49 protein-coding genes and 2 tRNA genes (1 of these 51 running past the window's edge) are annotated in these 56648 nt (G+C 68.7%); 27 read left to right on the top strand and 24 right to left on the bottom strand.

Going from position 1 to position 56648, the window contains the following annotated elements; translation table 11 throughout:
- Window positions 1-544: the 5' portion of an ABC transporter ATP-binding protein gene (locus tag MFF58_RS07420; RefSeq protein WP_238286365.1), read on the bottom strand. It extends 200 nt beyond the left edge of the window; the window shows 544 of its 744 coding nt (coding positions 1-544); it begins with the start codon at window positions 542-544; its stop codon lies beyond the left edge, outside the window.
- Entirely contained in the window at window positions 537-1295 is a 759-nt protein-coding gene (locus MFF58_RS07415) for an ABC transporter ATP-binding protein (RefSeq protein ID WP_238286364.1), read from the bottom strand. Before MFF58_RS07415 ends, MFF58_RS07420 begins: the two co-directional genes overlap by 8 nt.
- A 206-nt stretch (window positions 1296-1501) precedes the next feature.
- Here MFF58_RS07415 and MFF58_RS07410 point away from each other — a divergent pair, with 206 nt between their 5' ends.
- The 3 genes from MFF58_RS07410 (at window position 1502) to MFF58_RS07400 (ending at window position 4261) form a co-directional block, all read left to right on the top strand.
- On the top strand, window positions 1502-2380 hold the full coding sequence (locus MFF58_RS07410; RefSeq protein ID WP_238286363.1) for a 2-dehydro-3-deoxygalactonokinase: 879 nt from the start codon (window positions 1502-1504) through the stop codon (window positions 2378-2380).
- The gene (locus MFF58_RS07405; RefSeq protein WP_238286362.1) at window positions 2377-3012 is read left to right on the top strand and encodes a 2-dehydro-3-deoxy-6-phosphogalactonate aldolase; all 636 of its coding nucleotides are present in this window, start codon (window positions 2377-2379) and stop codon (window positions 3010-3012) included. Before MFF58_RS07410 ends, MFF58_RS07405 begins: the two co-directional genes overlap by 4 nt.
- A gap of 85 nt (window positions 3013-3097) precedes the next feature.
- On the top strand, window positions 3098-4261 hold the full coding sequence (locus tag MFF58_RS07400) for an alanine racemase (protein ID WP_238286361.1): 1164 nt from the start codon (window positions 3098-3100) through the stop codon (window positions 4259-4261).
- 413 nt (window positions 4262-4674) lie between these two features.
- Here the strand turns inward: MFF58_RS07400 and MFF58_RS07390 are convergent, their stop codons facing one another.
- The 4 genes from MFF58_RS07390 to MFF58_RS07375 form a co-directional block, all read right to left on the bottom strand.
- Window positions 4675-4848, bottom strand: coding sequence for a hypothetical protein (locus tag MFF58_RS07390; protein ID WP_238286360.1), 174 nt, complete (start codon window positions 4846-4848; stop codon window positions 4675-4677).
- Window positions 4849-4991: 143 nt separating this feature from the next.
- A complete protein-coding gene (locus tag MFF58_RS07385; RefSeq protein WP_238286359.1) occupies window positions 4992-5912 on the bottom strand; it encodes a histone deacetylase family protein in 921 nt (306 codons plus the stop codon).
- On the bottom strand, window positions 5909-6850 hold the full coding sequence (locus MFF58_RS07380; RefSeq protein ID WP_238286358.1) for an NAD(P)/FAD-dependent oxidoreductase: 942 nt from the start codon (window positions 6848-6850) through the stop codon (window positions 5909-5911). The genes MFF58_RS07385 and MFF58_RS07380 overlap by 4 nt, the downstream gene beginning before the upstream one ends.
- 344 nt (window positions 6851-7194) lie before the next feature.
- Window positions 7195-7279, bottom strand: a tRNA-Leu gene (locus MFF58_RS07375).
- A 125-nt stretch (window positions 7280-7404) separates the two neighbouring features.
- On the opposite strand from MFF58_RS07375, the gene MFF58_RS07370 reads away from it, so the two are divergent.
- Complete coding sequence (locus tag MFF58_RS07370; protein WP_238286357.1) at window positions 7405-7986, top strand: YqaA family protein; 582 nt, start codon at window positions 7405-7407, stop codon at window positions 7984-7986.
- Between the two features lie 2 nt (window positions 7987-7988).
- A complete protein-coding gene (locus MFF58_RS07365) occupies window positions 7989-8477 on the top strand; it encodes a disulfide bond formation protein B (RefSeq protein ID WP_238286356.1) in 489 nt (162 codons plus the stop codon).
- A 46-nt stretch (window positions 8478-8523) separates the two neighbouring features.
- On the opposite strand, the gene MFF58_RS07360 is transcribed toward MFF58_RS07365, so the two are convergent.
- The 4 genes from MFF58_RS07360 to cpdR all read right to left on the bottom strand — a co-directional run bounded on the left by MFF58_RS07360 (window position 8524) and on the right by cpdR (window position 10609).
- Complete coding sequence (locus tag MFF58_RS07360) at window positions 8524-8979, bottom strand: DUF1178 family protein (protein WP_238286355.1); 456 nt, start codon at window positions 8977-8979, stop codon at window positions 8524-8526.
- Window positions 8980-9000: 21 nt separating this feature from the next.
- Entirely contained in the window at window positions 9001-9858 is an 858-nt protein-coding gene (locus MFF58_RS07355; protein WP_238286354.1) for a carbon-nitrogen hydrolase family protein, read from the bottom strand.
- Window positions 9851-10120, bottom strand: coding sequence for a glutaredoxin 3 (gene grxC, locus MFF58_RS07350; RefSeq protein ID WP_238286582.1), 270 nt, complete (start codon window positions 10118-10120; stop codon window positions 9851-9853). The genes MFF58_RS07355 and grxC overlap by 8 nt, the downstream gene beginning before the upstream one ends.
- Window positions 10121-10252: 132 nt before the next feature.
- On the bottom strand, window positions 10253-10609 hold the full coding sequence (gene cpdR, locus MFF58_RS07345) for a cell cycle two-component system response regulator CpdR (RefSeq protein WP_003603128.1): 357 nt from the start codon (window positions 10607-10609) through the stop codon (window positions 10253-10255).
- Window positions 10610-10814: 205 nt separating this feature from the next.
- Here cpdR and MFF58_RS07340 point away from each other — a divergent pair, with 205 nt between their 5' ends.
- The gene (locus MFF58_RS07340) at window positions 10815-11717 is read left to right on the top strand and encodes an N-formylglutamate amidohydrolase (protein ID WP_238286353.1); all 903 of its coding nucleotides are present in this window, start codon (window positions 10815-10817) and stop codon (window positions 11715-11717) included.
- A 219-nt stretch (window positions 11718-11936) separates the two neighbouring features.
- Here MFF58_RS07340 and MFF58_RS07335 read toward each other — a convergent pair whose 3' ends face one another.
- Window positions 11937-12806: a UTP--glucose-1-phosphate uridylyltransferase gene (locus MFF58_RS07335; protein WP_238286352.1), complete on the bottom strand. Its 870-nt coding sequence runs from the start codon at window positions 12804-12806 to the stop codon at window positions 11937-11939.
- 174 nt (window positions 12807-12980) lie between these two features.
- Between MFF58_RS07335 and galE the strand changes: the two genes are divergently transcribed.
- The 3 genes from galE (at window position 12981) to MFF58_RS07320 (ending at window position 16704) form a co-directional block, all read left to right on the top strand.
- On the top strand, window positions 12981-13973 hold the full coding sequence (gene galE, locus MFF58_RS07330) for a UDP-glucose 4-epimerase GalE (RefSeq protein ID WP_238286351.1): 993 nt from the start codon (window positions 12981-12983) through the stop codon (window positions 13971-13973).
- 4 nt (window positions 13974-13977) lie between these two features.
- A complete protein-coding gene (locus MFF58_RS07325; protein WP_238286350.1) occupies window positions 13978-15186 on the top strand; it encodes a lytic murein transglycosylase in 1209 nt (402 codons plus the stop codon).
- 84 nt (window positions 15187-15270) lie between these two features.
- Window positions 15271-16704: an SGNH/GDSL hydrolase family protein gene (locus MFF58_RS07320; protein WP_373323291.1), complete on the top strand. Its 1434-nt coding sequence runs from the start codon at window positions 15271-15273 to the stop codon at window positions 16702-16704.
- Between the two features lie 47 nt (window positions 16705-16751).
- Here MFF58_RS07320 and MFF58_RS07315 read toward each other — a convergent pair whose 3' ends face one another.
- Both MFF58_RS07315 and gltB read right to left on the bottom strand, forming a co-directional pair.
- Window positions 16752-18185, bottom strand: coding sequence for a glutamate synthase subunit beta (locus MFF58_RS07315; protein WP_238286348.1), 1434 nt, complete (start codon window positions 18183-18185; stop codon window positions 16752-16754).
- A 101-nt stretch (window positions 18186-18286) separates the two neighbouring features.
- Window positions 18287-23002 carry a glutamate synthase large subunit gene (gene gltB, locus MFF58_RS07310; RefSeq protein ID WP_373323290.1) on the bottom strand — a complete coding sequence of 1572 codons (4716 nt, stop codon included), beginning with the start codon at window positions 23000-23002 and terminating at the stop codon, window positions 18287-18289.
- 572 nt (window positions 23003-23574) lie between these two features.
- Between gltB and MFF58_RS07305 the strand changes: the two genes are divergently transcribed.
- Entirely contained in the window at window positions 23575-24420 is an 846-nt protein-coding gene (locus MFF58_RS07305) for a hypothetical protein (protein WP_238286578.1), read from the top strand.
- Here the strand turns inward: MFF58_RS07305 and fdhD are convergent.
- Window positions 24414-25265, bottom strand: a complete 852-nt coding sequence (gene fdhD / locus MFF58_RS07300; protein ID WP_238286347.1) for a formate dehydrogenase accessory sulfurtransferase FdhD — start codon at window positions 25263-25265, stop codon at window positions 24414-24416. The two genes, MFF58_RS07305 and fdhD, sit on opposite strands and share 7 nt — an antisense overlap.
- A 296-nt stretch (window positions 25266-25561) precedes the next feature.
- Between fdhD and coxB the strand changes: the two genes are divergently transcribed.
- The 10 genes from coxB (at window position 25562) to MFF58_RS07250 (ending at window position 34959) form a co-directional block, all read left to right on the top strand.
- Window positions 25562-26401, top strand: coding sequence for a cytochrome c oxidase subunit II (gene coxB, locus MFF58_RS07295; protein ID WP_238286346.1), 840 nt, complete (start codon window positions 25562-25564; stop codon window positions 26399-26401).
- A gap of 50 nt (window positions 26402-26451) precedes the next feature.
- Window positions 26452-28080, top strand: a complete 1629-nt coding sequence (gene ctaD, locus MFF58_RS07290) for a cytochrome c oxidase subunit I (protein WP_238286345.1) — start codon at window positions 26452-26454, stop codon at window positions 28078-28080.
- Window positions 28081-28293: 213 nt separating this feature from the next.
- The gene (locus MFF58_RS07285) at window positions 28294-29244 is read left to right on the top strand and encodes a heme o synthase (protein WP_238286344.1); all 951 of its coding nucleotides are present in this window, start codon (window positions 28294-28296) and stop codon (window positions 29242-29244) included.
- 5 nt (window positions 29245-29249) lie between these two features.
- Window positions 29250-29414: a cytochrome c oxidase system small membrane protein gene (locus MFF58_RS07280; RefSeq protein WP_238286343.1), complete on the top strand. Its 165-nt coding sequence runs from the start codon at window positions 29250-29252 to the stop codon at window positions 29412-29414.
- 10 nt (window positions 29415-29424) lie between these two features.
- Entirely contained in the window at window positions 29425-30036 is a 612-nt protein-coding gene (locus MFF58_RS07275) for a cytochrome c oxidase assembly protein (RefSeq protein ID WP_238286342.1), read from the top strand.
- Window positions 30037-30183: 147 nt separating this feature from the next.
- Window positions 30184-31047, top strand: a complete 864-nt coding sequence (locus tag MFF58_RS07270) for a cytochrome c oxidase subunit 3 (RefSeq protein WP_238286339.1) — start codon at window positions 30184-30186, stop codon at window positions 31045-31047.
- 148 nt (window positions 31048-31195) lie between these two features.
- Window positions 31196-31570, top strand: a complete 375-nt coding sequence (locus MFF58_RS07265) for a DUF983 domain-containing protein (RefSeq protein WP_238286337.1) — start codon at window positions 31196-31198, stop codon at window positions 31568-31570.
- Between the two features lie 50 nt (window positions 31571-31620).
- Window positions 31621-32331, top strand: coding sequence for an SURF1 family protein (locus tag MFF58_RS07260; protein ID WP_238286336.1), 711 nt, complete (start codon window positions 31621-31623; stop codon window positions 32329-32331).
- Window positions 32332-32542: 211 nt separating this feature from the next.
- Complete coding sequence (gene sfnG / locus MFF58_RS07255) at window positions 32543-33658, top strand: dimethylsulfone monooxygenase SfnG (protein ID WP_238286334.1); 1116 nt, start codon at window positions 32543-32545, stop codon at window positions 33656-33658.
- A 44-nt stretch (window positions 33659-33702) separates the two neighbouring features.
- Window positions 33703-34959 (top strand): SfnB family sulfur acquisition oxidoreductase, encoded by a 1257-nt coding sequence (locus tag MFF58_RS07250; RefSeq protein WP_238286333.1) that lies wholly within the window; start codon window positions 33703-33705, stop codon window positions 34957-34959.
- Between the two features lie 290 nt (window positions 34960-35249).
- Here the strand turns inward: MFF58_RS07250 and MFF58_RS07245 are convergent, their stop codons facing one another.
- Both MFF58_RS07245 and MFF58_RS07235 read right to left on the bottom strand, forming a co-directional pair.
- The gene (locus tag MFF58_RS07245; protein WP_238286331.1) at window positions 35250-36137 is read right to left on the bottom strand and encodes a cation diffusion facilitator family transporter; all 888 of its coding nucleotides are present in this window, start codon (window positions 36135-36137) and stop codon (window positions 35250-35252) included.
- A gap of 324 nt (window positions 36138-36461) precedes the next feature.
- Complete coding sequence (locus tag MFF58_RS07235; protein WP_238286327.1) at window positions 36462-36710, bottom strand: hypothetical protein; 249 nt, start codon at window positions 36708-36710, stop codon at window positions 36462-36464.
- A gap of 98 nt (window positions 36711-36808) precedes the next feature.
- Here MFF58_RS07235 and queA point away from each other — a divergent pair, with 98 nt between their 5' ends.
- Window positions 36809-37873: a tRNA preQ1(34) S-adenosylmethionine ribosyltransferase-isomerase QueA gene (queA, locus tag MFF58_RS07230; protein ID WP_238286325.1), complete on the top strand. Its 1065-nt coding sequence runs from the start codon at window positions 36809-36811 to the stop codon at window positions 37871-37873.
- Window positions 37870-39006 (top strand): tRNA guanosine(34) transglycosylase Tgt, encoded by a 1137-nt coding sequence (gene tgt / locus MFF58_RS07225; protein ID WP_238286324.1) that lies wholly within the window; start codon window positions 37870-37872, stop codon window positions 39004-39006. Before queA ends, tgt begins: the two co-directional genes overlap by 4 nt.
- Window positions 39007-39015: 9 nt before the next feature.
- On the opposite strand, the gene MFF58_RS07220 is transcribed toward tgt, so the two are convergent.
- On the bottom strand, window positions 39016-40071 hold the full coding sequence (locus MFF58_RS07220) for a hypothetical protein (protein ID WP_238286322.1): 1056 nt from the start codon (window positions 40069-40071) through the stop codon (window positions 39016-39018).
- 687 nt (window positions 40072-40758) lie between these two features.
- Between MFF58_RS07220 and MFF58_RS07215 the strand changes: the two genes are divergently transcribed.
- Window positions 40759-42408, top strand: coding sequence for an alpha/beta fold hydrolase (locus MFF58_RS07215; protein ID WP_238286320.1), 1650 nt, complete (start codon window positions 40759-40761; stop codon window positions 42406-42408).
- Window positions 42409-42484: 76 nt separating this feature from the next.
- Here MFF58_RS07215 and MFF58_RS07210 read toward each other — a convergent pair.
- Both MFF58_RS07210 and MFF58_RS07205 read right to left on the bottom strand, forming a co-directional pair.
- Window positions 42485-42561, bottom strand: a tRNA-Pro gene (locus MFF58_RS07210).
- Between the two features lie 83 nt (window positions 42562-42644).
- Window positions 42645-43355, bottom strand: a complete 711-nt coding sequence (locus MFF58_RS07205) for a 4'-phosphopantetheinyl transferase family protein (RefSeq protein WP_238286317.1) — start codon at window positions 43353-43355, stop codon at window positions 42645-42647.
- Window positions 43356-43482: 127 nt separating this feature from the next.
- Between MFF58_RS07205 and MFF58_RS07200 the strand changes: the two genes are divergently transcribed.
- The 3 genes from MFF58_RS07200 (at window position 43483) to MFF58_RS07190 (ending at window position 48217) form a co-directional block, all read left to right on the top strand.
- A complete protein-coding gene (locus MFF58_RS07200) occupies window positions 43483-44778 on the top strand; it encodes an MFS transporter (protein WP_238286316.1) in 1296 nt (431 codons plus the stop codon).
- A gap of 64 nt (window positions 44779-44842) precedes the next feature.
- Window positions 44843-47275, top strand: a complete 2433-nt coding sequence (gene ligA / locus MFF58_RS07195; protein WP_238286315.1) for an NAD-dependent DNA ligase LigA — start codon at window positions 44843-44845, stop codon at window positions 47273-47275.
- A 72-nt stretch (window positions 47276-47347) separates the two neighbouring features.
- Window positions 47348-48217 (top strand): 3'-5' exonuclease, encoded by an 870-nt coding sequence (locus MFF58_RS07190; RefSeq protein WP_238286314.1) that lies wholly within the window; start codon window positions 47348-47350, stop codon window positions 48215-48217.
- Between the two features lie 128 nt (window positions 48218-48345).
- On the opposite strand, the gene MFF58_RS07185 is transcribed toward MFF58_RS07190, so the two are convergent.
- Entirely contained in the window at window positions 48346-50547 is a 2202-nt protein-coding gene (locus MFF58_RS07185) for a 3-hydroxyacyl-CoA dehydrogenase NAD-binding domain-containing protein (RefSeq protein WP_238286313.1), read from the bottom strand.
- A gap of 113 nt (window positions 50548-50660) precedes the next feature.
- Here MFF58_RS07185 and MFF58_RS07180 point away from each other — a divergent pair, with 113 nt between their 5' ends.
- Window positions 50661-51437, top strand: a complete 777-nt coding sequence (locus MFF58_RS07180; RefSeq protein ID WP_238286312.1) for an EAL domain-containing protein — start codon at window positions 50661-50663, stop codon at window positions 51435-51437.
- 31 nt (window positions 51438-51468) lie between these two features.
- Here the strand turns inward: MFF58_RS07180 and MFF58_RS07175 are convergent, their stop codons facing one another.
- From MFF58_RS07175 to rpsT, 4 genes are all read right to left on the bottom strand, one after another.
- The gene (locus MFF58_RS07175; protein WP_238286310.1) at window positions 51469-51969 is read right to left on the bottom strand and encodes a hypothetical protein; all 501 of its coding nucleotides are present in this window, start codon (window positions 51967-51969) and stop codon (window positions 51469-51471) included.
- 180 nt (window positions 51970-52149) lie between these two features.
- A complete protein-coding gene (locus MFF58_RS07170) occupies window positions 52150-53358 on the bottom strand; it encodes an acetyl-CoA C-acetyltransferase (RefSeq protein ID WP_238286308.1) in 1209 nt (402 codons plus the stop codon).
- A 268-nt stretch (window positions 53359-53626) separates the two neighbouring features.
- Window positions 53627-55123, bottom strand: coding sequence for a chromosomal replication initiator protein DnaA (dnaA, locus tag MFF58_RS07165; protein WP_238286306.1), 1497 nt, complete (start codon window positions 55121-55123; stop codon window positions 53627-53629).
- A gap of 487 nt (window positions 55124-55610) precedes the next feature.
- Window positions 55611-55877 (bottom strand): 30S ribosomal protein S20, encoded by a 267-nt coding sequence (gene rpsT, locus MFF58_RS07160; RefSeq protein WP_238286305.1) that lies wholly within the window; start codon window positions 55875-55877, stop codon window positions 55611-55613.
- Window positions 55878-56648 lie beyond the last annotated feature (771 nt).

Here is a 56648-nt window from a genome sequence, read left to right as displayed (position 1 = left end):
TGACCGGCGCAAGACCTTCGGTCGGCTCGTCGAGGAGGATCAGCTTGGCGCCGGTCCGCAGGATCCGGCCGATCGCCAGCATCTGCTGCTCGCCGCCGGAGAGCTTGGTGCCCTGGCTGCCGGCACGCTCCTTGAGGTTCGGGAACAGCTGGTGGATGTCCGCCACCGACATGCCCCCGGGCTTCACCCGCGGCGGCAGCATCAGGTTCTCGTGCACCGTGAGGCTCGCGAAGATGCCGCGCTCCTCCGGCACGTAGCCGAGCCCGAGCCGTGCGATGTTGCGCGAGGCCATGCGGATGGTCTCGACGCCGTCGTAGACGATCGATCCCGAGCGCCGCCCCAGGATGCCGATGATCGCCCGGAGCGTCGTGGTCTTGCCCGCGCCGTTGCGGCCGAGGAGCGTGATCACCTCGCCCGCCCGGACATCGATGTCGATGCCGTGGAGGACGTGGCTCTCGCCATACCAGCCCTCCAGCCCGCGGACGGTCAGCAGCGAGCCGGTCGCGGCGGCCGGGGTGACTGACTTCAGCGCCGCCTCAGGCATGTCCCGCCCCGATGTAAGCTTCGACCACGCGCGGGTCCTTGGAGACGGTGGCGTAGTCGCCCTCCGCCAGCACCTGGCCGCGGGCCAGCACGGTGATGCGGTCGGACAGCGATGCCACCACCGAGAGATTGTGCTCCACCATCAGGATGGTGCGGTCCTTCGAGACGCGCCGGATGAGCTGCGCCGTGCGCTCGACGTCCTCGTGGCCCATGCCGGCCATGGGCTCGTCGAGGAGCAGCATCTCGGGATCGAGGGCCAGCGTGGTGGCGATCTCCAGCGCCCGCTTGCGGCCGTAGGACAGCTCGACCGCCAGCACGTCGGCGAACTCGGTCAGGCCCACCGCCTCGACCAGGGCGAGCGCCTCGCCGTTCAGCGCCCGCAGCACCTTCTCGGCCCGCCAGAAGTCGAAAGAATCGCCCCGGCGCCTCCGCTGGAGCGCGATGCGGACATTCTCCATCACCGTGAGGTGGGGGAACACCGCCGAGATCTGGAAGGAGCGAACCAGCCCCAACCGGGCCACGTCGGCGGCCTTCAACCCGGTGATGTCGCGATCCTTGTAGCGGATCGTCCCGGCGGTCGGGATCAGGAACTTGGTCAGCAGGTTGAAGCAGGTGGTCTTGCCCGCCCCGTTCGGCCCGATCAACGCGTGGATGGTTCCACGCTCCACCTGCAACGCCACGCCGTTGACGGCCCGGAACCCCCGGAACTCCATCGTCAGGCCATCTGTCGCCAGGATCACGTCCCGTGCCAAGCGAGTCCCTCCCCGGACAAGAATTCTTGGCGGCCATATCGCCGATCCGCCCGCTCGCCGTCCATCGCAAACGCCCGAACCGATGCGACAATCCCCGGCGACTGATATTTCTTGGTCGCCCGCGGCCAACGGCATGGCCGAGCGCCCTTGACCGGGCCCCGGGGCCGCCATTAACTCAGACAAAAATCAGCTGGGGGAGGGTTTGCGTGGCGGGGCGAGCGGCCTACCTCGCGGTCGACTGGGGCACGACCAACCGACGCGCCTACGCCGTCGCGGCGGACGGCGCCGTGGTCGACAGCCTGCAGGACGACCGCGGCGTGCTGGCGATGACGCGGGACGACTACCCCGCTTCGATCACCGCCCTGCGCGAGCGACTCGGCGCCTACCCGGTCATCGCCAGCGGGATGGTCGGTTCGAGCCGCGGCTGGCGCGAGGCGCCCTACATCGCCGCCCCGGCCACCCTGGAGCATCTGGCCGATGCGAGCCTTGAGGCCGCGCCCGGCGTCTGGATCGTCCCGGGCGTCGCGCTGAGGCACGGCAAGCGGCCCGACGTGATGCGGGGCGAGGAGACTCAGGTGCTGGGCGCGATCCGCGCGGGCGCGGCGCCGCCGACCGCGCTCTTCTGCCAGCCCGGCACGCACAACAAGTGGATCGACACCGCCGAGGGCGCGATCACGGCCTTCACCACCGTGATGACCGGCGAGATCTTCGCATTGCTCCGCAGTCACGGCGTGCTGGCGGAAATGCTCGACGGCGCCGTTACGGACGGCGCCGCCTTCCGGCGCGGGCTCCGCCGCGGGATCGCGGCGCAGAACGTCCTCGCCACGCTGTTCGAGGTCCGGGCCGGCGTGCTGCTCGACCGGCTGGCGCCGGGCGACGCCGCCGCCTATGCCAGCGGCATCCTGATTGGCGCCGACGTCGCGACCCGCGAGGATCTCGCCCAGCGGCCGGTCCACCTGCTCGGCGGGGGCGCCTTGGGGGACCTCTACGCCGTCGCCATCCGAGAGGCGGGGGGGACGCCCGTCGCCGTGCCGGAGGGGTCGACCACGGCCGGTCTTCACGCCATCTGGAGCCTGCGGACATGACCATCCGGGATCGGTTCGAGACGTCCTTCGCGATCTGCCCGCTCGTCGCCATCCTGCGCGGGCTGACGCCGGACGAGGCGCCGGCGGTGGGCGACGCCCTCGTGGAGGCCGGGTTCACTCTCATCGAGGTGCCGCTCAACTCCCCCGAGCCGCTGCGCAGCATCGCGCGCCTGGCCGACCGGTTCGCGGGCCGCGCCCTGGTCGGGGCCGGCACCGTCCTGACGCCCGCGCAGGTGGAGGCGGTCGGCGCCGCGGGGGGGACCCTGATCGTCTCGCCCAACACCGATGCGGCGGTCATCCGCGCCACCGTGGCGGCCGGGCTGATCGCGATGCCCGGCTACCAGACGCCCACCGAGGCCTTCACGGCGCTGGCCGCCGGGGCGACGGCGCTGAAGCTGTTCCCGGCCGATGTCGCCACCGCGGTCGCCCTCAAGGCGCATCTCGCCGTGCTGCCGGCCGGCGCCCGCGTCCTCGCGGTCGGCGGCGTCACCCCCGAAAGCCTGGCCGGCTGGCGGCAGGCCGGAGCCGCCGGATTCGGTCTCGGGTCGAACCTCTACCGGCCCGGCAAGGCACCGGCCGACATCGCCCGGGATGCCGCGGCGTTCGTGGCGGCGCTCCGGGCAACGACGTAGGCGGATCGGTAGCCGGCGGAATGCTGTTGGGCCGCCGGCCGCCCTCGCGTAGACCCTGGGCGCTGGCGGAAGCGGGAGCGGCAAAATGGCGGACGGGCACGACGGACCGGGCGATGACGGCTTCGACGGGCTCGAAACCCCCTGCCTCCTCCTCGATGCGGACAGGATGCAGGCCAACATCGCCCGGATGCGCGCGCACCTCGACGGTATGGGCGTCACCCTCCGCCCACATCTGAAGACCGCCAAGTCCCTCGACGTCGCGCGCCGGGCGATGGCGGATCCCTCCGGTCCCGCCACGGTCTCGACCCTGCGGGAGGCGGAATATTTCGCCGAGGGCGGCGTCCGCGACATGATCTACGCGGTGGGGATCGCGCCGCAGAAGCTCGATCGGGTCGGCGCCGTCCGCCGTCGCTGGGGCGCCGATCTGGCGATCATCCTCGATTCGCTCGCGCAGGCCGAAGCGGTCGCGGCCTGGAGCCGGCTTCAGCGCGATCCCCTGCCCGTGCTGATCGAGGTCGACGCCGATGGTCACCGGTCCGGCGTGGGCCCCCGGGATGCGGAGCGGCTGATCGGCATCGGCCGGGCCCTCGCCGCGGGCGCCGACCTGCGCGGCGTGCTGCTGCACGCCGGCGACAGCTACGGACTCAGCGATCCCGCTGCCCTGCGCGCGGCGGCGGAGGCCGAGCGCGTGGCCGCCGTCACGGCCGCCACGATCCTCCGCGAGGCCGGCCTGCCCTGCCCGATCGTCAGCGTCGGCTCGACCCCGACGGCGCGCTACGCAGAGCACCTCGACGGCGTCACCGAGATGCGCGCGGGCGTGTTCATGATCGGCGACCTGTTCCAGGCCGGGGTCGGCTCGTGCGCGGTGGACGATATCGCGCTGACCGTCCTCGCCACCGTGATCGGCCACCAGCACGATAAGGGCTGGATCATCACCGATGCGGGCTGGATGGCGCTCTCACGCGACAGGGGTACCGCCCGGCAGGCGGTCGACCAGGGCTACGGCCTCGTCTGTGACCGCTCCGGCCGCCCCTATCCGGATCTGATCGTGCGGGATGCCAATCAGGAGCACGGCATCCTCGCCCTCAGACAGGGCTCGTCGGCCGCGCGGCCCGAAATTCCCGTGGGAGCCCGGGTCCGGATCCTGCCGAACCACGCCTGCGCCACCGGCGCCCAGCACGATCGCTACCACGCGGTCGCGGGTGGCCGGCATACGGGCGACATCTGGCCCCGCATCAACGGTTGGTGACCGGCGGCCGACCCGTCACCGCGGGGTCGCGACGCTGCGGACCGACCCGTCGGTCTGATCCATGACGAGGCGGCAGGCCCCGCTCAGGCTCGCCCGCTTCGCCCGCAGGCACTCCGTGATCGCGCCGGCATTGGGGATCTGTGCGGATCACAGGCGCATCACGTCCGGCGTGCAGGCCGCGCGCTGGGTACCCGTCTCGGCCACGGCGGGCGCCGACACCGAGGCGACGGCGAGCAGGGCGAAGAGGGCGCGTTTCATCGAAACGGTTCCTGAGGACGCAAATGTCTGTCGCGAGCAGCCGGTCTCGGATCTGGCCCAGCCGCGGCACCGGGCCCAGAACGCCGCGCGCCGCGATGATTTCCCTGCGTCCTGCATCTCTCCCGCCGCGTCCGGCCGGCGCTGGGCCGTTGGCGTCACTGGCGCGCCGCCGGCGCGATCGCGCCGGTGGCGACCGGTTCGGCCAGGGTGGTGTTGATCGCCGACTGCGTCCGTTGGCGATCGAGCTTGTCGGCGGAGATGAGGGCAGCCGCGATCAGGGCAGACACGGCCAAGGTCGCCTTCACCACATCCCAGAGCCGCGCGAACATGGCCGAGCCTCGATGGTGTCACGGAGCGGAGGTCGCGGATCCGCCCTGATCCGCGGTTCCATCATCCTCCGTCGCGACCCTTCCCAAAACCTTTCCCGGTCTCTGCGCCGCCCATCTCCGTCGCGACCTGATGCATCGGGGCCTCACATGGGCGGCCGGACGTTCCCCGCTTCCGCCGCCAGAGCCTCAAAGACCAGGGCGTGCCGCCGTGACAGCGCGTCCACATCGGAGGTGTAGCCCCCGCCGATGACCGCCACGAGCGGGATCCTGCGCGCGCGCGCCTGCGCCACCACGAAGCGGTCGCGCGCGAACAAGCCCGCATCGGTGAGGCAGAGGCGGCCGAGCCGATCGTCCCGGTGGGGATCGACCCCGGCGTTGTAGAACACGATGTCGGGTGCGAGCGCGTCGAGGAGCGGCGGCAGGCGAGCGTGCAGGACCGCAAGGTAGCCGGCATCGTCGAGCCGGTCCGGCAAACCGATATCGAGGTCGCCGGCGATCTTCTGAGCGGGGTAATTGTTCTCGCAGTGGATCGACAGCGTGAACAGGTCCGGCCACAAGGCGAGGCAATCGGCAGTGCCATCGCCCTGGTGGACGTCGAGATCGACCACTAGGGCGCGCTGAATGCGCCGCTCCGCCTGCAAGGTCCGAGCGGCCACCGCGACGTCGTTCAGCACGCAGAACCCGGCGCCCTGCAGGCGCCGTGCGTGGTGGCTGCCACCCGCGGCGCTGCCCGCCAGTCCCTCCGCGAGCGCCAACCGCGCCGCCAGAAGGGTTCCACCCACCGACGCGCGCGAGCGCCGGACGAGGGCCGCGTCGACCGGGAGGCCGATAGCTTTCTCGATGTCGCGAGTCACGGCGCAGGCCAGGACTGCGGCGACGTAGGCGGGATCGTGCGCCCGCACGAGGATCTCTGCGGTCGCGGGCTCCGGCGTCACGAATCCGAGGGGCGCAAGACCCTTCTCCAGCAGCGTCTCGGCGAGCAGTCCGTATTTCCGCATCGGGAACCGGTGGCCCGACGGGAGGCTCGACTCGTAGGCAGGATGAAAGGCGATCGGCGGGATCACGCCGCGGCGCCCCGGTCGGCCAGGATCGCTTCGGCGAGGTGCAGGCCGCTGTCGTGGGCAGCCTCGATCCGGGCACCGATACACCAGTCGCCGGCAGCGCCGAGACGAAGGGCGGGGTCGTAGAGGCTGGGAACGCCGAGGGCGACCTCCACCTGGGCGTAGCGCCAGCGATGCGCCTCCGCGACGGTCGGCCGAAGCGTGGTGCCGAGCCGCTCCGCGGTCGCTTGAACGAGCGCGGAGACGACGGTCTCGCGCGGGTCCTCGAGGTGCTGGCGCGACCAATCCGGCGTGGCATGGATGGTGAGCCGTATGCCGTCCGGACGGCCGGGCTTCGAGGAGTCGCAGGCGATGAGGCCGATCGGATCCTCCCGAGGCTCCATCAGGGGCTCCGCCGTCGCCGCCTCGACGGCGAGCATCAATGACCAGCACGGCGCGTACCGGGCCAGGGCGACGCCGGGCAGCGCGAAACCGGACGTTTCGAGCAGGGTGAGCGCTTGGGGCGCGGGGAAGGTGATCGCCACGGCGCCGAACGGCCCATGAACTGCGCCCGTCGCGTCCTCGATATGCCACTCGGACTCGCGCCGCAGAATTCGCGTGATCGTGGTGGTGCTCATCACTGCAAGACCGGCCAGCAGATCGCGGACCGGAGCGGTCATGCTGGGCTGGCCGACGTGGCGCCCCGAACCCGCCCAGGGCGCCGCCACGCCCCGCCGCACCCAATCTTCGAGCCGGATAGCGAATGCGTGTCCATGTGCCCGCATGAATTGGGCACCATGGTCGAACTGCGCGGCCCCGGACCGCCGTGTTGCCATCCGGCCGCCGACGCCGCGTCCCTTGTCGAACACTTGGACGCGTAGCCCGGCTTCGGCGAGTCTGCGGGCCGCCGCCGCACCGGCCATGCCGGCTCCCAGGATCGCGACACTGCGCTGCACGTCCACGGACTGGCTCTGCCCCGATCAAGTGGCGCGAACCGCCGCGCACCGGTCAAACTAGGGGAGATGGAAGAGGACGTCAGGGCGACCGGCTGTCTCGATCCCGCCCGTGCTCACGTCCGCGGATCTGCAACTCGCCCCCTCGCTCCGGAAAGCGGGAACGCCTCGGAGGTCTCGAGGGAGCCCCTTGATGGCCGATACGATCCGTGACGAGCTCGCTCGAGACTGCTGCGCAGTGCCTCGCGATCAGGTTCTGCGGATCCGGGTCCGACGACACGATCCGGGCGAAGCGGTTCTGGCGAGCGCCGGGCAGTTGCCTGCGGCGCGACCGCGCCGCGTCCGGCAGTGCGTGGTGCGGGTAGAGGGAATCGAACCCCCACGCCTTGCGGCTGGCGATTTTGAGTCGCCCGCGTCTACCAATTCCGCCATACCCGCCCGTACGGCGCTCTTCGCACAGGTCGGCCGCGCCGGCCAAGCGCGTTTTTCGCCCGCGGTGCCAATCTGGTCAACGCGGAGCGCCTATGCTCAAAGGGCGCCGCTCGGTCACTTCGGACGGTTGGATGCTTCGCCGGCTCTATGCGTGGATCTTGGCCCTCAGCGACAGGCCGTCCGCGCCCTACGTGCTCGGCGCCGTGGCGTTCGCCGAGAGTTCTTTCTTCCCGGTCCCACCGGACGCGATGCTCGTGCCCATGGCGGTGAGCCGTCCGGACCGCGTCTGGCTCTACGCCACCATCGCGACCGTCGCGTCGGTCCTGGGCGGACTCGTCGGTTATGCCATCGGCGCGCTGCTGTTCGACTCCCTCGGCGAATGGCTCATCCGGGTCTACGGCCTGCAGAATTCGGCCGCGACCTTTCAGGAATCGTATGCGCGATACGGGCACTGGGTCATCCTGTTGAAGGGTCTGACGCCGATCCCCTACAAGCTCGTCACGATCACCTCGGGCCTCGCCCATTACAGCCTGTTCTGGTTCACGGTGCTGTCGGTCATCACAAGAGGTGCCCGCTTTTTCATCCTTGCCGGTCTGCTCGGCCGCTACGGCATCCAGATCCGCGGCGTCCTCGATCGACACCTCAACGCCGTCGTGGCGATTTCCCTCGCCGTCATCATCCTCGGCTTCCTGCTCTTCAAGGTGATCCTGTGACGATGAATACGGCAGCTACCCTGCGCGTGAAGACGACGGGCCTGTGGCTCGCGATGCTGGCGGCCCTCGTCGTGGCGGCCGTCCTCGTGATGCAATACGGATACGGCTATGCGCCCTGCAAGCTCTGCCTGACCGAGCGGCTACCCTACTACGCGGCCGTCCCGCTCGGGTTGATCGCGCTGTTCTCGCCCGAGCGTGTCGGGCGGATGGCGCTCGGACTGGCCGCTTTGGGGCTGCTCTACGGCGCCGGGATCGGCGTCTACCACGCTGGCGCCGAGTGGGGCTTCTGGCCGGGACCGTCCGATTGCGGCGGCGGGACGGGTGCCAATCCGGGTCAGATCGGCGATTTCCTCAACGCCCTCCAATCCACGAAGGTGGTCGACTGCTCGATCGCAGCGCTGCGGGTTCTCGGGGTCTCCCTGGCCGGGTGGAACGTCCTCGCGTCCTTCGCCCTCGCGTCCCTCGCCGGCACGGCCGCGGCGCGGCCCTGAGCGGACAGACGCTTGAGCCCTCTGTCCCGGCCGGTGACGCGCTGGTTTAGTTCCGATCGTCGGGCAGAAAAGGCAGGGCGGCCACGTCGATCCCTTCCTCGATGAGCGCGCGCGCCTCGTCGGGGCTGGCCTCGCCATAGATCGAGCGGCCTTCCGTCTCGCCATAATGGATTTTGCGCGCCTCCTCCGGGAAGCGGGCACCCACATGTTCGGAATTGGCCACGACGTGGTCCTTCAGCGCACGCAGCATCGCCCTGAGCTGTCGCTCGGGTTCGGCCACCATGGTCATGGGCGCCGCCGGTTGCGGCGGCTGCCGGGCAGGTGCACGCTCCCGATCCGTGCGGGCGATGCTCGGGACCATGAGCGCCTTGCTGACTTTCGCACTGTCGCAGATCGGACAGGTCACGAGGCCGCGCGCAGCCTGCGCGTCGTAGGAATCCGACGAGGGGAACCAGCTCTCGAAGCCGTGGGCCGCCTCGCAGACGAGACTGTAACGGATCATTCGCCTGAACTTGCTGCTGTTTTATTGTGCGGCCTGCACCTTCGGGCCGGCCTGTTCAACGGTGAAGGGCCGCCCATGCTTCAGCGACGGAATGCGCGCCCGGGCATCGGCGACCTGCGCCACGTCGATCTCCGCCAGGATCACACCGGGCTCGGACCCGCCCGCATCGGCCAGCACCCGGCCCCAGGGATCGACGATCATCGAATGGCCGTAGGTTTCCCGCCCGTCCTCGTGCAGACCGCCCTGCGCGGCGGAGATCACGAATGAACCCGTCTCGATCGCCCGCGCCCTCTGAAGAACGTGCCAGTGGGCCTCCCCGGTCTGGCGGGTGAAGCAGGCGGGCGCGGTGAGGATCTCGGCCCCGGCTTCGGCCAGCGCCCGGTAGAGACCCGGGAAGCGAATATCGTAGCAGATCGTGAGGCCCAGCATGGCCCACGGCGTGGCCGCGACGACCGCGCAGGCTCCGCCGGTATAGGTCGCCGATTCCCGCCAGCGCTCGCCGCTCGGCAGATCCACATCGAACAGGTGAAGCTTATCGTAGGAGGCCAGGATCTCGCCGTCGGCACCGATCAGGTAGGCGCGATTGGCGATCTTGTCGCCCGAGCGCACCGCGATCGAGCCGATCTGCACCACCGTTCTGGTTGCGCGCGCGGTCTCGCGCAGATCCGCAAGCGTCGCATCCCGGGCCTCGTCGGTCACCTGCGCGAACAGCCGCTCCCGGCTTCGTTCGACCAGGGAGGTCATCTCAGGTGTCTGAATGTAGACCGCGCCGAGCCCAGCCGCTTCGCGGATGCCCGCGACCGCCGCCGCACGGTTCGCGCCCGGGTCCCGGCCCGAACGCATCTGCAAGCAGGCGGCCGCAAACCGGGTTTCAGGCATCGGCCGTGTCCTTCAGGAGGCGATCGAGCTTGCCAGCACGGTCCAGGGCGTAGAGATCGTCGCAGCCGCCGACATGCGTTTCGCCGATGAAGATCTGCGGGACGCTGGTGCGTCCGCCGGCGCGGTCGACCATCGTCTTGCGGGCGCCCTGCACGCGCTCGACATCGATCTCCTGGAAGGCCGCGCCCTTGTCCTTCAACAGGCTCTTTGCCGCCGAGCAATAGGGGCACCAAGCCGTGGTGTAGATCGTGACCGGCTGCATGGCGTTGGTCGTCTCGCGCGTGAACTCCGACCATATAGGAGCGCGCAATCCGAATTGCCTATGCCCGTGTGGTCACAGCGCACCGCGCCGGCAGCGGCGCATCGTGCGATGCGCTCGGCCGCGTGGCGCCGCTCAGGCCGCCAGCAGCTTCTCGACCTCGTTCACGAGGTCGCGCAGATGGAAGGGCTTCGACAGGACCTTCGCGTCCTTCGGCGCCTTGGAATCGGGATTGAGCGCCACAGCGGCGAAGCCCGTGATGAACATGACCTTGATGTCGGGATCGAGCTCGGTCGCCCGGCGCGCGAGCTCGATGCCGTCCATCTCGGGCATCACGATATCGGTCAGCAGCAGCTCGAACGGTTCCTCGCGCAGCCGATTATAGGCCGAGAGGCCGTTGTCGAAGGACAGGACGTCGTAGCCCGCGTTCTGAAGCGCCTTGGCGAGGAACCGGCGCATGTCGTTGTCGTCTTCCGCCAGCAGGATTTTCATCGGCCGGATCCGAGCCTTCGAGTCAGGAGGTTGATCCCATAAAGGGAGGCGATGGTAAACAAGGTGTTAGGATGGCGCCCGCGATTCGCACCGCGATGCCCGAAGCGGCTCCGTGAGCCGCGCGCTTGGAGTGGACAGGCGGCCGATCGCGCACCACAGTGCGGGTCTGCCGCGATTGCCCAACCGCCGGGGTGTCCACGAGACGATGACTGCGCCTGAACCGGTCGAGCCAGACGCCTTCGGATTCGCCCCGGCCTTCATGGTCGACGAGCCGGCGGCTCACACCCTGCCTTTCGTCTTCAATACCGGTCATTCCGGAGCCGTCTACCCCCCGCACTTCATCGCGGCCTCACGCCTCGACGCCCTGTCCCTGCGGCGCTCCGAGGACGCGCACGTGGAGCGCCTGTTCGCCTCGGTGGTGACGCTCGGCGCACCCTTGCTGCGCGCGAATTTTCCGCGGGCCTTCCTGGACGTCAATCGCGAGCCGTTCGAACTCGATCCGCGCATGTTCGACGGTCGGTTGCCGCCCTTCGCCAACACCCGGTCGATGCGCGTCGCCGGCGGACTGGGCACGGTTCCCCGAGTGGTGGCCGACGGTCAGGAGATCTACGCCCGCAGATTGCCGGTGAGCGAGGCGACGGCGCGGATCGAGGGGCTCTACAAGCCCTATCACCGGGCTCTGCGCGACCTCATTCAGCGGACGTCGCGCAATCACGGCCATTGTGTGCTGATCGACTGCCACTCGATGCCGTCTTCAAGCCTCGGGCGCGATACCGAGGTCAAGGCCGATGTCGTCCTGGGGGACCGGTACGGGACCGCCTGCGCGCCGAGCCTGATCGAGGGCTTCGAGGCCGCCTTCCGGGGGCGCGGCTTCCGCGTGGTGCGCAACAAGCCGTACGCCGGCGGCTTCATCACCGAGCATTACGGCGAACCCAACCTCGGGCGCCACGCGCTCCAGATCGAGGTCAATCGCGCGCTCTACATGAATGAGGTGAGCCTCGCGATCACGCCGGGCTTCACCAGCCTCGTGGCGGCCTTGGAGTCGATCGTGGCTGACGTCGCCGCCGACCTGGGCGACCTCGCACCGCGCCGGATGGCGGCCGAATAGCCTTCGCCTGCGTCCGCCTCAGACGGAAGCACCGCCGTCAAAGAAAAAAGGCCACTCCCGAAGGAGCGGCCCGAAGTCTAGGGAGGAAACGCCCAAGAAGGGCTGCGGGACCGCGACGCCATCGCGATCTCGCAACGCACAAACTAAAGTGCGACGCACAAGAAGCAAGGCTTAAATCGTCGCCGCTTCCGCGTCAGGTGCATGGCTGCACCGCGCCGTTCAGCCCTGATCCTTCAGCAGCTTGGCGATCTCGATCCGGAGAGGGCCTGCCAGATCCGGGCGCTCGAGGGCGTAAGCCAAGTTGGCCGTGAGGAAGCCGAGCTTCGAGCCGGTGTCGTAGGTCCGCCCGTCGAACCGCAGGCCGAAGAAGTCCTGCGTTTCCATCAGGTCGATCATGGCATCGGTGAGCTGGATCTCGCCGCCCGCCCCCTTCTTGCCGTGCTCCAGGATACCGAAAATCTCAGGCTGCAGGATGTATCGCCCGGAAATGATGTAGTTCGACGGCGCGGTGCCCTGCTTGGGCTTCTCGACCATGCCGGTGATCTGGAACGATTCTCCGTAGGTCTCGCCGACGCTCACGATGCCGTATTGATGGGTTTCTTCGGGGGCCACCTCCTCCACGGCGATGACGTTGCCGCCGTGCTGCGCGTAGGTCGCCAGCATCTGCTGCATGCAGCCGCGGCTCAGCATGTCGGGCAACAGGACCGCGAAGGGCTCGTCCCCCACGATCTCGCGGGCGCACCAGACCGCGTGTCCGAGGCCGAGGGGCGCCTGTTGCCGGGTGAAGCTGGTCTGACCGGCCTTCGGCAGATCCCTCTTGAGATCCTCGTAGGCCGCGGTCTTGCCGCGCTCCTGAAGGGTGTGATCCAGCTCGAATGCGATATCGAAATGGTCCTCGATCACCGCTTTGCCGCGGCCGGTCACGAAAATGAAATGCTCGATCCCGGCTTCCCGAGCCTCATCGACCACATGCTGCACGACCGGCCGGTCCACGACCGTGAGCATCTCCTTCGGAACCGCCTTGGTCGCGGGCAGGAAGCGCGTACCCAACCCCGCCACGGGCAGGACGGCCTTGCGGATCGGTTTCATCGAACGGTAACCCCGAAACTGATTGGAACGACGTGGTCGACGCTGCGGCACGTGAGATAGGCGAACGCGATACACCACGACGACCCTGCGCGGATTCTATGTGGCAGAGTGCCGTAAATATACCGTCTGCGCGCGACTAAGTGGTCATCGCAGGCAGGCTTCTCGAGGGGTGATATGGCGGTTCTTGTGACGGGTGGGGCCGGTTATATCGGCAGCCATATGGTTCTGGCCCTGCTCGATGCAGGTCACGACGAGGTCGTCGTCTTGGACGATCTCTCCACCGGGTTCGATTGGGCGGTCCCGGAAGGCGTGAAGCTCGTCGTGGGGGACGTCGCCGATCAGGCGCTCGTCACGCAGACGATCCTCCAGCACCGGATCGACGCGCTCGCCCACTTCGCCGCCAAGATCGTGGTGCCTGAGTCGGTATCAGATCCCCTCGGCTACTACCTCGCCAACACCGTCAAGACCCGTGCGCTGATCGAGGCGTCCGTGCGGGCGGGCGTGAAGCACGTGATCTTCTCCTCGACGGCGGCCGTCTACGGGGAGCCCGAGGTCGTTCCGGTGCCCGAGGATCTGCCGCTCGCGCCCATCAACCCGTATGGCCGCTCCAAGCTCATGAGCGAGTGGATGATCGCCGACGCGGCGGCCGCGCACGGCTTCTCCTACGTGATCCTGCGCTATTTCAACGTCGCCGGCGCCGATCCGAAGGGTCGGTCCGGTCAATCGACACCGAACGCCACGCACCTGATCAAGGTCGCCACGCAGGCGGCCTTGGGGCAGCGCGAGCGGCTGGACGTGTACGGTACCGACTACCCCACCCCCGACGGCTCGTGCCTGCGCGACTACATCCAAGTGTCCGATCTGGCCGAGGCGCACCGGGTTGCCCTCGATCACCTGCGCTCTGGCGGCGAGAGCCTGACCCTGAACTGCGGCTACGGACGCGGTTACTCGGTGCTCGAGGTCATCGAGGTCGTCAAGCGGATCTCGGGCCGTGATTTCACGGTGCGTCTGTGCCCGCGCCGCGCCGGAGACCCGGCCCGGATCGTGGCCGAGGCCAGCCTGATCCGCGACCGGCTCGGCTGGAGGCCGCGCAACGACGATCTCGACGCCATCGTCGACCAGGCCCTCGCCTGGGAGGACAGCCTCGGCAAGCGCAACCGGATCTGACCGGATGCCCACACGCAGAGCCGTGTGCGCCGCGGCGCTGTGCCTCGCCGCGGCTCCGGCCCGCGCCGCCGAGGGCGCGCGCAGGGACGGCACCTTCCGGACCTTCGTCGAGGCTTTGCGGCCGGACGCCGCCGCGCGCGGCGTCTCCGCGGCGACCTTCGATGCCGCATTCCGGGGGATCAGCGGTCCGGATCCTGCCATCCTCGCCAGGACCCGCGGTCAGAGCGAGTTCGTGCGTCCGGTCTGGGAATACCTCGTGGGCGCCGTCTCGGGTGGTCGCCTCGCGCGCGGGCGCACGCGGGCCGCTGCCGCAGCATCGACCTTGACGGCGATCGAGGCGCGCTACGGGGTCCCGGCGCCGGTGATCCTGGCAATCTGGGGCATCGAGTCGGATTTCGGTGCCAGTGCCGGCAGCGTCCGCACGATCCGAGCCCTGGCGACGTTGGCCGAGGCTCAGCATCGGGGCGCCCTGTTCCGCGACGAGCTCCTCGCGGCGCTCACGATTCTCGAGCGTGGCGACGTCGCGCCCGATCGCATGAGTGGCAGCTGGGCCGGTGCGATGGGCCAGGTTCAGTTTCTTCCGTCCACCTACCTGACGCACGCGGTCGACTTCGACGGCGACGGACGGCGCGATATCTGGACCAGCGATGCGGACTCGCTGGCGTCGATCGCGGCCTATCTGAAGGATCTCAACTGGAACCCGACGGTCTCGTGGGGCTACGAGGTGCGCCTGCCAGACGGCTTCGACCTGTCTCAGTACACGGGCGAACTCGGCGATTTCGCCAAGCGCGGCGTGGGTCGCGCCGATGGCAAGCCTCTTCCTGGGCGGGGCCGTGCCAGCCTCTTCCTGCCGGGCGGAGTGGGTGCGCCCGCCTTTCTGATCACCGACAATTTCGAGGTCATCCGCGGTTACAACACCTCCGACTCCTACGCGCTCGCCGTGGGGCATCTGGCTGACCGGCTCGACGGTGGTGCGCCCCTATCCGCACCCTGGCCATCGGCGTCACTGCGCCTCGACGGACCCGGTCTACGGGCGCTCCAGGCCAGCCTCGGCGCGGCAGGATTCTACGAGGGCCCGCGTGACGGCCGCGCGGGACCTCGACTGCGCGAGGCGGTGCGGCGCTATCAGATCAGCGTCGGACTGCCGGCCGACGGTTATGCCACGCCGGCCCTCCTGGCACGGATGGTGGGCAAGCCCGCGCCCCGGCCGTAAACTGCGGAGTGATTTAGACCCGCGGCCCAGTTCCCCTATACTGGGTCGATGCCGGGCGGATTCCGTCCGGCGAAAGAGTGCGGAATGCGCATGAAAGTCGCTGGTCGGCATGCCTCGATGAACCCGCTGCCGTTCGGGTTCGCGGCTGCCTTGGGGTTGGCGGTTCTGGCGCTGCTCGGCACGGCGCCCGCGCGGGCCCAGTGGGGCGACGGCTATCAGCAGCCCAGTAACGGCGCCTACTACGAGGCTCCGCCGCGTCGCCGCCCCCGGGACGCCTATTACCGCGACGACGGAAGCTACGCGCGCCAGCCACGCTACGCCCCCCAACAGGAGGCGCCGCGCCAGTTCTACTGGCCGTGGGAAGACAGGCCCCAGCCCGTCGCGCCCCAGCCTGAGCGAACCTACCGCGCCCCGCGCCCGCGTCCCAACTACGGCACCACGGAAGCGCAGCGACCGCCGCCCGCGGTCAAGCGCCGGGTCCGCCCCGCCCGAGCCCCGACGCCCGCGAAACCGGCGGTGGCCAAGAGCGAACCGAGCGTGCAGATCGCGATTTTCGGCGACTCGCTGGCGGACCACTTGGCGAAAGGCCTCGATGACGTCTTCGAGGACAATGCCGACGTGGCCGTGATCGACCGCGCCAAGGGGGACAGCGGCCTCGCCCGCAAGGACGTGGTCGACTGGCCGAAGGTGGCGCAGGATTACCTGCAGGTGAGTCCGAAGGTCCGATACGCACTGATCATGCTGGGCGCCAACGACCGGCAGCCGATCCGCGAGGGCGACGAGACGGCGGAACCGCTGACCGATCGGTGGCGGGTCCTTTACAAGGCTCGCGTCGACGCCCTGATCAAGGTCTTCACCGATCGCAAGGTCCCGCTAATCTGGGTCGGTCTCCCGCCGATGCAGAGCGAGGCGCTCAGTCGCGACCTCGCGTCGATGAACGACATCGTCCGCGACAGCGTGACCAAAGCCGGCGCCACCTACGTCGATATCTGGCCGGGCTTCGTCGATGATCGGGATCGCTACGCCGCCTCCGGTCCCGATCCGGAGGGGCAGATCGCCAAGCTCCGTACCGCCGATGGCGTTCATTTCACGAAGGCCGGCGACCGAAAGCTCGCCCACTTCGCCGATGTCGAACTGAAGCGCCTCATGGGTACGGCGGCGCCGGCAGCCGACCAGCCCCCGGCTGCGGCCGTCGCGCCGAGTTCTCCGTCATCCGTGTCGGGACCAAGCCTGGACGGAAGCGGTCAGCCGACCGATACCGCCGCGATCGACCGCCAGATCACCGCGATGCTGCCCAGCCTGCCGGAGCCGCCGGGTGTGCCAGCACTGCCGGTGAAGCCAGCAGCCGGTCCGGTGGTGCCCTTGAGCCGTGCTGAGGTTTCGCCCGGGGGCACGCTGCTGAATGCCCGTCCGAGGGACGCCGACAATCTCGGTACCGTGGAGCGGACGCTGCTGCGCGGGAACGCTCCGATGCCGCAGCCCGGCCGCGCCGACGATTTCCGGTGGCCGCCCGGCTGATCGCCGGGCTGCCCCGTGAAACATCGCCGCGTCCGATCGGCGGTGACCTACCGGGGCAGGACCGTTGCGCCCATCAGCGTCTCGTCGATGGCGCGCGCGGCCTGCCGCCCTTCCCGGATCGCCCAGACCACCAGCGACTGGCCGCGCCGCATATCGCCGGCCGCCCAGATCTTCGCGTCGGAGGTGCGGTAATCCTCCTCGTTCGCCTCGACGTTGCCGCGCTTGCTCACGCCGATGCCGGACTGCTCCAAGAGACCCTTCTGCACGGAGCCGGCAAAGCCGATCGCCATGAAGACGAGGTCGGCGGGCAGGACAAATTCTGAGCCGCTGATCGGCTGACGCTTGGCGTCGACCCGGGCGCAGACGACGCCGGTGACCCGGCCCTTCTTGTTGCCCTCGACCCGGAGCGTTGCGGCCTGGAACTCGCGCTCCGCACCCTCGGCCTGGCTCGAGGAGGTGCGCATCTTGGTCGGCCAGTAGGGCCACACCGACAGCTTGTCCTCGCGCTCCGGCGGCCGCGGACGAATGTCGAGCTGCGTGACCGAGAGGGCGCCCTGCCGAAACGCGGTGCCGACGCAATCGGAGGCCGTGTCGCCGCCACCGATCACCACGACGTTCTTGCCGCTCGCCAGGATCGGCAGTTCGCCGTTGCCGCGCATCGGCTCGTTGTTCACCCGCCGGTTCGACTGGACGAGATAGGGCATCGCGTAATGCACGCCCTCAAGGTCCTGTCCGGGCAACTGCGGGTTGCGCGGATCCTCCGCGCCGCCGCAGAACATCACGGCGTCGAACTCGGCCTTCAGCTCCTCGACCGGCTTCGTCACGCCGATGTTCTGGTTGTAGTGGAAGACCACGCCCTCGGCCTCCATCTGGCGTACCCGCCGATCGATGTGGCGCTTCTCCATCTTGAAGTCTGGGATGCCGTAGCGGAGCAGGCCTCCGGCCTTCGGCTCACGCTCGAAGACGTGGACGTCGTGACCGACCCGGGCCAGCTGCTGCGCGGCCGCCATGCCAGCCGGGCCCGAGCCGACGATCGCGACGCGCTTGCCGGTCCGCATCTGCGCCGGCTCGGGCTTGACCCAGCCCATGTTCCAGGCGCGGTCGGCGATCGCCTGCTCGATCGTCTTGATGGCGACCGGCTGGTTCTCGAGGTTCAGCGTGCAGGCCTCTTCGCAGGGTGCGGGGCAGACGCGGCCGGTGAACTCGGGAAAGTTGTTCGTGGAATGGAGATTCCGCGAGGCCTCCTCCCAATCCGACTGGAAGACCAGGTCGTTCCAGTCCGGGATCTGGTTGTGGACCGGGCAGCCGGTCGGGCCGTGGCAGAACGGGATGCCGCAATCCATGCAGCGCGCCGCCTGCTTCGTGAGGTCGTGCTCGTCGAGCGGCAGCGTGAATTCGCGGAAGTGCCGCACCCGGTCGGCGGCGAGCTGGTACTTCTGCTCCTGCCGGTCGAACTCAAGAAAGCCTGTGATCTTGCCCATTGGTCAGCCCCTGGGCCGGCCAGTCCCTGACTGCGCTGCCCGCGTCGTCTTGTATGCTGCATGCGTGACCGGGCGGTGCGCCGCCCGGCCTCGAAGGCCGCCTATTCAGCGGCGACCGGCATCCGCGCCATTTCCATCTCGCGGAGTGCGCGGCGGTACTCCACCGGCATCACCTTCACGAACTTGGTGCGATAGGCCGACCAATCGTCGAGGATCGCCTTCGCGCGCGGGCTGCCCGTGTACTTGAGGTGGTTCTTGATGAGCTGCGTCAGCCGTTCCTCGTCGTGGCCCGACATGTCGGCCAGGATGTCCACCCGCCCCTTGGTTTCCAGGTCGCCGTCCTGATGGAAGCGACGCATCAGGTCGTCCTCCTCCTCGACCGGCTCGAGGTCGACCATCGACAGGTTGCAACGCGCCGAGAACGAGCCGTCCTCATCGAGCACGTACGCGATGCCGCCCGACATGCCGGCGGCGAAGTTGCGGCCGGTCTCGCCGATCGACACGACGACGCCGCCGGTCATGTACTCGCAGCCGTGGTCACCCATGCCTTCGACCACCGTGATGGCACCCGAGTTGCGCACCGCGAAGCGCTCGCCCGCCGAACCGCGGATGTAGCACTCGCCGGCGATCGCCCCGTACAGCACGGTGTTGCCCACCATGATGGTCCGGTCCGGCGGCGATTTCAGCGCGTCGCTCGGCCGGATGATCAGCTTGCCGCCCGACAGACCCTTGCCGACGTAGTCGTTGCCGTGGCCGGTCAGCTCGATCGTCACCCCCGCCGCCACCCAGGCGCCGAAGCTCTGGCCGGCGGTGCCGCTGAGCTTCACCACGATGGTGTCGTCGGGCAGTCCCTCGTGACCGTGTGCTTTCGCGACCATGCCGGACAGCATCGCCCCGGCGGCCCGGTCCGAGTTCCGGATCGTGTCTGTCAACACCACCGATTCGCCGGTCTCGATCGCGTGCTTAGCCCCCTCGATCAGGCGCCGGTCGAGGACCGTGTCGATCGGATGGTGCTGCACATCGACGTGGCGGATCGCCGTACCCTCATCCACCTTTGGCCGGTGAAACAGCTTGGCGAAGTTGAGTCCCCGCGCCTTCCAGTGGGCGATGGCCTCGACCTTGTCGAGCACGTCCGAGCGACCGACCGCCTCCTCCAGCTTGGTGAAGCCGAGCGACGCCAGGATCTCGCGCACCTCTTCGGCCACGAAGAAGAAGTAGTTCACGACGTGTTCGGGCGTGCCCTTGAAGCGCTTGCGCAGCACGGGATCCTGCGTGGCCACGCCGACCGGGCACGTGTTCAGGTGGCACTTGCGCATCATGATGCAGCCGGCCGCAATCAGCGGGGCGGTCGAGAAGCCCATCTGATCGGCGCCGAGCAACGCTGCGATGATCACGTCGCGCCCGGTGCGAATGCCGCCGTCCGCCTGGAGGGCGACGCGACCGCGCAAATTGTTGAGCACCAGCGTTTGCTGAGTCTCGGCCAAACCGGTTTCCCAGGGGCCGCCCGCGTGCTTCAGCGAGGTCAGCGGCGCCGCGCCGGTGCCGCCGTCGAACCCGGAGATGGTGATGTGATCGGCCCGGGCCTTGGCGACGCCCGCCGCCACGGTGCCGACGCCAACCTCGGAGACGAGCTTCACCGACACGTCGGCCGCCGGGTTCACGTTCTTCAGGTCGAAGATCAGCTGGGCGAGATCCTCGATGGAGTAGATGTCGTGGTGCGGCGGCGGCGAAATCAGGCCGACGCCCGGCGTGGCGTACCGGACCTTGGCGATCTTGGCGTCGACCTTGTGGCCGGGCAGCTGGCCGCCCTCGCCGGGCTTGGCGCCCTGCGCGACCTTGATCTGCATCATGTCGGAATTGACGAGATATTCCGTCGTGACGCCGAAGCGGCCGGAGGCCACCTGCTTGATCGAGGACCGGCGCGACCGCCCGTCCGGCAGCGGCTTGAACCGCTCCACCTCCTCGCCGCCCTCACCCGAGTTCGAGCGGCCGCCGAACGAGTTCAGCGCGATGGCCAGCGTCTCGTGCGCCTCCTTGGAGATGGAGCCGTACGACATGGCGCCCGTGGCGAAGCGCTTGACGATCTCGGAGGCCGGCTCGACTGACTCGATGGGAACCGGCGCACGGCCGATCTCCGAGGCCGACTTGATGCGGAACAGGCCGCGGAGCGTCTTCAGCTGGTGTTCCTGGCGGTTCACCAGCTCGGCATATTCCCGATAGCGCTCCGGCACGTTGAGGCGCACCGCGTGCTGCAGCGTCGCCACGGTGTCGGGCGTCCAGGTGTGGGTCTCGCCCCGCAGCCGGTAGGCGTACTCGCCGCCGACATCCAGCGCGTTCCGATAAACCGGTGCGTCGCCGAAGGCGTCCCGGTGACGGCGCACCGTCTCCTCGGCGATCTCGGCCATGCCGACACCCTCGATCGTCGTCGCCGTGCCGAAGAAGTCCCGACCCACGAAGGTCGAGTTCAGGCCGACCGCGTCGAAGATCTGCGCTCCGCAATAGGACTGATAGGTCGAGATGCCCATCTTGGACATCACCTTCAGCAAGCCCTTATCGATCGCCTTGATGTAGCGGTAGATGATCTCATCGTCGGTGAAATCCGGCGGAAACTCGTCCTTCATCTCCAAGAGGGTTTCGAAGGCGAGGTACGGATTGATCGCCTCGGCGCCGTAGCCCGCCAGACACGCGAAGTGATGCACCTCGCGCGGCTCGCCCGACTCGACCACCAAGCCGACCGAGGTCCGCAGGCCCTTCCGGATCAGGTAATTGTGCACGGATGCGGTGGCGAGCAGCGCCGGAATCGGGATCCTGTCCGGCCCGACCGCCCGGTCGGTCAGCACGATGATATTATAGCCGCCGCGCACCGCCGCTTCGGCGCGGTCGCAGAGGCGATCGAGCGCTCCGTCCATGGCCTGCGCGCCCGACTCGGCCGGGTAGGTCATGTCCAGGGTCTTGGTATCGAACCGGTCCTCGAAATGGCCGATCGAGCGGATCTTCTCCAGGTCGCCGTTCGTCAGGATTGGCTGGCGTACTTCCAGGCGCTTGCGCCGGGACGCGCCCTCCATGTCGAGGAGGTTCGGCCGCGGCCCGATGAACGAGACGAGGCTCATCACGGCCTCCTCGCGGATCGGGTCGATCGGCGGGTTCGTCACCTGCGCGAAGTTCTGCTTGAAGTAGGTGTAGAGCAGCTTCGACTTCTCGGAGAGGGCCGAGAGCGGCGTGTCCGTGCCCATCGAGCCGACCGCCTCCTGGCCGGTGACGGCCATGGGCTGCATCAGCAGCTTGAGATCTTCCTGCGTGTACCCGAAGGCCTGCTGGCGATCGAGGAGGCCGACGTCACCACGCGACTCGCGCGGCTGCACCGGACGCAAGTCCTCCAGCACGATCTGGGTGTTCTTCACCCATTCGGCATAGGGATGCGCGGCCGCCAGCTCGCCCTTGATCTCCTCGTCGGAGACGATGCGGCCTTTCTGGAGGTCGATCAGCAGCATGCGGCCCGGCTGGAGGCGCCAGGACTGCACGATCTTCTCGTCCGGGATCGGCAGGGTGCCCATCTCGGAGGCGAGCACGACGAGGCCGTCGTCGGTCACGATGTAGCGCGCCGGGCGCAGACCGTTGCGGTCGAGGGTGGCGCCGATCTGGCGGCCATCCGTGAAGGCCACGGCGGCGGGGCCGTCCCACGGCTCCATCAGGGCGGCGTGATACTCGTAGAAGGCCCGCCGCTCCTCGCTCATCAGCGGGTTGCCGGCCCAGGCCTCCGGGATCAGCATCATCATCGCGTGGGCAAGCGGGTAACCGCCCTGCACCAGGAACTCGAGGGCGTTGTCGAAGCAGGCGGTGTCGGACTGTCCCTCGTAGGAGATCGGCCACAGCTTCGAGATGTCGTTGCCGAAGAGATCGGAATCCACGCTTGCCTGACGGGCCGCCATCCAATTGACGTTGCCGCGCAGCGTGTTGATCTCGCCGTTATGCGCCACCATCCGGTAGGGGTGCGATAGACGCCAGGTCGGGAAGGTGTTGGTGGCGAAGCGCTGGTGCACGAGGGCAATCGCGGAGACGAAGCGATCGTCCTTCAGGTCGAGGAAGTAGCCGCCGAGCTGCGTGACCAGCACCATGCCCTTGTAAACGATGGTCCGGGTCGACACGGAGACCGGGTAGAATTCCTTCACCCGCGGATCGTCGAGGGCGTAGACCTTGTTGGAAATCGCCTTGCGGGCGACGTAGACCCGGCGTTCGAAGACGTCCTGGTCGGAGACCGATGCGGGCCGGCCGATGAAGACCTGCCGGTGATGGGGCTCCGTAGCCTTCACGGCCGCACCGAGATCCTCCGGATCGACCGGCACGTCCCGCCAGCCGAGCACCGGCAGCCCTTCGGAGGCCAGGACGGATTCCACGATGTCTTGGATGATCGCCCGCGGCTCCTCGGCCTTGGGCAGGAAGAACTGGCCGATCGCGTAAGCGCCGGCCGGCGGCAGTTCGAAGCCGAGGCGCGAGCATTCGTCGGCGAAGAAGCCGTGCGGAATTTGCGTGAGGATGCCGCAGCCATCGCCCATCTTCGGGTCCGCGCCGACCGCGCCGCGGTGATCCAGGTTCTCCAGGATCTTCAGACCCTGAGCGACGATCGCGTGGGTGCGCCGGTCGTGCATGTCGGCGATGAACCCGACACCGCAGGCGTCGCGCTCGTTCGCGGGATCGTAGGCACCCTGAGCTTTCGGGAGGGCGGGATCGCGCACGACGAGCGGCATCGCGCCACCGCGCGGAGCGGCGGCGTGGACCGAGGACACAGCAAACTCTTCGGCGGGTCTGCGTTGTGACATGCTTCGTCTCGTCCTTCCCTCGAATCCGTCCGCAGCCCTTGAACCCGCGAGCATCTTTCATGCCCGCAAGCCGTCGGCGCCCTGCGCTCTGACCTCATGTCGCAGGCCGTCCGGTCGGTCCCGCTGGGACGCCCCCGTCGACTTGCCTTCATCGAGGACCCAGACCGCTCGAAGGAGCGGTGCGCTGGCGCGCCCGTATCCGTCTGCCGGATTTCTCGCCCACGCGCGAGTCGGCGACGGCCGGGGTGCACGGCCGATGGGACAGTTGTGCTGTCCTAAGTCACGAAACTGCCAGATCGAACTGCTTTCAGCAAGTGACTGGCGACCGGTGCGGCAAGGATGCCGCGACTCCACGGACGACGCGAACGCGCAGCTTCCGCATTCTCGCCCGAATCGCGCGGTCTACGAGCCAGGCCGAGCACAAGCGGCATGCGGGGCAACGACCTCGCCGGCATGGTCGAGGCCCGGGTTCGCCGGCCCGGACCATGCCGGAAACCGGACACTCTGCCGGGTCTCCAAACCGAGAACGTACAAGAGTGACGATGAAGAGCAGATCGGCCCCGCGCCTCCGCATGTTGACGAACCAGGCGTTCTGCGCAGCGCTCGTGGCGGGTAGCGCCATGCTGGGGCTCTGCGGCAATGCCCACGCGCAATTTGCATTCGAAGACGAGATCTTGCCGCCGCGCGTGGTCGCGTGGCGTCTGGCGGACCGCGGCTTCACCGACCTGAGTCGTCCGCGCTTCGACGGGCGCGTCTACGTCGTGGATGCGGTGAGCCCCACCGGGGCTCCGGTCCGCCTGCTCGTCGATCCGGCCGCCGGCGCAATCGTCGGCCAGAGGCGCGTCAATGCTCCGGAAACCTATGCGCGGCTCGAGCGCCCGGCGCCCGGCTTCGGCTGGACCGAGGAAGAGGCTGCGCCCCGACGCGTTGCGCGACCCTCGCCCTTCGATGAAACCCAGCCCCTGCGGCTTCAGCGCAGGCCGGCCGGCGAGGCCATGCGGCCGGAGCTGAATCCCGACGGCGTCAACCCCGATGCCGGCGGCCGGTCCGGCGTTCCGCGGAAAGTCGCGCGCGCGGTCCCCGCTAAACCGCCCGAACTCCGTCCATCGCTTCGTACCAGCCCTGAGGCGCCCGCCCCCACCGTCGCACCCGCCGAAGCGGGCAAGGCCGGGGCCAGACGGGATGCGAAGGCGGATGTGAAGGCCGATCCCCGGGAGGCCTCCATCGGGAAGGCTCAGCCGGCAACGCCCGGCGCCGCGGCGCCGGACAAGCCTGCCGAGACGGTGGTTGCGGAGGCACCCAAACCGGCGCCGAAGGATTGGAAGGATCCGCCTTCGGAGAAGAAGCCCGTGCGGGTGATCGGCGGTGCGACCATCGTTCCGGGCACGGTCGACAGGGACCAGGGCGCCGCTCAATAAGCCGGTTCGACGGGTATCAGCCGCTCCGCGCCGGTGAAGATCGTGACCGTGTCGGCGCGCGCGATGGCGCAGAGCGTTATCGCGTGCGCGCGGGCACGTTCGAGGGCCAGGGCGGTCGGCGCTGAGATCGCGACGATGATGGCCGCTCCGAGGCGGGCGGCCTTCTCGACCATCTCGAAGGAACAGCGGCTGGTGATCACCAGAAAGCCCGCATCGGTATCCGTCCCGGCCCGCATCAAGGCGCCGATCAGCTTGTCCAGGGCGTTGTGGCGGCCGACATCCTCACGGACAGCGACGAGGCTGCCGTCGAGCCGCGCCCAGGCAGCGGCGTGAACCGCCCGGGTCTCGGCTCCCAACTTCTGAGCGGCATCCAGCGACGACAGCGCCCGCGCGATGGCCGGGAGCGTCACCTGCACCGTCCCCCCGGCCCGCCGCTCGGCCCAGGGGAGATCGCTGAGATCCTCGATGCCGCAGACCCCGCACCCGGTGCGACCGCTGATCGCGCGCTTGCGAGCCAAGTGCTCGCGCAGGCGCCCGGGGGCCAGCTCGACATGAAGCCGCACCCCATCCGGTCCGGTCTCAACCCGCGTCTCTCGAATCTCCTCGATGCCTTCGACGATCCCTTCCGTGAGGCTGAAGCCGCAGGCGAAATCCTCCAGGTCGACGGGGGTGGCCATCATCACCGCGTGCGGCACGCTGCCGTAGATGAGGTTGACCGGCACCTCCGCGGCGAGCACGCGAACTCCCGGCCGAGGCTTGCCGCCCGTATAGGCCATGACCTGCATCGGCACCTGCTCCGAGGCGGGGGGCAGCTCGCCGGGTCGACACTCCGGTTCCCAAGACATCCAGCACTCCTATTCGAGCCGAACACGTATCCGGTGGGGCGGGGACCCGGCAATGCCAACCGTGGACAACCCCGTCGCCCTTGTGCGAGCGGGCCACGTGCGCCCGCGAACTGCCTGGAAAGCGCCCGATGCGACGCTTGTGCGGTTGCACCTCGGCGGCCCTTGTGGTCTGAAGCCCCGGTCGGATAATGCCGGGTGACACAACCGCTACTCCGTCACGTCGGTACAATCCCGCTCGCGATCAAGACGGAATGTCCGACAGTAGCCAGACAGTTCAGGGGAGCCACGAGAGGCAGATGCGAACGGTGCGGACGATCAACCGGTCACTCTGGAGCCTCGCCGCCCTCGGCGCTTCGCTCTTCCCAGTTAGTGGCGCGCTGGCGGCGGGATTCGGTCAGCCGGTCCCGTGGGAGATGAGCCGGCAGGTCCAGGTGACCGAGAACGGTCGCGACATCCTCAGCTTCGAGGTCGGCCTTCACTGGCTGTCGCTGGCGATCTCGGTCTTCGTGCTGGGCCTGATCCTGTGGTGCATCTTCCGGTTCGGCGAGAAGCGAAACCCGACGCCCTCGCGCACGACGCACAACACCGCCATCGAGATCGCCTGGACGATCGTGCCGGTGCTGATCCTCGTCGCCGTCGCGATCCCGTCCTTCCGCCTGCTGCGCACGCAGCTCTCGGATCCGAAGGCCGACATGATCGTCAAGGTCATCGGTCACGCCTGGTATTGGTCTTACGAGTACCCGCAGACCGAGAACGGCGGCGGCTTCACCTTCGACGCCAACATCGACGAAGACAAGCAACCGCGCCTGCTGCAGACCGACAACGAGATGGTGGTCCCGGTCGGCAAGATCGTGAAGATCCAGGTGACCGCGGCCGACGTCCTGCACTCCTGGGCAATGCCGGCCTTCGGCTTCAAGATCGACGCCGTTCCCGGCCGACTGAACCAGATGTGGTTCCAGGCCGACAAGGAAGGCACCTTCCACGGCCAGTGCTCCGAGCTCTGCGGCCAGCGCCACGCCTACATGCCGATCGTGGTCCGCGTGGTGAGCGAGCAAGCCTACGCCGACTGGCTCAAGGAAGCGAAGACCAAGTACGCCCGCATCGACAACGGCACGAGCTTCGCCGAGGCGCGCTGAGCCCCGGCTGACCGAACCGAACCCATCAGATCCACAAGGCACCCGAATCCATGGCTACAGCCGCAGCCCATGCCGAGGCCCACGAGGTCCACGACCACAAGCCGTCGTTCTTCGCCCGCTGGTTCCTGTCGACCAACCACAAGGACATCGGCACCCTCTACCTGCTCTTCGCCTTCTGTGCCGGCATGATCGGCGCGTTCCTCTCCTTCGGCATCCGGATGGAGATGGAAGCGCCCGGCCTGCAGTATTTCTCGAACCCCGCGACCTACAACGTGTTCGTCACGGGCCATGGCCTCATCATGGTGTTCTTCATGGTGATGCCGGCGCTGATCGGCGGCTTCGGCAACTGGTTCGTGCCCCTCATGATCGGCGCGCCCGACATGGCGTTTCCGCGCATGAACAACATTTCGTTCTGGCTGACGGTGGCGGGCTTCTGCTCCCTGCTGTGCTCGCTGTTCGTCGAGGGCGCGCCGGGCGCGTCCGGTGCGGGCACCGGTTGGACCGTCTATCCGCCGCTCTCGACCGCCGGCCATCCCGGCCCGGCCGTCGACTTCGCGATCTTCGCCCTGCACCTGTCGGGCGCTGGTTCGATCCTCGGCGCGATCAACTTCATCACCACCATCCTGAACATGCGCGCCCCCGGCATGACGCTGCACAAGATGCCGCTCTTCGCCTGGGCCGAGCTGGTCACCGCGTTCCTGCTGCTCCTGTCGCTGCCGGTTCTCGCGGGCGCCATCACGATGCTGCTCACAGACCGCAACTTCGGCACGACCTTCTTCGACCCGGCCGGCGGTGGCGATCCGATCCTGTATCAGCACCTGTTCTGGTTCTTCGGTCACCCCGAAGTCTACATCATGATCCTGCCGGCCTTCGGCATCGTCTCGCACATCATCGCGACGTTCTCCCGCAAGCCGGTCTTCGGCTACCTCGCGATGGCCTACGCCATGGTGGCGATCGGCGTCGTCGGCTTCGTCGTGTGGGCCCACCACATGTACACCGTCGGCCTCTCGCTCCAGACGCAGTCCTACTTCGTGTTCGCCACGATGGTGATCGCGGTCCCGACCGGCGTGAAGATCTTCTCGTGGATCGCCACCATGTGGGGCGGCTCCATCCGCTTCACCGCCGCGATGCACTGGGCGGTGGGCTTCATCTTCCTCTTCACGGTCGGCGGTGTGACCGGCGTCGTGCTGGCCAACTCGGCGGTCGATAAGTACCTGCACGACACCTACTACGTGGTCGCGCACTTCCACTACGTGCTCTCGCTCGGCGCCGTGTTCATCATCTTCGCCGGCATCTACTACTGGTTCCCGAAGATGACCGGTCACATCATCCCGGAATGGGCCGGCAAGCTGCACTTCTGGCTGGCCTTCATCGGAGCGAACGTCCTGTTCTTCCCGATGCACTTCCTCGGTCTCGCCGGCATGCCGCGTCGCTACGCCGACTATCCGGATGCCTTCGCACAGTGGCACAAGGTATCGACCTACGGCGGCCACATCTTTGGTCTCGGCATGTTCGTGTTCGTGATCGGCGTGGTCCTGGCCTTCCGCTCCAAGGAGCGGGCCGCGGACAATCCATGGGGTGAAGGCGCCACCACCCTCGAGTGGACGCTCTCCTCGCCGCCCCCGTTCCACCAGTTCGAGACGCTGCCCCGCATCGTCGACGAGCCGGGCGCGCACTGATAGACACACCGCGAGGGCCGCTTCGGCGGCCCTCGCCCTTCCCCGGTGGCCGATCCGCGGCCTCCCGGCAAGGGCGAGCGCTGAGGGCGACGAGCACGGGCCGGGGAGCAGTCCCGGGCCCCACTCGCGCCGTCCCTTGAAACACGTCGAATTCGTAACGTGACTCGGCCGTGACGCGCGTGGCCGGGCGCCGGCACAGCAGCAGCAGACGCGATGACGAGCCTGACGAACAGCATCGGACCGGACGTCCCAGCTCCGGCCCTCTCGGCCGCAGGCGGGGATGTGCCGGATTACTTCGCCCTGCTGAAGCCGCGGGTGATGGTCCTCGTGATCTTCACCGCCCTGGTCGGGATGGTCGTGTCGCAGGGCCACGTGCAGCCGGCCATCGGCGCGATTTCCCTGCTCGCCATCGCGATCGGCGCCGGGGCCTCCGGCTGCCTCAACATGTGGTGGGATGCCGACATCGACGCCGTGATGAGCCGCACGGCAAAGCGGCCGATTCCTGCGGGCAAGATCACGTCCGAGGAGGCCCTCGGCTTCGGGCTGTTCCTGTCGGTGGCCTCGGTGGTGGTGCTGGGGCTGGCCGCCAATCTCCTGGCCGCCGCGCTCCTCGCCTTCACCATCGTGTTCTACGCGGTGGTCTACTCCATGTGGTTGAAGCGAGCGACCGCGCAGAACATCGTCATCGGCGGGGCCGCCGGCGCGCTGCCGCCCGTGATCGGCCAGGCCGTGGTGACCGGGTCGGTCGGAATCGAGTCCCTGATCCTGTTCGCCATCATCTTCATCTGGACGCCGCCGCACTTCTGGGCGCTGGCGCTCATCAAGGCCGACGAATACGCCCGCGCCGGCATCCCGATGATGCCGAACGTGGCCGGACCGGCTTCCACCCGCCGGCAGATCGTATGGTACTCGCTGTTCCTTGCGCCGCTCGGTCTCGTGCCTGTTGCGTTGGGCTTCGGAGGCCTCCTCTACGCGGTGATCGGCCTCGTGGGCGGTGTGGGCATGATCGCCTTCAGCATCCGCGTGCTCCGGAACCGCCACGGCGAGGCGGAGAAGCGCGCTGCAATGGGCATGTTCGGCTTCTCGATCCTCTACCTGTTCGCCCTGTTCTCGGCGCTTCTCGCCGAGCAGAGCTTCGGCCTGTTCCGGCCGGTCCTGGGCTGACCGCCATGGGGAATCCCGAGGTCCAGCACCGTCCCCTGACGCCGGAGGAGGAGGCGCGGCGCCGCAAGCGGTCGATCGCCATCGCGTTGGCGCTCGGTGCCTGGGTGCTGCTCTTCTTCGTGTTGACGATCGTCAAACTCGGACCGCAGATCCTCAGCCGGCCGATGTAAGGAGGGCGCGATGATGACACCCCGTGCCAACCCCGGACGTGGGGCCACCCGGACGGCCTTCGCCTGCGCGGGTCTGGCGATCGGGATGATCGGGCTCGCCTTCGCGTCGGTGCCGCTCTACGACGCCTTCTGCAAGGCGACGGGTTACGACGGGACCCCGCGTCAGGGCCCCGCCCTCGCCGCGTCGGCGGCGCGGGCCCACGACAGCATGGTGGTGCATTTCGACACGAACGTGGCCCCGGGTCTGGCGTGGAAGTTCGCCCCCGAGGCGAACCGCGTCGAGGCCACGTTGGGGGAGACCAAGACGGTGTTCTTCCGCGTGCAGAACACCGGATCCAAACCGTCGACGGGTGTGGCGACGTTCAACGTCCAGCCCGGCCTGATGGGCAGCTACTTCGTGAAGATCGCCTGTTTCTGCTTCAACGAGCAGACGCTTCAACCCGGTGAAACCCTGGACGTTCCGGTGGTGTTCTACGTTGATCCGGCGGTCCGGGACGACTCGAACACCGCGCACCTGTCCGAGATGACGCTGTCCTACACCTACTTCGCGGCCAAGAACGGTCAGCCGGTGACGGGGAGTGTGGCGAATTCAGCGTCTTCCGGATCGAAGGGCGATTTCTGATCGCGGGACCGTGACAAGACGGACCCGCACAGACTAAACGTGCCGGCAAGCTTGGGCGGGGTCTCGGTCGCGTCCAGCCAAGGGCAAGCAGCGTAAGGCCGAATGCCGGGAACGGCGCGGGGCGCAAGGGTGAGGAGCGACGGGACGATGGCCGAGGCGCATGCCAAGAATCACGACTTTCACATCCTGAATCCAAGTCCATGGCCGCTGATCGGGGCCTTCTCGGGCTTTCTGATGGCGTTCGGCGCCGTCTTCTGGATGAAAAGCCTCCAGATCGGTACCTTGACGCCCGGCCCGTACATCTTCGGCGCCGGTGCGATAGGCGTCCTCTACACGATGTACTCGTGGTGGAAGGACGTGGCGCACGAGGCCAATTCGGGCGATCACACCCGTGTCGTGCAGCTCCATCACCGGTACGGCATGATGATGTTCATCGCCTCCGAGGTGATGTTCTTCGTGGCGTGGTTCTGGGCGTATTTCGAGGCTGCCCTCTATACCGCCGATCCGATCCAGGTCTCCCGCGTGGAATTCACCGGCGGCGTCTGGCCCCCGAAGGGCATCGAAGCCTTCGATCCCTGGCACCTGCCGCTCCTGAACACTCTCATCCTTCTCACCTCAGGCACCACGGTGACCTGGGCGCACCACGCGCTGCTCGAAGGTGATCGCAAGGGTCTGAAGTATGGTCTGTGGCTGACCATCATCCTCGGCGTGCTGTTCACGGCCTGCCAGGCCTACGAGTACAGCCACGCCGAGTTCGGCTTCTCGGGCAGCATCTACTCGTCGACCTTCTTCATGGCGACGGGCTTCCACGGCGCCCACGTCATCATCGGCACCATCTTCCTGGCAGTGTGCCTGTTCCGGACCTATGCGGGCGAGTTCACCACCCGTCAGCATCTCGGCTTCGAGTTCGCGGCCTGGTACTGGCACTTCGTCGATGTCGTGTGGCTGTTCCTGTTCGCCGCCATCTACGTGTGGGGTTCGGGTGTCTTCCACGGCGGTGGCGCCCACTGACGGCGATCCATCTCGCTGATGCATGGCGGGTCTGCGAAGGGCGGCTTGGGCCGCCCTTTTTCGTTTCGGCGCGATGGGATCCCCATATCGATGGAATGCTCCGGGCGTCGTCCGGAAGCGGTTTCCCGGATCGGTCTGGAGTGTGCACGTGGACCAACGCACCTATTCGCCGCCGCCGCCGATCCCGACGGGTTTGCGCGGCCGATGCCCGCGCTGCGGCGAGGGTCACCTGTTCAAGGGCTACTTGACCCTGCGCCCCTCCTGCGAGGCGTGCGGCCTCGACTATACGCACTTCGATTCGGCCGATGGACCGGCGTTCTTCGTGATGTCGATCGTGGGACTGATCGTGGTCGGCCTCGCCCTCTGGATGGAGATCACCTACGAGCCGCCGATCTGGGTCCACGCCCTGGTGGCCACGACGCTCTCGATCGGTCTCAGCCTGATCCTGGTCCGTCCGCTGAAGGGCATGTTGATCGCGCTGCAATACAGCAACAAGGCCGAGCAGGGACGCTTCGAGCCGTGAACCGGTCGGGATCATCGCGGCCGGCGTGGCGTGACCTGATCGCGCCGGGGATGGCATCCCTGATCGCCCTCGCGATCCTTCTGGGCCTGGGGACCTGGCAACTCGAGCGCAGGGCCTGGAAGGAGGATCTCATCACCCGGATCCTGCGCCAGACCCGTGCCGAGCCGGTGCCGCCGCCGTCGTCGGCGACCTGGGAGCCGAATCGCGACGAGTTTCGCCACGTCCGCGTGACGGGCCGCTTTCTCAACGACCGGGAAACGCTGGTCCACGGCCTCGCTGCCGGTGAGACGCCGGGCCGGGCGCTTCAGGGCTACTACGTCCTCACGCCGTTCGCGCGCGAAGATGGCGGCTTGGTACTGATCAATCGCGGCTTCGTGCCGACCGAGTTGAAGGCGCAGGGTGACCGCCGGAACGGTCTGATCGAGGGGCCGACGGAGGTCACTGGCATTCTTCGGGCCAGCGAACCCCGGACCATGTTCGTGCCGGAACCCGATCCGACGCTGGGCGAATGGTTCAACCGCGACGTCGCCGGCATCGCGGCTGCCCGCGGCCTCGCAGATGCGGCCCCTTACCTGATCGAGGCGGATGCGGTGCCGGATCAGACCACGTGGCCACGAGGTGGGCAACTGCGCATCGACCTGCCGAACAACCACCTGCAATACGCGTTCACGTGGTTCGGCCTCGCCGCGTGCCTGATCGGCGTCTTCTCGGTCTACGCGTGGCGTCGCCTACACGAGCCGGATCGCACGCTGACGGCGTAGGATAATCGTGCATGCGATACGCTCTCCGTAGCAGAGCATCGTCATTCCTGTCATAAAAAAAGTAACGTGTTCCTTTGACCTGCGGGCTCCGCGTCGGAATACTTTCCGTGTCCTTGCGTGATTGCCCGCGTTCTGCATGTTGTATTCAGTTCACGGCGATCGACAGCAGGTAAGACGGCGCGTGTGCGCCGCTCATGCGAGGTAATGCCGGATGACCAATTCTCATAGCGATACATCGCCTCCCGAACCGATCCGCTTCGCCTATTGGGTACCCAATGTGTCGGGCGGTCTCGTCATCAGCAAGATCCCGCAGCGGACGAGCTGGGACGCGGCGTACAACCGCAAGCTTGCGCAGATCGCCGAGGAGGCGGGCTTCGATTACGGCCTGACGCAGATCCGCTTCACTGCGGGATACGGCGCCGAATATCAGCACGAGTCCGTCGCCTTCAGCCACGCACTACTTGCGGCGACCACGCGCCTCAAGGTAATTGCCGCGATCCTGCCGGGGCCTTGGAATCCGACGCTCGCTGCGAAGCAGATCGCGACGATCTCGCAACTCACCGAAGGCCGCGTCGCGGTCAACATCGTTTCGGGATGGTTCTCGGGCGAGTTCCGCGCCATCGGTGAGCCCTGGCTGGACCACGACGAACGCTACCGCCGATCGGAGGAGTTCATCCGAAGCCTGCGCGGGATCTGGACCGAGGACAATTTCACCTTCCGCGGCGACTTCTACCGCTACAGCAACTACACCCTGAAGCCGAAGCCCGCTCAGTCCCTGCCGGAGATCTTTCAGGGGGGCTCGTCGCGGGCGGCGCGCGACATGGCGGCGCGCGTGTCCGACTGGTACTTCACCAACGGCAACACGCCGGAAAACATCCGCCTTCAGGTGGACGACATCCGTGCCAAGGCAGACGAGACTGGCAATCGCCCGCGGATCGGCGTGAATGCCTTCGTGATCGCCCGTGATACCGAGGAGGAGGCCCGCGCCGTCCTTCAGGAGATCATCGACGGCGCTGATCCAGATGCCGTGAAGGCCTTTGGCCATGAGGCAAAGAACGCCGGCAAGTCCTCGCCAGAGGGCGAAGGCAACTGGGCGCAATCCAGCTTCGAGGACCTCGTCCAGTACAATGACGGTTTCAAGACCAACCTGATTGGCACGCCGGACCAGATCGCCGAGCGGATCTTCGCCCTCAAGGATGCGGGCGCCGATCTGGCCTTGCTGGCGTTCCTGCACTTCCAAGAAGAGGTCGCTTATTTCGGCCAGCACGTGATCCCGCGCGTCCGCGCCCTGGAAGCCGCCCGCGAGACGCGAGCCCAGGCGGCCTGAGCGCCGCGTAAGACTGCGAAATCCTGTCCTGTCGGAGTTGCATCATGAACGTCGCCGTCGATGCGCGCACGCTCGCGCCGGAGAATCCCAGGGGCACACCGGGCCCCACCCGGTCACCCGTTCCCGCCCACGTCATCCGTGACGACGCCGAGGCACTCGCCGTCGCCCATCGGCTCGCGACTGCGTTCCGGGCAGGCGCCTCGGAGCGTGACCGCGCGTCCGTACGTCCCCTCGCTGAACTGGATGCCTTCTCGCAGAGTGGACTGTGGTCGATCAACGTGCCGCGGGCTTTTGGTGGGCCCGAGGTCTCGTACCGCACCCTCGCCCGGGTGATCGCGATCATCGCGGCGGCCGATCCAGCCATCGCGCAGATCGCGCAGAACCACCTCGGCATCGTGGCGGCGATCCGCACGGTCTCGGACGAGGCGCAGAAGCGACTCCTGTTCGACGAGGTGCTCAGCGGCATCCGGTTCGGCAACGCGTTCTCGGAGCGCGGCACCAAGCGGGCGGCGGACTTTGACACGCGCTTCACCGATCACGGCGACCATGTGGTCGTGCGCGGCGAGAAGTTCTACGCCACGGGGGCGCTTCTGGCTCACCGCGTGCCGATCGTGGCCCTCGATGACGAGGGTCGGGCCTGGTACGCCATCGCGGCGCGGGATGCGCCGGGCCTCACCGTGCTCGACGACTGGTCGAGCTTCGGCCAACGCGGCACCGCGAGCGGCACGGTTCTCATCGATGCCGTGCGGGTGCCCAGGAGCCACCTTGTCCCAGCTTGGAAGGGCTACGCGGCGCCGACCGCGGATGGGGCGGTATTTCAGATCATTCAGGGGGCCGTCGACGCCGGGATTGGGCGTGAAGCCCTGGACGACACGATACGCTTCGTGCGCGAGAAGGCGCGGCCGTGGATCGACAGCGGGCTGGAGCGCGCCTCCGAAGACCCGTACACCATTCAGGCGATCGGCGATCTGACCATCCGCCAGCACGCCGCCGAAGCGTTGCTGGATCGGGCCGGCCTCGCCCTCGACGACGCAGTCGCTCGTCCGACCGCCGAGAGTGTCGCGGCGGCGCAACTGTCCGTAGCGGAAGCCAAGGTCCTCACCACTGAAGTCGCGCTGGCGGCCTCGAACAAGCTCTTCGAGCTTTCGGGCACCCGCTCGACGCTGGCAGCGGAGAATCTCGATCGCCACTGGCGCAACGCCCGGACGCACACGCTCCACGATCCGGTGCGCTGGAAGTATGCCATCATCGGCAATCATGCGTTGAACGGCGTGAACCCGCCGTCCCATGCCTGGAGCTGAGGCACAGGTTGGAGAAGACTCGATGAGTCGACAAGGTCGTCGTCCCCCACAATCGACGGCCCCCCGGTCGGAGGTGCGCGTCGCATCGTGGTTGGTGTTCCAGTACGGGGTCGCCCCGTCGGACCGGTCAGGGCGCAGCACGACGGTGACCATCGGGCTGACGGGTCGCTTACCATGGACGAGTCCTTCCGTGTTCAGGCAGGTCAGCGGCACGTAGATCGTGTTCGCGCGCGTGCCTATCGTACCGGGCGAGCCCTCCTCCGGGGCCGCCGCATCAGCGAGACCGTCGCCTAGAGGACCGGCAAGCCGTGTGCCTTCGCTTCCGCTGCCGGCTCGACGTGGATCGTCACGACGGCCCCGGTGATCGTCGTCTCGAGAGCGCTTTCCAGGCGGTCGCAGATGGAATGCGAATCCTCGACCGTCATCGTTCCCGGCACGACCAGATGGAAGTCGATGAAGGTGGCCTGACCGGCGGATCGCGTCCGCACATCATGGGCTTCCAAGGCGCCCTCACCATGCTTCGAGATCAGCGTTCGAATCTCCGCGATCAGTTCGGGTGAGGCAGCGCGATCCATCAGACCGTCGACGGATTCCCGAACCATCTGGAAACCGGACCAGAGGATGTGGAGCGCCACCAAGCCAGCCACGGCCGGATCGAGGACGGGGTAGCCCGTCGCGAGAACCGCACTCACGCCGGCGAGTACACCGCAGGATGTCACGACATCCGCGAAGACGTGCCGAGCGTCGGCAATGAGGGCCGGTGAGCGCCACATTCGGCCCCACCGCATCAGCGCGAAGGCCCAGACGGCATTGATGATGCTCGCGCCGAAATTGATGGCGAGGCCGAGCACCGGCGCGTCGAGGGGCTTGGGGGCGAGAAGACCGAAATAGGCGTCCCGCAGGATCAGGAGCGCCGCAACGACGATCAGCGCACCTTCGATGACCGCCGAGAAGAACTCGGCCTTGTGGTGGCCATAGGGATGATCTTCGTCCGCCGGTCGCGCAGCCACCCGCAGGGCCACGAAGGCGCCCACCGCCGCAACGACGTTGATGATGCTTTCCAGTGCGTCGGAATACAGGGCGAGGCTGCCGGTGGCGGCAGCGGCATAGAATTTGAGGGCGGTGACGGCGAGGCCGACGCCGGCGCTCAGGAGGGCGGCTTTCTGTGTGCGGTCCATGGTGTGCGCCGTCTGCGAGTCGCTGGCCCCTTAAGGGACGACACACGGCCAAGGCCACGGCAAAGGTTCTAGGGCACCGAAAAATTCTTAGCCCTAGCTAAGTCTCCGACGCGCTTCCGTCCTGACCACGCGTAGCCTCGCGCTGGCGGCTGAGCTCTGCCTTGGCGCGGGCAACCTCCGCCTTCCGAAGGTACCTGCGGCGTTGCCAAGCAAAGCGCGACCCGGTGGCTAGGGCATCCAGACGCGCTGCCTCCCGCTCCCAGTAGCCGAGGAGTTGGCCATCCAACGTGACCCGTCCGGGGTGGCTCGATATCGTCATCGGCCTCAATCCCGCGATGCGGGCGGCTCGCCCGTTTCGGTCACAGTCAGCGCATCGGCATCCCCACGGAAGCTCCCCACGCCGGCGTTGGGCACCGACAGGGCCGGACTGCCGAAAGGCTGACTCGGATAGGCCGCCTCGAACTTCGTCCGAGCGCTCTCAGGATTCTCCGCCTTCAGAACGATCTCGACCTTTCCCGGCAAAGGCCAGCGCGGGTCGGCTTCATCTCGGGGTCGCACGGCGTACCAGGGCATCGGCGGAGCTTCTCGCGTCTCGGTGACGCGGAAAACGGGCACGCCCCGCACCGGTTCCGCGGTTGAAACCTGCTGCCGTTCGGTGCAGGCAGCCGGCGATGCGCGTGGACCTCTTCGATTTCGATCTTCCGGAGACCAGCATCGCCCTGCGTCCGGCCGAGCCGCGCGACACCGGGCGAATGCTCGTGGTGCGCCCCGGCGCGCCGCTGGCGGACAAAATGGTGCGTGACCTGCCTGGCGCCCTGCGGGCGGGCGACGCCTTGGTCTTTAACGACACGCGGGTGATCCCGGCCCGGCTCACCGGCGTGCGCACGCGTCCCGGCGCGCCCGGCCAGCGAACCGAGGTTCTGCTGCATCTGCGGGAGGCGCCCGCCCGCTGGCGCGCCTTCGCACGACCGGCCAAGCGGCTCAGCCCCACCGATACGCTGCGCTTCGGCGACCTTACGGCCGTGGTGGTGGGGAAAGCGGAGGCCGGCGAGATCCTGCTCGAGTTCGATCGGGCCGGCTCGGACCTCGACGCGGCCGTCGCGGCCGAAGGCGCCCTGCCGTTGCCCCCCTACATCGCCGGCAAGCGCGCCACCGATGTTCGGGACGCGACCGATTACCAGACGGTCTATGCCCGCAATCTCGGCGCCGTCGCGGCCCCGACCGCGGGCCTGCACTTCTCAGAGGCGTTGCTGGCGGACCTCGACGCCGCCGGGCTGCAACGCCACCACGTGACCCTTCACGTGGGTGCCGGCACCTTCCTGCCCGTCAAGGCAGAGGATACGGAGAGCCATCGGATGCACGCGGAGGTCGGCCATCTCGACGCCGCCACGGCCGGAGCGCTCAACGCCGTCCGCGCCGCGGGCGGTCGGATCGTGGCCGTCGGCACGACGGCTCTCCGCCTCCTCGAAAGCGCCGCCGGTCCGGATGGGCGGCTCGCGGCCTTCTCGGGCCCTACCGACATCTTCATTACGCCCGGCTACCGATTTCGCGCCATCGACGCGCTGATGACCAACTTCCACCTGCCGCGTTCGACCCTCTTCATGCTTGTCTCCGCCTTCTCGGGCTTGGAGACCATGCAGGCCGCCTACGCGCACGCGATCCAGAGCGGATACCGGTTCTACTCCTACGGTGACGCCAGCCTGCTCTTCCCGGGCCCGGGCGCGGATGTACCATGACCGACTCCGTCCCTTTCGGCTTCACCCTCGTCGCGCAGGACGGCACCGCCCGCACGGGTGAGATTGCCACGGCCCGCGGCACCATCAGAACGCCGGCCTTCATGCCGGTCGGGACGGCGGCGACCGTGAAGGCGATGTATCCGGAGCAGGTCCGCGACCTCGGCGCCGACGTGGTGCTCGGGAACACCTACCATCTCATGCTGCGGCCGGGCGCCGAGCGGATGGCACGGCTCGGCGGCCTGCACCGATTCATGAACTGGGACCGGCCGATTCTGACGGATTCCGGCGGCTTCCAGGTCATGTCCCTCTCGGCGCTGCGGAAGATCGACGAGCAGGGCGTCACCTTCCGCTCGCACATCGACGGCACGGCCCACCACATGAGCCCGGAGCGATCCATCGAGATCCAGGGCCTGCTCGGCTCCGACATACAGATGCAGCTCGACGAGTGCGTCCGCCTCCCGGCCGAGCACGGCGCCATCGAGAAGGCGATGCACCTGTCCCTGCGCTGGGCCGAACGCTGCCGTATCGCCTTCGGCGAGCAGCCCGGCCGCGCGATGTTCGGCATCGTTCAAGGTGGCGACGTTCCGGCGCTCCGGATCGAGAGCGCCCGCTCCCTGACCGACCTCGACTTGAAGGGCTACGCGGTCGGCGGCCTCGCGGTGGGCGAGCCGCAGGCGGTGATGTTCGCCATGATCGAGACGGTGGAACCGCATCTGCCGCAGGCCAAGCCTCGCTACCTGATGGGTGTCGGCACGCCGGACGACATCCTGGGCGCGGTCGCCCGCGGCATCGACATGTTCGACTGCGTGATGCCGACCCGCGCCGGGCGCCACGGGCTTGCCTACACGCGCCACGGCCGGATCAACCTGCGCAACGCCCGCCACGCGGAGGACACGGCGCCGCTCGACGACGCCTCGACGTGCCCAGCTGCCCGGGATTACTCCCGCGCCTACCTGCATCATCTGGTTCGGTCGAATGAGATACTCGGGATGATGCTGCTGACTTGGAACAACCTCGCTTATTATCAGGACCTGATGGCCGGCGCCCGGGCGGCGATCCGGGATGGGCGGTACGGCGATTACTGCAGCGCCACCCGGGAGGGATGGGCGCGCGCGGAGCGTGCGGCCGCCTGATCCAACCCGTCAGGGGCGTGCGAGCACTTGAAAATCGCCCGCGGGATCGCTCGTCCCGCGCGCCACGGCGTCCTTCAGATCCTGTACGATGCGCGCCGCGATCGGCAGGCGGTAGTGCAGCGCGTCCCAGTAATGCGCGTCCTGCGCGGTGATCGGCGATCGGATGCGGAAATCCACCACCACCGCGCCGCGTCGTGCGCCGATCGCCGCGACGCGCGCCTTGCAGGCGGCCTCGCGCCGCCCCGCCGGCGTCCCCGGGGTACCCTGCGCCACAACGTGCACCGGCATGAACGCCACGAGCTTCAGCGCATCCGCCGGAACTCGACCGAGGAGCTGGTCGAGCCGCGTCAGCGCGGGCATTGCCGAGTCGGGGGCGTCCGCGTGCGCGGCCGGATCGAGGGCGCCGGCCTGGATGTGGGCGTGCGCCCGCTCCGGATCGTACCGGTCCTCCGACGGTGTGAAGACGGCGTAACCGTCCCGGCGGATGCGCGGCCGTTCCAGGCCGAGCCGCGCCAGACCGGCCTGGAACGCCACCGTCACGGAGCGCAGGCTGGCCTGCCGCAGAGCGCCCCAGGATACAGCCTCCGCGTAGAGCCAGTCGGGGAAGGCGTTGGCGGTCCGTGTCGGCGGATCGGCGGCGCACCACGTCGTGTCGAGCCCGAACAGGATGACCCGGACCGGTCGGCCAGCCAGGAACAGGTCCGCGAGACGGATCTGCTCATCCGGGGTCGCGGCGTTGACCGCCAGATTCGCGAACGTGGCGCCGAAGGCCGCGTCCAGGGCATCCGGGTCGAGCAGCCGCGCGGTGGACGTGCCGAACACCGCCGCATCGAACCTGCCGCCGCGGGCGATCTGCGGGTAGGACAGCCGCTGGTTGGCATCCATGATCGGGCCCGGCGGCCGTCCGGGTGCGGCCCGTAAACCGTAGGGATCGAGGGCCGCGACGAAGATCAGCGCCGTCGCGCCTGCCAGAACAGCGCAGGCGACGAAGCTCTGCGCGAAGGCGCGCCATGCCGCGGAGGCGGTCGGCGACGGTCGGTCCGGTGCTGGCGATCTCGTGGCCATGAGCGGGAGCCATAGACGCTCGCCGCGGTGCTGTCGCAGGAAACGCGTCGGCGATGGGGCAGAGGGCGACGCTGCTGCCGCGCCATCGGGTCTGCCCGTCGATCTTCGAGCCCCGGGTCGCGCCCGTTGGTCCGCGCCGGTCCGCGGCGAGCGCTGTCGAGTCCTGCGTTCCGATCCGCCCGCCGCGTCGACGTGAAGAGGTGCGGATGGCGCTGCCGAGCGCGGGGGCTCGTTGGAGACACTTGCGACGAGTTCCACCCCGCTTCTGCGGCGGCATGCGCCTCCCCGCCCCAGCCCAACTCCGGGCCGGCGTCACGGACCTTTCAGCGCCGAGCGGCGCCCCACCCCGTCCGACCGCGCAGGCCTCGCGATGGCGGCCGCGGGGGAAGGGTCGGCGCGATCGTCCGGTCATGGAGCACCCGGCCCTCAAGGGAGCCCGCGCTCGACCCCGTGATCGGCAAATTTTCGTGAATCTACTTAGGTAGCCCTACGTCTTCACAACACCGATTATTTATTATTCGCCGCATTGACGGCCGACCAGTCCAAAATTTACAATTTTCAAAATTTCATCGCATGTTCGATACCATGAAACCGTTTTGGCTGGATGGAAATTTCGGTTGGTACGGCGCCGGTCGCAATAACCGCGGCGTCGTGCTCTGCGGGACATTCGGTTATGAACAGCATACGGTGCATCGCTGGTGGCGTGACCTCAGTGAAGGGATCGCGGCCGCGGGCTGCGCAGTTGCCCGCTTCGACTATCCGGGTGAAGGCGACTCGGAAGACACGCCCGTACGACTAGCCAGCGCCTGTGACGCGATCCGCGGGGCCGTTCGCGTCCTGCGGGACGAGGCGAAGGCGGAGGAGATCGTCCTCGTCGGCCTGCGCTTCGGGGCGACGCTGGCGGCGCTCGTCGCGGCGGAAGGCGGTGTCGACCGGCTGGTCCTCCTCGCGCCGTTCACGCGGGGCCGCGCCTATCTGCGCGAGATGGAGATGCAGGCGCGCCTCGTCGATATCGAGCCGGACGGTACCCCCCTGGTGAAGCGGCCGGGCCTGTTATCCGTGGGTGGCTTCAGCGTGAACGCGGACCTGAAGGAGGATGTGGCGCAGATCGATCTCTGCCGCGCTGCGCGGCCGCCGGCGCCCCGGATCCTCCTTCTGGGCCCCGATCTGGCACACCTCGCTGCCAAGTTCACGCAGCAGGGCAGCCGGGCCGAAGCCGGCGAATTCCCCAGGCTCGGCTGCCTTCTGACGGATGCGCATCAGAGCAGCATGCCGGAGGCGACGCGCACGCGGATCCTGGACTTCGTCTCCGAGGATGCTGCGGAGCGACCGGGCCGGTCGCTCTGTCCGCCGGCAGCGGACACGACGATGACCGGCGCGGGATGGAGCGAGGCGCCCCTTCGGTTCGGGAACGGACTGTTCGGCATCCGGTGCCAGCCCCCGGCCGTGCTGCCCAGAACCCCCGCCGTGCTCTTCGTCAACTTGGGCGCCTTCGTGCATTCCGGCCACGGCCGGCACACCACGACACTGGCCCGGACCCTCGCACGCTTCGGCGTGACCTCGCTGCGGATGGACCTCCGCGGGGTCGGGGATAGTGCCGACCGGCCGGACGGCGAGTCGCCGCTCTACAAGCTCGATGCCGTCGGCGACCTCCGCGCGGCCATCGACGTCCTCACCGAGGACACGGCACGGCCCGTCATCGTCGTCGGCGCCTGCAACGGTGCCTATCTGGCCTTCCACGCCATCTGCCAGGATCCCAGGATCACCGCCGCGGTCCTGATCAATCTGTACTGCTTCGATTGGGAATTGACGCACGGCGGCGAGTCGTACGGCGCCAAGCCGGCCCGACATATCTCGGCCTACGCCGCCATGTTGCTCAAATGGGGAACTTGGCGGCGGCTCCTGACCGGGGCGGCGCCGGTCGGCAAGATCGTCCGGTCCCTCGCGCGGCGCAGCACCGCGCGGCTGATCGACAAGTTCGTCAAACCCGCCGGGTCGAACGAACGATCGCGATCGATCAGCGCGCGCATCGCCGACGTGCGTCGCCGCGGAGCGAGGCTCGTCGTCATCTACAGTGCCGGCGACCTCGGCCTGGTCGATCTTCGGACCCAGCTCGGTTCCCTGGACGAAGCGGCCGCGATCCTGGGCGAGCCCGTCCGCGTCATCGCCGACGCGGATCACGCCTTCTCGGCTGAGCCCGCGCAGGCGGCGCTGCTCCATGAACTGCGCAACCTGACCGCGCCGCGGCTGGCGGAGTATCAGACGAGCGAACAGAGCAATCCGTCATCGGCGGGCCGGATCTCGATCGCACTCCAGGGCCCGCTTCGCACAGCCTGATGCGCCAGGTGCCGCCCTTCACGCGAAGGAGCGGTCGGCGGTCAGTGCCGGGATGATGCTGAATCTCGGGAAAGATTGGTCGGAGTGGCAGGATTTGAACCTGCGACCCCCACGTCCCGAACGTGGTGCGCTACCAGACTGCGCTACACTCCGAAGGCGGCCCTGCGTGTCCGCTGGGGCCGGCGACGGGTGTATAGCCGTGCCTTCCCCGGGCCGCAAGCGCGGTTTTGCCGGTTTCAGCCGAGACGATCCGGCCAGTCCGCGGCCCATGCCCGGCAGGAGACGGCTGCGTCGGCCGACCGAACCGCGACGGTGGCGGCGTAGGCCGGACCGAGATCGAGCGTCGCCAGGGTCCAGGCCTCGATCCGGGCGTCGCTCCGGGCGCCGCGCAGGAGCCGCGGCGCCGCCGGGGGGAGCGATACGCTGAACCGGTCCAGGGGCAGAGACAGGCCGGTGCCGAGGGCCTTCACCACCGCCTCCTTGCGGGTCCAGAGGTCGAAGAAGGCCGCTGCGCGCGCGTCCGCCGGAAGGGCCGCGAGGGCGGCGGCCTCGTCGGCGGCGAAATGCGTTCGCGCGATCCGCTCGGCATCCGGCAGGGGGCGCACCACCTCGACATCGACGCCGATCGCGGCGCCCGGCGTCAGGCCGACCAGCGCCCGATCTGCGGAATGCGAGAGGTTGAAGGCGAGGACGCCGCGTGCGGCGCCGGCCAGACACGGCTTGCCGCCCGACCCGGTCGCGAAGCGGATCTCGGTGGGATCGAGGTCCAGCCGATCCGCGAGGATCAGCCGGAGCGCGGCGTGGCTCGCCACGTAGCGGGCGCGATCCGCGGCCCGCGCGAACCGATCCGCCCGGGCACACTCGGAATCGTCGAGGATGCTGGCGCAGAGGTCGAGCCGGTCCGGCGACGACGCGAGGTCGACGACCCAAACCTCGGCCGCGCTCACGCGACGCCTCGCGGGGGCCGGACGCACGGGCTAGCATCGTCGGGACGTGGCACGGCGCGAATGGACCCGGTGAAGACGGCATGAGGACCATCGTGGGTCGTGAGCGGGCCGGCAAGGGCCGTTCGGCTTGATCGCGCTCCGAGCGGCAAGCCTGATCGAAGCCGCTCGCGGCTGGCCGAGCCTCGCCGGACGCCGTGCCCGCTACGGCGTCTTCTTCGCCACCTACCTCTACCAGGGCGTGGTCGCCGGCTTCTCGTTGACGGCCCTCGCCAACCACCTCGCGGTGCAGGGGGTGTCGGCGGCCGAGATCGGGTTTCACTTCGCGCTGGCGGGCCTGCCCTGGACCCTGCAGCCGATCCTGTGGGGACCGCTGATCGACCGTGCCGGCGACTTCCGGATGGGACGGCGCAGGCCGTTCGCCGTCGCGGCGATCCTCGGATGCCACGCGACCCTGGCGCTTCTGCTTCTGCCGGGCACGGACCGGATCAGTTGGCTGGGCCTCATCTTCCTGATCCACAGCCTGTTCGCCGCGCTCCTCGACACCGCCTGCGACCGCATGATCATGGACCACGTTCCGCCGGCCGAACTCGGACGGGTGAGCGCCTGTACGCGGGCCGGATTCGTGGTCGGCACCAGCCTCAGCGCCGCCCTGTTCGGGGGGCTGCTGGCGACCTCCGGGATCGCGGTCAGCAGCCGCTGGCTGCTCGCCACCGCGGTCCTGGCGAGCCTGCCGATGCTGCTGATCCGGGAGGGACGCGCCGACGCGCTGGTGGCATTCAGCCGGCGGGGGGCGCCGCCGCGGCCTCTGTCCGTCCGGCGCTTCCTGCTGCGCCTCTCCGTGTCCCTCCGGCGGCCACGGGCCTTGAGGCTCCTCGCCCTCTGCTTCGGCCTCGACTGCGCCCTCGGCTTGTTCGAGCTGCCGTTCTCGATCGATCTGCTTCAGGGTCAAGGCTGGGACCCCGCCGCCCTGTCGCGGCTCCAGGCCGTCCTGGCGCTCGCGAGCGGTACGGCCGGGGCTCTGGCCATCGGGGTCTGGTCCGACAGGGCCGGGCCGGTCCGGCCGCTGCGCGCCCTGCTGCTGGCCAGCGCCGGCACCTTCCTCCTCGCCGGCGCGCTCCTGGGCCTCGGTCTCGTCGGGCCCGCGGGCCCGCTGATCCTGGCGCTCACCAACATGCTGCCGGGTTTGCTGATCGTCGCGCTCATGCCGGCCCTCCTTCAGGCGAGCCGCGGGCGTGCCGGGGCCGCCACGCAGTTCGAGGTCTACATGGCGACGATGAACCTCGGTTCGGTGGTCGGCACCGCCCTCGCCGGCTGGATCGCCCCCATGCTGGCGCTGCACGCCGTCGCGGCCCTCGTGGCCGCCGTATTCCTGGCGGCCTTCCGATTGGCCGGCCGCAACGACCTGCTCGGGGATTCGCCCTGAGGGAAGCGGGGATGCCGGGCCCCGGCCGACTCCCCGTGGGCCGCCGATGCGTTAGAACCCCGCCATGGCCGCAGCGAAATCCGATCCGTCCGATCTCGACCTCACCGCCGAGGAGGCGCGCGCCGAGCACGCGCGCCTCTCCGACGCGATCCTGGAAGCCGATCGGCTCTACTACCAGGAGGACGCACCGGAGATCTCGGATGCGGAGTACGACCGCCTGCGTCGGCGCATGGAGGCGCTCGAGACCCGTTTCCCCGATCTCGCCGGAACGGGGGCAGCCAGCACCTCCGTGGGCGCCAAGCCGTCGGAGAAGTTCGCCAAGGTCCGGCATGCCGTGCCCATGCTGTCTCTCGGAAACGCCTTCGACGACGCGGAGGTGGCCGAGTTCGTGGCGCGCGTGCGCCGCTTCCTCGGCTGGCCGGACGATGCGCCCCTCGCCTTCACGGCGGAGCCGAAGATCGACGGCCTGTCCCTTTCGCTCCGCTACGTCGACGGCCACTTGGACACCGCCGCCACCCGGGGCGACGGCGAGGTCGGCGAGAACGTCACCGCCAACGCCCGCACGGTGCAGGACATTCCGGAGACGCTCGCGGGGTCCGGATGGCCGGAGGTCTGCGAGGTGCGCGGCGAGGTTTACCTGTCCCACGCCGATTTCGCCGCCATCAACGCCCGGCAGGAGGCGGCCGGCAAGGCGCTCTTCGCCAACCCGCGCAACGCCGCCGCCGGCAGCCTGCGCCAGCTCGATCCCGCGATCACCGCGTCCCGGCCGCTCCGCTTCTTCGCCTATGCCTGGGGCGAGCTCTCCGCACCCATCGCCGAGACGCAGTCCGGGACCCTGCAGCGATTCGCATCGTGGGGCCTGCCGGTGAATCCCCGGACCGAGACCTTCACCGACACGGCGGCAATGCTCGACCATTACCGGCGGATCGAGGCCGACCGGGCCGGGCTCGGCTACGACATCGACGGCGTCGTCTACAAGGTCGACGACCTCGCACTCCAGAAGCGGCTCGGCTTCGTGTCGCGATCACCCCGCTGGGCGCTCGCCCACAAGTTCGCCGCCCAGGAGGCGACGACCTCCGTCGAGGACATCGTCATCAATGTCGGCCGCACCGGCTCGCTGAATCCCCTGGCGAAACTGAAGCCCGTGACGGTCGGCGGCGTGGTGGTGTCCAACGCCACGCTCCACAACGAGGGCTACGTGAAGGGCGTCGGCGGCGACGGCGAGCCGATCCGCGACGGCCGGGACATCCGCATCGGCGACACGGTGACGGTGGTGCGGGCCGGCGACGTCATCCCCAAGGTGATGGACGTCGATCTGACGAAGCGTCCCGCGGGGTCGCAACCCTACGCCTTCCCGGAGACCTGCCCGGCCTGCGGCAGCCGGGCCGTGCGCGCCGTCAACCCGCGCACGGGCCGGCCGGACGCGGTGCGCCGCTGCACCGGCGGGCTGATCTGCCCGGCACAGGGCGTCGAGCGGCTGAAGCATTTCGTCTCGCGCAACGGCTTCGACATCGAGGGTTTCGGCGAGACCTATGTCGAAGTGCTGTTCGAGGCCGAACTGGTGCGACAGCCCGCCGACCTGTTCCGGCTCGACTTCGAGCAGCTGAAGGCCGCCATCGTGGCGCGCCGCGAGGCGCTGTCGGCCGAACGGAGGGCGGAGGCCGGGGCGGCCGAGCCCGCCAGGAAGGCCGCCAAGAAGAAGGGCGAGGAGGACGACAAGGCGATCAAGAACCTGCTGGCGGGCGTCGAGGCGCGCCGCGCGGTGCCGATGAACCGCCTGCTCTTCGCTCTCGGGATCCCGCAGATCGGTGAATCGACCGCGAAGGCCCTGGCGAAGCGCTTCGCCGACATGCCGGCCCTCATCGCGGCGATCCGGGCGGCCGCCGCGGCGCAGCCGGGACCCGACTGGGTCGAGCTGACGGCCGTACCCCGCGTCGGCGGGACGACCCGGGACAGGCTGCTCGATCTCGGCTTTCCGGAGGATGACGGAGGGCCGGCCAAGGAGCGAGCCCGCGTGAGCGCGATCCAGCGCGAGAACCTGCTGGCCCATTACGGTGACGGGGACGCCGTGCGGGCGGCGGTGGCGCGCGCCGCGGAGCAGAGCCCCGGGGATGCCTACCGCCTGTTCGCCGATGACGGCGAGATCGGGCCGGTGGCCACCGACGCGCTGATCCTGTTCTTCTCCGAGCCGCACAATGCCGGGGCGGTCGCGGCCCTGCTCCAGGAGATCGAGGTCGTGCCGATGGAGCGGCCCGCCGCGGCCTCGGCCTTCGCGGGCAAGACGGTGGTGTTCACCGGCACCCTGGAGAAGATGACCCGCAACGAGGCCAAGGCCGTGGCCGAGCGCCTCGGCGCGAAGGTCTCGGGCTCGGTCTCGGCGAAGACCGATCTGGTGGTGGCCGGTCCCGGCGCCGGATCCAAGCTGAAGGACGCCGAGAAGCACGGGGTCCGGGTGGTGTCCGAGGACGATTGGCTCGGGATCGTGGCACAGGGTTGAAGCCCGAGTCCGGCCGGCTTAGACCTGCGGGAGAACGCCCCGAGAACTCCCACCCGGCACGGTCGATCCGCGATGACGGTCCTGGCCCTCGACTTCGAGACGGCCAACGAGCGGCGCGACAGCGCCTGCGCGGTCGGTCTCGCCTGGATCGCGGACGGGCGGGTCGTGCGCCGGGAGAGCCACCTGATCCGGCCGCCCGAGATGCGCTTCGCACCCGGTAACATCCGGGTCCACGGCATCCTGCCGGCCGATGTCGCCGGCAAACCGGATTTCGCGGCCGTGATGGCACCCTACCTGGGCGATCTCGGCCGCGGCCTGATCCTGGCGCACAACGCGAGCTTCGACATCGGGGTGCTGCGGGCCGGTCTGGCGCGGGCCGGCGTGGCCGTGCCGGATCTCACCTATCTCTGCACGGTCCAGGTCGCCCGCCGGGTCTTCCCGGCGCCGGAAGGCTGCGGCCTCGGCAAGGTGGCCCGACGCCTCGGGATCCGCTTTGAGCACCACGATGCCGGCGAGGACGCCTATGCCTGCGCGCAGATCGCGCTCGCCGCGATGCGCGAGCGGGACGCCGCCGACGTGCACGCCCTCGCGGCGGCGATCGGCCTGCCGCTCACGCGGGCCACCGGCGGCCCGCCCGCGCCCCGCCGCGTGCCGGGCGCGATCAGCGGACGGGCGATGGCGGCCTTCCCCGAAGCCCCCGCCGCGCTGCGCTTCGCCATGCGGGGATCGACCGGCAATCGCTACCACGTGAGCCTGGAGGAGCAGGCGGGCGGCCCGCAATTGCGCTGCACCTGCACGGCCGGCCGCTACGGCGTGCGCTGCCGCCACGTGAAGGCGCTGGAAGTCGGCGACATCACCGACCTGCTCTCGGACAACGCGGCCGACGTCGTGCTCCTGGCCCGCATGCTCGGCGGCAAGGCGCGGGTCGCCGGCGCGGCCTGATCGGGCGGATCCGGACGGCGTGCCGGAGAGCCCGCCCGGCCGGAATCCGCGTGCAGGTCCCGGCCGGCTCCGCAACGGCCGCGGGACGACGCGGGGGCTGAAGCGTTCGGACGCTTCAGCCCCCCGGCTCAGGCAGCCCGCTTCTCGGCATCCGCGTAAAACGTGCCGCCGCGCTCGGCCATGGCAACCAGGTTGTCGGGCACCCGGAAGCGCGGTCCGTGCTTGGCCTCCAGCGCCCGGGCGAGATCCACGAAAGCCGCCGCGCCCATGAAGTCGATATACGACAGGGCACCCCCGGTGAACGGCGCGAAGCCGAAGCCGAGGATCGAACCGACATCGGCCTCGCGCGGATCCGTGACCACGCCCTCCCCCACCGTGCGGGCCGCCTCCAGCGCCTGGACCATTAGAAGCCGCTGCTTCAGTTCGCTGAAGTCGACGGCGTCGGGATCGAGGCGGTGCGGCTGCAGATCCTTCAGGCCGGGCCAGAGGCGCTTCGGCGCGCCCTCGGGGTAGTCGTAGAAGCCCTTGCGGTTCTTGCGGCCGAGGCGGCCCTGATGCTCGACCATCTCGGCCAGGATCGCCTTCTGCGCCGGATCCACGGCGCCCTGCCCCACCTGCGCCTCGGTGGCCTTGGCGATCTTGAGCACGAGGTCGAGGGCGACCTCGTCGTTGAGCGAGAGCGGCCCGACCGGCATGCCCGCTTGGCGGCCGGCGCTCTCGATCATCGCGGGCGGCACGCCCTCGGCGAGCATCTTGTGCCCTTCGAGGATGTAGGCGCCGACGCAGCGGTTGGCGAAGAAGCCGCGGGCATCGTTCACGACGATCGGGGTCTTCTTGATCAGCCGCACGTAGTCGAGGGCGGTGGCCAGCGCCGCATCCCCGGTCGCCTCACCCTTGATGATCTCCACGAGCATCATCTTCTCGACGGGGGAGAAGAAGTGGATGCCGACGAACTGCGCCGGGCGCTGCGAGCCCTTGGCGAGGCCCGTGATCGGCAGCGTCGAGGTGTTGGAGGCGAAGATGGCGTCCGCACGGATCACCGCCTCCACCTTCTGGATCACCTCGGCCTTCACCGTCGGATCCTCGAACACCGCCTCGACCACGAGGTCGCAGGCGGCCAGGTCGGCGTAATCCGCCGTCGCGGTGATCCGGCCGAGCAGGGCATCCCGGTCGGCGGTCTTGGCGCGGCCCTTGTTGATCTGCCCGGTGATGAGGGAATGGGCGTAGGCCTTGCCCTTCTCGGCGGCCTCCACCGACTGGTCCACCAGCACCACTTCGAGCCCGGCCTGCGCCGTGACGTAGGCGACGCCCGCGCCCATGAAGCCCGCGCCGATCACGCCGACCCGACGCAGGTTCGTGGCCGGCACGTCCTTCGGCCGGCGCGCGCCCTTGTTCAGCTCGCCCATGGAGATGAACAGCGTGCGGATCATCGCCGCCGCCTCGGTCGAGCGCAGGATATGCGCGAAGTACCGGCTCTCGACCCGCAGGGCGAGGTCCATCGGCAGCTGCAGACCCTCGTAGACGGAGGCCAGGATCGCCTTCGCGGCCGGGTAGTTGTCGTGCGTCTCACGCCGGTAGATCGCGTTGGCCGGCGGCCAGATCATCATGCCGGCCGGCGAGTAGACCTTGCCGGACGGTGCCTTGAACTTCGGCACGTCCCACGGCGCCACCGCGGAGCCGCCCTCGCGGATCCAGGCCTTGGCTCGCGCGACGATCTCGGCCTGCGGGGCCACGGCGTGGATCAGCCCCATGCCCTTGGCCATGGGCGCGCGGATCTGCTCGCCCTTGAACAGCATCTGGAGGGCGTCGCCGGTCTGCATCAGCCGGGCGACCCGCTGCGTGCCGCCGCCGCCCGGAAACAGGCCGACCTTGATCTCCGGCAGACCGACCCGGGTCTTGCCGTCGTCGGAGGCGACGCGGTGATGGCACGACAGCGCCAGCTCGAAGGCGCCGCCCAGGCACAGGCCCTGGATCGCCGCCGCGAACGGCTTGCCGCAGGTCTCGAGCCGCCGGAACAGCAGCGAGAGGCGGCGCGAGGCCTCGAAGAAGTGGCGCATCGCCACCTCCTCGCCCTGCTCGGCCTTCAGCTGCTCGTAGGCCCGCCCGAGGCCCTGGAGCATGGTCAGGTCGGCGCCGCCGGAGAAATTGTCCTTGCCGGTGGCGACGACGCAGCCCTTGATCGCCGGATCGGACGCGACCTGCTCGATGATCTGCTCAAGCTGGTCCATCACCCCTTCGGTGATGACGTTCATCGAGCGGCCGGGCATGTCCCAGGTCGCCACCGCGATACCGTCGGGATCGGTCTCGAAGCGAAAATCGGTCAGCGTCACGGTGCCGTCCTCCCAAAAGAGCGTTGGCGAGATACCAATGCGTTCGCATTAAGCTTCTGTAGAGCGCAGGCCGGCACGGTCTGCCGGTCGGGGGGCACCGACGGACGCCGCACATGACGAAGGACCTCGGTTGCCGCGCCTGCCGCGCCGGCACCACCCTCGACTTCGACTTCACGATGGCCTTCCAGCCGATCCTCGACCTCACGGACGGGTCCGTCTGGGCCTACGAGGCGCTGGTGCGTGGCCCCAGTGGCGAGCCGGCCTACACGGTCCTCGACCGCGTCACGGACGAGAATCGCTATCAGTTCGATCAGGCGGCCCGCGTGCGGGCGATCGAGCTCGCCGGACGCCTCTTCCCGAGAGACAGCGTGACGCGGCTCTCGATCAACTTCATGCCGAATGCGGTCTACGAACCGGTCGCCTGCATCCGCGCCTCGCTGGAAGCAGCCCGGCGCGTCGACTTCTCGCATCGCCGTCTCATGTTCGAGTTCACCGAGCAGGAGCGGTTCCGCGACATCGCGCACGTGACCCGCATCGTCGCCGCCTACCGGCAGCAGGGATTCCTCACCGCGCTCGACGATTTCGGCGCCGGCTTCGCGGGCTTGAGCCTGCTCGCCAACTTCCGTCCCGACCTGATCAAGATCGACATGGATTTGCTGCGGGGCATCGACACCGATGCCGGTCGCCACGCGATCGTCTCGGGCGTCGTAGCGATCGCCCGGGACCTGGGCGTGACGGTGCTCGCCGAGGGCGTCGAGACCGCGGCGGAGCTCGACGTCCTGCGGGGCCTCGGCATCGCGCTCGTGCAGGGCTATCTCTTCGCCAAGCCGATGCTGGAGGCCCTGCCGCCCGTTGCCGGGTTCAGCCCGACGGCCGCGCGCGCGGCCTGAGGCCAACGGGGCGCGCGCGGCGATCACCGGTCTACTTCTGGGCCGGGGCCGCGGAGGGCGGCACCGGCGGCTGACCCGGTTGTGGGGTATTGTCGGTCGCCGAGGCCACGGCCAGCATGTTCAGGAGCTTGGTGACCGAGTTCTGCGAGATCGCCGTCACCGACGAACTCGGGTCGGCGTTCATCGTCTGGAACTTGAGGTATGTCGGATCCGAGTAGATCTCGTCGAGGTGCTTCAGCTCGGTGAGGCTGAACTTCTCGGCGTAGTCCTTCGACAGCCCCTCGATCATGATGCCGCGCTGCTTCTCGAACTCGGCCAGCAGCTCCTTGCGCACGGCCTCGGCGCGGGCCTCCGGCATCGGCGCGACGGTCTTCTCCAGGGCGACGTTGAAGCCCGTCTGGAGATTCTTGATCAGGGTCTTGTTGACGAGGGTCGTGGCCGCGGTGAGGCGGTCCGCGGCCTCGTCGGCGCGGGCTGCCAGCGGCAGGCTCAGGGTGACGCCGAGGCACAGCGTCGCGATCAGGCGGTTCAAGGGCTTGTCTCCCGTGGTTTTATCGTCCGGCCCGGTGGCGGGCCGATCGTCGCCCGCGCCTCTAGCAGCGTTCCTGGACTTTGGGGAGCGGCGTGCCGCCGCTCCCCCACAAGGGTGATCCCGGCACACGCCGCCGGCATGGCCGCATCTCCGGCACTCGGGGCCGTATCCGAACGACCCTCAGACCCGTTCGATGATCGTGGCCGTGCCCATGCCGGCGCCGATGCAGAGCGTGACCAGCGCGCGCTCCTTGCCGGTCCGCTCCAACTCGTCGAGGGCCGTGCCGAGGATCATCGCGCCGGTCGCGCCCAGGGGATGTCCGAGGGCGATGGCGCCCCCGGTGACGTTCACCGAAGCGGGGTCGAGGTCGAAGGCTTGGCAGAAGCGCAGGACCACTGCCGCGAAGGCCTCGTTGACCTCGAACAGGTCGATGTCCGACAGGCTCAGCCCCGATTTCGCCAGCACCTTGCGGGTGACGTCCACGGGGCCGGTGAGCATCAGCGCCGGGTCCGAGCCGATATTGGCGAAGGCCCGGATCCGGGCGCGCGGGCGCAGGCCCGCGGCCTCGCCGGCCGCCCTGGAGCCGATCAGCACGGCGGCCGCGCCGTCGACGATGCCGGATGAGTTGCCGGCATGATGGACGTGATCCACGCTCTCCACGTCCGGGTGCGCGTCGGTCGCCACGGCGTCGAAGCCGCCCATCTGGCCCATCTGCACGAAGGACGCCTTCAGCGAGGCCAGGGACTGCATGTCGGTGCCGGGCCGCATGTGCTCGTCGCGATCCAGCAGCGTGATGCCGTTCACGTCGCGCACGGGCACGACGGAGCCGTCGAACAGGCCCTCGGCCCAGGATTTCGCCGCGCGCTCCTGGGAGCGGACTGCGTAGGCGTCGCAATCGTCGCGGGTGAAGCCGTACTTGGTGGCGATCAGGTCGGCCGACACGCCCTGCGGCATGAAGTAGGACTTGATGGCGATGGCCGGATCCACCGGCCAGGCGCCGCCCGAGGCCCCGATCCCGATGCGGCTCATCGATTCGACGCCGCCGCCCACCGCCATCTCGTGCTGGCCGCTCATGACCTGCGCGGCGGCGAAATTCACGGCGTCGAGGCCGGAGGCGCAGAACCGGTTGATCTGCACGCCCGGGACATGCGCGCCGTAATCGGCCACCAGCGCCGCAGCGCGGGCGATGTCGCCGCCCGCTTCACCCACCGGATCGACGCAGCCCAGGATCACGTCGTCGACGAGGCCGGTGTCGAGCCCGTTGCGATCCTTGAGGGCGCGCAAGGCCGTCTCGGCCAGGCGCAGCGCCGTGACCTCGTGCAGAGAGCCGTCCGCCTTGCCGCGCCCGCGCGGCGTGCGGACGTGATCGTAGATGAAGGCATCCGTCATCAGCACTTCCCCGGGGCGTCGGTTCTCGCCTGTCGGCGACGCGGCCTTACAGGGCCGTCTCCGTCCGCGCCAGTCTGCCACGGCGCGCGCGCCCTCGGCCAGCCCCGTTCGAGGGAGCCGGCGAAGGGCGCGCGACGGCCGCGGCGGCCTCAAGGTGATGACACAGCTGCGGCGCGATCACGTGCGACCGGGCGGCGCCTCCGGGCCCTGCGGGACGAAGTCCGCCCGTTTCCGGGGCGTCTCGATCCCAGCGGGACACGGCTTCCGGCTAGTCCTGCAGCATCCGCTTCAGCAGCTCGACCTCATCGCCGAGCACCGAATCTTCGCCGATCTGCTTCTCGATCTTGCGAACGGCGTGGAGCACGGTGGTGTGATCGCGACCACCGAACCGGCGGCCGATCTCGGGCAGCGAGCGCAACGTCAGCACCTTCGAGAGGTACATGGCGATCTGACGCGGCTTCACCACGGCGGCGGTGCGCCGCTCCGACAGGATGTCCGAGCGCGAGACGTTGTAGCGCGAGGCGACCAGCTTCTGGATGTCCTCGATCTTGATCCGCTTCGGCTCGCGGTTCTTCACGAGGTCGCGGATCGCGCTCTCGGCGGTCTCCATCGTCACGGCGGTGCCGGTGAGCGTCGCGTGGGCCAGGAGGCGGTTCACCGCGCCCTCGAGATCGCGGCCGTTGGCCGTGATGGCGCGGGCCACGTAGGTGGCCACCTGCGGCGAGACGTCGAAGCCCGGATGGGACGCCCGAACGGTCGCGAGACGGGCCGACAGGATCGAGACGCGGAGCGCCTCGTCGAGGGCGGTGATCTCGACCACGAGGCCGCCGCCGAGGCGCGAGCGCACGCGCTCATCGAGGGCCTCCAGTTCGGTCGGAGGCCGGTCCGAGGCGACGACGACCTGCCGGCCGGCATCGATCAGCGCGTTGATCGTGTGGCCGAATTCGGCCTGGATTGACTTGCCCTGGATGAACTGGACGTCGTCGAGGATCAGCAGGTCGATGCCGCGCAGGCGCTCCTTGTAGGCCAGGGCCGACTGCGTCTTCAGGGCGTTGACGAAGCCGTACATGAAGCGGTCGGCGGTCAGGTAGATCACGCGGCGCCCGGCTTCGCGGGCGGCATGGCCGATGCCGTGCAGCAGGTGCGTCTTCCCGAGGCCGACGCCGGCATGGAGATAGAGCGGGTTGTAGAGCGCCCCCTCCCCCTGATGCGCGGCGACCCGCTCGGCGGCGGCGTGGGCCAGGGCGTTGGAGCGCCCGATGACGAAGCTCGCGAAGGTCAGGCGCGCGTCGAGGGGCGTGCCGCTCAGATCTCCGCCGGCCTCGGCGCCGCGGGATTCGGCCGGGACCGAAGCGATGGCGGCCACCGGGACCGGGGCGCCGGCGGCGTGGAGCCGGGCCAGCGGTCCGCTGGCCGGGCTCGGCTTGGACGCTCCGACGGCGACCGGCCGGACCGGGGCGCCGGTGCCACGCACGCCGACCTCGATCCGCGCGATCTCTTCGACCTCGGCCTTGAAGGTGTTCAGCACGCGATCGAGGTAGTGCGACTCGATCCAGCTCTTGAGGAAGCGGGTCGGAACCGTGAGCCGGGCCGTGCCTCCGGCGACCGCCTCAAGTTCCAGGCGGGCGAACCAGCTGGCGAATACGTCCTCGCCGAGTTCCGCGCGCAGCCGGCGCTTCACCCGCGCCCAGGCAGACCCGTAATCCACGCCGCCGCCGTTGCGGCCCCCATCGTCGTCGCTCGCCACCGTTCCGTCGACACGCATCACTGGCTCTCCCGACGCTGCCCACGGAGTCCCGCAGGCCGCGCGTACGCACGAATTACGCCCTCAGCGTCCCGCAGACTTGGGCGGGACAGAGTTCGTCTCATGGAGTCAACCCCTCCACGGAGAACTTTTGCCGATTGAGAGAGCCTATCAACAATTACCTACAGTTCCTTTAACACTGGGACTTGCGGGGATGGCGGGGAGCCTCATCGGCAAGTGTTCTCGAGGGCGCTCAACACGGGTGCTAGAGTCTTGGCGAATCAGAACGATTCGTTTGAGTCCCGAATTCGGTGTGTTTGTCTTGGGCCGTGTCAGTTTCTGTTAAGCTACACGGCACACCCGGACTCCGCAATCGCGGCGATTCTTCAACAGGGTTAACGGTTCCGGTCACGGCTCCGCGCCGCCGAACAGGAGGCCGCCGGGATGCGGACACGAAAAAGCCCGGCGCGAAGGCCGGGCTTGAAACCGTCTGGATTGTGCGGGTGGTTCAGGCAGCGAGGGCCTTCACGCGAGCGGCGAGACGCGAGACCTTCCGCGAGGCGTTGTTCTTGTGAACGATGCCGTGCTGGGCAGCGCGCATCATCTCGGGCTCGGCGGCGCGCAGGGCGGTCAGCGCGTCCTGCTGGTTGCCGGTGGCGATCGCCTCCTCGACCTTGCGGACGAAGGTGCGCATGCGCGAGCGGCGCGAGCGGTTGATCGCCGTACGCTTGGCGATCTTGCGGGTCATCTTCTTGGCCGAAGCGGTGTTGGCCATGGAATCCTCGTTCTCTTCGTCGGGCGATGCCGACGGGCCGGCTGGGCCGGAAATCGGTCGTCGCGTCAGGTTGTCTGGCGATGGCCGAGACGCAGCGCGCGCGAAAGCGCGGCCCCTCGGCGAAGCGGCTTCTATAGTCACGGGCGTCGGGCGCGTCAACGCGGCGCAACACGCTCCTGGTCAGGAACAGCGCGACCGTCGGATCGCCACCTGTGCTGTCGCGTGGTTCGTTCCGGATCCGCCGCGAATGTCGCGCCGTCATGCCGGGGAGCGTCGAGGGGATCGAACCGGACGGAGCGTCGGGCGAGACAGCCGTCTTTCGCCACGTCCTGGCGGGCCTCGCTCCGGAGATCGAGCCGATCCGCGTAACTTGGCGGCGCCAGCCCTGAGACTCGTCCGATTAACCCGGGGGTCCGCCGGAGGGCGGGCAGCGGGTGCGGGAAGCGGTGACTTCGGGGCGTGGTTCGAATCATCGGTAGCCCGCCGAGACGTGCCGGAATCCCGTCGAGTCCAGTTATGCAGAAGAAGTTGCTTCGATGTCCCGGCCTATTGCCGAAGGCGGCTCCGTCGGACCTGAGGATCGCAGCCAAAGCTGAGGACCGATCCGCCAGGTCCGTAGCCCGATCTGGATTCGATGAAAATTTTTAGAAGCAGAAGCATTAGAGCATTTTCGGTTTGAGCTGAGTCGGCGTGGTGGGGTTCACACGGCGGGCGGCGGCTGATTCACTGCTTGCTCCGGACACGGAGTGCATCATGGGCCGCCCCTACAGC

This window comes from Methylobacterium longum, from assembly GCF_022179385.1.
Classification (GTDB): Bacteria; Pseudomonadota; Alphaproteobacteria; order Rhizobiales; family Beijerinckiaceae; genus Methylobacterium; species Methylobacterium longum.
The sequence above is the reverse complement of the archived record's forward strand: the minus strand, read 5'-3'. Positions and strand labels throughout refer to the sequence as shown.

What these genes read in the sequence shown, in the direction of transcription:
- MFF58_RS07275 (WP_238286342.1), top strand. Translation starts at nt 29,425, where the DNA reads ATGATGACACCCCGTGCCAACCCCGGACGTGGGGCCACCCGGACGGCC.
- tgt (WP_238286324.1), top strand. Translation starts at nt 37,870, where the DNA reads ATGACCGACTCCGTCCCTTTCGGCTTCACCCTCGTCGCGCAGGACGGC.
- coxB (WP_238286346.1), top strand. Translation starts at nt 25,562, where the DNA reads ATGCGAACGGTGCGGACGATCAACCGGTCACTCTGGAGCCTCGCCGCC.
- MFF58_RS07245 (WP_238286331.1), bottom strand. Translation starts at nt 36,137, where the DNA reads ATGGACCGCACACAGAAAGCCGCCCTCCTGAGCGCCGGCGTCGGCCTC.
- dnaA (WP_238286306.1), bottom strand. Translation starts at nt 55,123, where the DNA reads ATGCGTGTCGACGGAACGGTGGCGAGCGACGACGATGGGGGCCGCAAC.
- MFF58_RS07220 (WP_238286322.1), bottom strand. Translation starts at nt 40,071, where the DNA reads ATGGCCACGAGATCGCCAGCACCGGACCGACCGTCGCCGACCGCCTCC.
- MFF58_RS07260 (WP_238286336.1), top strand. Translation starts at nt 31,621, where the DNA reads ATGGCATCCCTGATCGCCCTCGCGATCCTTCTGGGCCTGGGGACCTGG.
- MFF58_RS07285 (WP_238286344.1), top strand. Translation starts at nt 28,294, where the DNA reads ATGACGAGCCTGACGAACAGCATCGGACCGGACGTCCCAGCTCCGGCC.
- MFF58_RS07365 (WP_238286356.1), top strand. Translation starts at nt 7,989, where the DNA reads ATGAATACGGCAGCTACCCTGCGCGTGAAGACGACGGGCCTGTGGCTC.
- MFF58_RS07250 (WP_238286333.1), top strand. Translation starts at nt 33,703, where the DNA reads ATGAACGTCGCCGTCGATGCGCGCACGCTCGCGCCGGAGAATCCCAGG.
- MFF58_RS07325 (WP_238286350.1), top strand. Translation starts at nt 13,978, where the DNA reads ATGCCCACACGCAGAGCCGTGTGCGCCGCGGCGCTGTGCCTCGCCGCG.
- MFF58_RS07305 (WP_238286578.1), top strand. Translation starts at nt 23,575, where the DNA reads ATGTTGACGAACCAGGCGTTCTGCGCAGCGCTCGTGGCGGGTAGCGCC.
- grxC (WP_238286582.1), bottom strand. Translation starts at nt 10,120, where the DNA reads ATGCAGCCGGTCACGATCTACACCACGGCTTGGTGCCCCTATTGCTCG.
- MFF58_RS07320 (WP_373323291.1), top strand. Translation starts at nt 15,271, where the DNA reads ATGCGCATGAAAGTCGCTGGTCGGCATGCCTCGATGAACCCGCTGCCG.
- MFF58_RS07190 (WP_238286314.1), top strand. Translation starts at nt 47,348, where the DNA reads ATGACGGTCCTGGCCCTCGACTTCGAGACGGCCAACGAGCGGCGCGAC.
- ligA (WP_238286315.1), top strand. Translation starts at nt 44,843, where the DNA reads ATGGCCGCAGCGAAATCCGATCCGTCCGATCTCGACCTCACCGCCGAG.
- MFF58_RS07315 (WP_238286348.1), bottom strand. Translation starts at nt 18,185, where the DNA reads ATGGGCAAGATCACAGGCTTTCTTGAGTTCGACCGGCAGGAGCAGAAG.
- MFF58_RS07280 (WP_238286343.1), top strand. Translation starts at nt 29,250, where the DNA reads ATGGGGAATCCCGAGGTCCAGCACCGTCCCCTGACGCCGGAGGAGGAG.
- MFF58_RS07340 (WP_238286353.1), top strand. Translation starts at nt 10,815, where the DNA reads ATGACTGCGCCTGAACCGGTCGAGCCAGACGCCTTCGGATTCGCCCCG.
- MFF58_RS07400 (WP_238286361.1), top strand. Translation starts at nt 3,098, where the DNA reads ATGGCGGACGGGCACGACGGACCGGGCGATGACGGCTTCGACGGGCTC.
- fdhD (WP_238286347.1), bottom strand. Translation starts at nt 25,265, where the DNA reads ATGTCTTGGGAACCGGAGTGTCGACCCGGCGAGCTGCCCCCCGCCTCG.
- queA (WP_238286325.1), top strand. Translation starts at nt 36,809, where the DNA reads ATGCGCGTGGACCTCTTCGATTTCGATCTTCCGGAGACCAGCATCGCC.
- MFF58_RS07370 (WP_238286357.1), top strand. Translation starts at nt 7,405, where the DNA reads ATGCTTCGCCGGCTCTATGCGTGGATCTTGGCCCTCAGCGACAGGCCG.
- MFF58_RS07235 (WP_238286327.1), bottom strand. Translation starts at nt 36,710, where the DNA reads ATGCCCTGGTACGCCGTGCGACCCCGAGATGAAGCCGACCCGCGCTGG.
- galE (WP_238286351.1), top strand. Translation starts at nt 12,981, where the DNA reads ATGGCGGTTCTTGTGACGGGTGGGGCCGGTTATATCGGCAGCCATATG.
- gltB (WP_373323290.1), bottom strand. Translation starts at nt 23,002, where the DNA reads ATGTCACAACGCAGACCCGCCGAAGAGTTTGCTGTGTCCTCGGTCCAC.
- MFF58_RS07170 (WP_238286308.1), bottom strand. Translation starts at nt 53,358, where the DNA reads ATGACGGATGCCTTCATCTACGATCACGTCCGCACGCCGCGCGGGCGC.
- MFF58_RS07360 (WP_238286355.1), bottom strand. Translation starts at nt 8,979, where the DNA reads ATGATCCGTTACAGTCTCGTCTGCGAGGCGGCCCACGGCTTCGAGAGC.
- rpsT (WP_238286305.1), bottom strand. Translation starts at nt 55,877, where the DNA reads ATGGCCAACACCGCTTCGGCCAAGAAGATGACCCGCAAGATCGCCAAG.
- sfnG (WP_238286334.1), top strand. Translation starts at nt 32,543, where the DNA reads ATGACCAATTCTCATAGCGATACATCGCCTCCCGAACCGATCCGCTTC.
- cpdR (WP_003603128.1), bottom strand. Translation starts at nt 10,609, where the DNA reads ATGAAAATCCTGCTGGCGGAAGACGACAACGACATGCGCCGGTTCCTC.
- MFF58_RS07180 (WP_238286312.1), top strand. Translation starts at nt 50,661, where the DNA reads ATGACGAAGGACCTCGGTTGCCGCGCCTGCCGCGCCGGCACCACCCTC.
- MFF58_RS07355 (WP_238286354.1), bottom strand. Translation starts at nt 9,858, where the DNA reads ATGCCTGAAACCCGGTTTGCGGCCGCCTGCTTGCAGATGCGTTCGGGC.
- MFF58_RS07390 (WP_238286360.1), bottom strand. Translation starts at nt 4,848, where the DNA reads ATGTTCGCGCGGCTCTGGGATGTGGTGAAGGCGACCTTGGCCGTGTCT.
- ctaD (WP_238286345.1), top strand. Translation starts at nt 26,452, where the DNA reads ATGGCTACAGCCGCAGCCCATGCCGAGGCCCACGAGGTCCACGACCAC.
- MFF58_RS07405 (WP_238286362.1), top strand. Translation starts at nt 2,377, where the DNA reads ATGACCATCCGGGATCGGTTCGAGACGTCCTTCGCGATCTGCCCGCTC.
- MFF58_RS07270 (WP_238286339.1), top strand. Translation starts at nt 30,184, where the DNA reads ATGGCCGAGGCGCATGCCAAGAATCACGACTTTCACATCCTGAATCCA.
- MFF58_RS07335 (WP_238286352.1), bottom strand. Translation starts at nt 12,806, where the DNA reads ATGAAACCGATCCGCAAGGCCGTCCTGCCCGTGGCGGGGTTGGGTACG.